The following is a 57,671-nucleotide window of genomic DNA, read 5'->3' on the forward strand; positions in this document are numbered from 1 at the left end:
CCGTGAAACCCTTGCGAGTCCCGCACCCGGCGGCGTTCATTTCGTTGTGCCTTAAGTCTTTCAGCCGTTCAAGTCTCTGTCAAATTGACTCGACTCGCACAACCTGCAGAAATTAAGTCGCGCCCCGTTTCCGGGACAACCCCTCAAACTTACCAGCCCATCCGAGTGCAGGCGCACGCCTCACCGGAGGGTGGAGTCTGGAGGTCGTCCCCGAGAGAGTCAGGCGATCTTCGCCCTCCTCGCGGGACTGCTGAACTCTATGTACGCCTCCCGGAACCGTCAAATCGATGGTTCACCCGCCGGCCACGGGTACGTAGGAGAGGTGCGTGATCAAGCCGTCCCCAGGGCGGTCATCATTCTGGTGGGCATAGCCGGCGCGGTCGTCGTCCTCTTCGGTATCCGGGAGGTCGCCTCGGTCGTCGGCCCATTGGTGCTGGCCTTGGTGCTCGTCATAGCCGTCGCCCCCGTGCGCCGCTGGCTGGACGGCAAGAACGCCCCCGTCTGGCTCCAGGTCACGGTGCCGTTCCTGATCGTCCTGCTGGTGCTGCTCGGCATGGCGGGCATCCTCACCATTTCGGCCACCGAGCTCGCATCGCTGCTGTCCACGTACGCCGGCGAGTTCCAGCGGCTCCTCGCCGACGCCCAAAGCTGGGCCATCACGCACGGCGTCAGCAACGAGGTGATCGACAAGGCGAGGCACTCGTTCGACCCGGACAGGATTCTGGGACTGGCGCAAAGTCTGCTCGGCAGTGTGATCGGCGTGCTTTCCGCGCTTTTCCTCGTAGTCGTGTTGTTGCTGGCGATGTGCCTCGACGCGCCGATGACCTCGAAAATCCTCGCCGACGGCGAGGGCAGCAGGCCGCAATTGGTGACCGCGCTCGCCGAGTTCGCGCACAGGACCAGGCGCTATCTCATCGTCTCCACCGTGTTCGGGCTGCTGAGCGCGATACTCGACGTCGTCGCCCTGTCGTTGCTGGACGTGCCGCTGCCGCTGCTCTGGGGCGTGCTCGCGCTCATCGCCAACTACATCCCCAACATCGGGTTCGTCATCAGCCTGTTGCCGCCCGCCCTGCTGGCGCTGCTGGCGGGCGGCGTGCAGACAATGGTGTTCGTCATTGCCGCGTATGTCGCCATCAATGTCGTCACCCAATCATTCATCCTGCCCAAGTTCCTGGGCGACGCCGTGGGATTTTCGACCACGATGACATTCATCTCGCTGCTTGTCTGGACTTTCGTGCTGGGGCCGCTGGGCGCCATTCTCGCCATTCCCCTGAGCCTGCTCACGCGGGCGTTGCTGGTGGACAGCGACCCGAGCGCCAAGTGGGCGCAGGCGCTGCTGTCAGGCAAGCTCACCGGCAGGTGAGACGAGGCGGTGCATCGGCACCCCGCTCAGCCGTTTGACGTCGTGAGAAAGGTGGGCCTGGTCGGCGTAGCCGGCCGTCACGGCCACCTCGGCCAGCGGCACGCCCGCGCGGGCCAGCCGCAGCGCGCGCTGGAACCGCACGATGCGCTGCAGGGTCTTGGGCGCGTAGCCGAACGAGGCCAGGCTGCGGCGTTGCAGCTGTCGCTCGCTGAGCCCCAGGTCCCAGGCCACCTCGCCGACCGAGCGGCCCTTTCTGAGCGCGGCGGCGATGGCGGGGGCGGCGGGGTCGACGCGAGCGGACCGGACCAGGAGCTCCCTGATCGGGGCGGGGATGGCGACCGGTGGGCTCGGCCCGTCGGCCGCCGGGAAAGGCGGCGCACCAGGTGAGCCGGCCGCCGCGAAAGGCGGGACGCCTGGTGGGTCGGCCACCGGGAAGGGCAGGGCGGCCAGCGGGACGCGCTGGTCGCGCAGCTCGTCCAGGGGGAGGCCGAAGAAGTCGCCCACCGCGCCGGGGCGGAAACGGATGCCGTCGAAGGTGTCGCCCGCCCTCATGGCGGTGGGCATCGGCCCCGTGTCGGGGCCCGCCACGAACGGGCCGTCGGGCCCCCAGATGAGGTCGACGCAGGCGTCGGGGACCACGAGCTGGGTGAAGTCCGCCTCGGCGACCTGGCGCCACACGCAGGCGACACGCCCGGCGAGGTCCCGCTCAGGAGGCAGCTCCACGTACATGCCTTCAACGTACGCGACCCCGCCGACAGAAACCGCGCCCGGGCGGCACCGCCTCAGGCGACCCTCAGGCCAGCCGCCCGTACGCGCGCAGGGTCTTGAGCCGTTGCACGGTGACGTATCCGCCCCATTCGTGCACCACCAGGGGCGTCCACATGAGCCAGTTGCCGTTCCAGCCGCCGTCGGCGGACTGGGCGGCGATCAGCGCGTCGAGGTGGGTGTCCAGGACGTCCTGCGTGAACAGCGGCAGCCGCAGCGGCTCGTACGCGAAGTCCAGCGGGAAGTGCGGCTCCCCCGGCTCGTCCGGATCGAGGGCCACGGTCGCCAGGATGCCTTCGCGCAGCCGGTCGAACTCCGCCTCCGCACGGCTCCGATCCGGCACCAGGTTCAGGAACGTCACCACCGCGCGGGCCTCGTACGGGCTGGTCTCCTTCAGCGCGGCGATCCGCGACCAGCAGAACTCCGTGGCGGTCGCCAGCCAGGGATGCTCGACGCCGTGCTTGTGCAGCAGCCCGGCGATCGACGCGGTGGGGATGAGGTTGCCCGGCGGGTCGTCGTCCGTCTCCCACCACGGCGCGCGGGGCGTGTCGCGGACGGACGGCAGCACGAACGGCACCCCGCCGTCCCCGGTGGTGACCCCCGCCAGGTAGTCGCAGGCGGCGGGCACCATCGGCGAGTCGAAGGCGTCGAGCTCGTCCAGGATCCAGAAGGCCACCTCCACCGGCTCCGGCTGGCTGCCCGGGCCGCGCAGGTCGGGTTCGAGCGCGTTGCCGAAGCCGCCGTCGGCGTTCTGGTAGCAACGCAGCGCGTCCAGCACCCGCTCGCGTGAGCCGTGCCCGAACAGCGCCTCGAATCGCAACCTGTCGATCAGCCTCCCGTGCAGGTGCAGATAGCTCGCGGCTCGGTCGAGGAGGTCCATGTGAGCGGGTTTCCTTCCGCGTGGGGTCGACGGGTCTCGCCCCGAAGCTATCCGCTTCCCGCGCCGTTCTCTTGTCGGAATCGGACACGTACGGAAGCGCCCGGCCGGCGCCTCCGCACAGTCCTCACCCGGCAGGTCACGGGGTGGCCAGCGCCTCCGTGGGGGACATCCGGGCGGCGCGTACCGCCGGGTAGAAACCCGCGACCCCGCCGATCGCGAGCGTGGCGAAGACGCCGCCGAGCATGGCCCAGACGGGCACGATCGTGGGCCAGCCCTGGAAGCCCGCGTACGCGGCGGTGACGCCGATGCCGAGCAGCACGCCGCCGACGCCTCCGATGGCCGACAGCAGCAGCGACTCCGCCAGGAACTGGGCGCGGACCTGCCCGCGCGTGGCCCCCAGCGAGCGGCGCAGGCCGATCTCCGCGCGGCGCTCCAGCACCGAGATGACCATCGTGTTGGCCACGCCCACGCCGCCGACCAGCAGTGCGACCCCGCCAAGGCCGAGCAGCAGCGCGTTGAGCGTGGCGTCGGTGGCCTGCTTGGCGGCCAGTACGTCCGACGGTCTGGACACCTCGACCTCGTTGGGCGTCTGCGGGTTGGCCGTGGCGGCGAGCACGTCGCGGACAGCGACCACCGACTCCTCCCGCGCCCTGGCGTAGATCGTGGTGGGATAGCCGTCGAAGTCCAGCCGTTCCTCCGCGACCGGCCAGCCGACCAGGGCGGCGGTGTCCACCTCGGGGGCCAGCGGCGCGGGGGCGAGCACGCCGACGACCGTGAACCACTGCCCGCCCAGCCAGACCCGCTGGTCCGGGCCCGCCTGGACGACGCCGAGCCGGTCGGCGGCCTTGGCGCCGAGCACGGTGGCGGGGTAGCGGTGGGTGGCCTCGTTCAGCCAGGCGCCGCCGGCGAGGGTGGCACCGACGTCCCGGAGCAGGTCGAGGCGGGCGGCGGTGACGGAGATGCTGCCCGTCTCCGCGTCGGGGACGTGGTCGTTGCGGTAGACCTTGGCCGGCGTCGTACCGGTCGCGGTGACGGAGGTGACGGGGCCGATCCGGGCGATCATGCCCTCCGCCTCGGCGGGCAGGTGCGACTCCTCGCCGAACAGGGTCCGGCCCGGTGACACGGTCAGCAGGTTCGTGCCGAGCGCCGCGAGCTGCCGGTTGAGGTCCTCCTGGCTGGAGGCGGAGATGCCGACGACGCCGAGCATGGCGGCGATGCCGATGGCGATGCCGAGCGCCGACAGGAACACCCGCAGCGGCCTGGCCCGCAGCCCCGCCCCGCCGACCCGGACCACGTCACGGGGGCGCATCCGGGCGGGCACGAGAACGGTCATGTCCGCACTCCGTCCGGGAGCCCGCCGAGCGCCTCGGGTAGCTTCCCACCGAACGCCTCCGGCGCCTGCCGGTTGCCAAGCTCGGGAGCCTGCCCACCATCCGCCTCCGGCGCCTCCGGCGCCTGCCGGTTGCCAAGCTCCGGCGCCTGCCCACCATCCGCCTCCGGCAGGATGCGGCCGTCGAGCATCTCGATTTGTCTGGGGAGGGCGGCGGCGATGTCGCGGTCGTGGGTGATGATGACCACGGTCGTGCCCGCCGCGTGCAGCTCGCGTAGCAGCTCCATCACCCCGGCCCCCGAGCGGGAGTCCAGGTTCCCGGTCGGCTCGTCGGCCAGCAGAAGCCGGGGGTCGCCGACCACGGCGCGGGCGATGGCCACCCGCTGCCGCTCGCCCCCGGACAGCTCGTGCGGGCGGTGGCCGACCCGGTGCCCGAGCCCCACCCGCTCCAAGGCCTCGTACGCGCGCAGCCGCCGCTCCCGCAGGGACGGGCCCGCGTACAGCAGCCCGTCGGCCACGTTGTCCAGCGCGGGCACGCCGGCGGCCAGGTGGAACTGCTGGAAGACGAAGCCGATGACGTTCGCGCGCAGGGCGGAGAGCTGCCGGTCGGTCAGCGAGAGCACGTCGTGCCCCGCGATGCGCACGGTCCCGGCGGAGGGACGGTCGAGGGTGCCGATCATGTTGAGCATGGTCGACTTGCCCGAGCCGGACGGGCCCACGATGCCGACGAGCTCGCCCTGGCCGATGCCCATCGAGACCCCGCGCAGCGCCTCGACCTCGCCGTACCGCTTGCTCACGTCCCACAGTTCGACGATCACTTCGGCACCGCCACGGTCATGCCCTCCTCGACGCCGGTGACCTCGACCTGGCCGTCGGCGAACATGCCGGTCCCGACCGGTACGTAGCGGGTGGCCGAGCCCTCCACGACCTGCACGCCGTAGCCGCCCTCGGCCAGCGCCAGCAGCGCCCCGACGGGCACGGCCAGCACGTTCTCGCGCTGGTCGGAGACGATCGTGACCTCCACGGGCGCGGCGTCGAACGCCTTCTTCAGCCCGCTCACCGACACCTTGACCTCGACGGTGGTGGTGGTCTCGTTGCCGTTGCCGGTCTCGGTGGCGACCTTGCCGACGCCGGCGACCTTGCCGTCCACCGTGCTGCCGTCGGGCAGCTCGACGGTGGCCTTCATACCCTTCCTGACCAGGTGCTCGTCGGCCACGTCCAGGTTGACGAGCACCTCCCGGGTGGTGCCGGTGGCAGTGAGTACGGGCCCGCTCGCGCTGTCGCCCAGGGCCTTCCTCAGCTCGGCGACCCGGATCCGGCCGGCCGCGATCACGACGTCACCCGGCTGGACCCGGCCGGTCACCTCGTGCCCGAGGTCCTCCTGCCACTCCTCGACCGCCTCCCTCGTGGCCCAGGTGAACCGGTTGTCCACCTCGAAACCGCCGTAGCCGAGCCGGTCCAGGTTGCGTTCGAGCTCCTCGACGTCCCGCCCCTCGACCCCGTCCTCCAGGGCGCGGTAGAGGGGGACGGTGCCGTACAGGAGGGGGCGGCGGTCGGCGTCCACGCTGTAGACGCCGTGGCCCCTGGTGATCGTGGAGCCTTCGCCGGGCAGCCAGGTGATCGTGCCCTGGGTTTTTCCGCTGACGGTGATGGGGTCGCCGTAGCCGAGGGTGCCGTCCACGGTCTTGGTCTCGGTGAGCGTGGTGCGGGTCACCTTCGCGGTGGCCGGGGGTGTGCGGGTGACGACGGCCGTACCCGTACCGTTGCCGCCGAAGCCGATGGCGGCGGCCGCGACGGCGGCGGCGAGCAGCGCGGCGCCGCCCGTCCACGCGAGCACCCGCAGCCTGCTCCGGCGGCGGGGCGGCGAGGGCCGGCGCAGGTTCCGCTCCGTGGGTTCCCTCACCTGCGTCACCCGGCCGCTCCCTTCCCGGGGAGGCTCTTGTTGCAGGCTTCGAGCGCCTGCCGGAACTTGGGGTCGTCGCGCTTGACGGCGCCCGCCGTGCCGCTGGGGAAGGTGCCGTCGGGGTTGGGGTCGGGCAGGTTCACGCCGTGCTCACGCATGCACTGGGAGAGCCGGCGGAGCACGTCGACGTCCTGCGGCGAGGGGTTTCGGATCTTCGACGGCGCGTAGTCGCGGCAGGCCTCGGTGGCCGTCTGGAGGGCCTTCTTGTCGACGGTCCCGTCGAGCGTCTTCAGGCCGCCGCCCCCGTCGGGGTCGGGGTCCTCCATGGCGATGCCGTGCTCGCGCATGCACTGGGCGAACTTCCTGCCCCGTTCCTGCGGGTCGGTCGTGGCGGAGGGCGAGGAGCCGGTGGAGGGCTTGGCGGAGGACCCGGCGGCCACGGATGCGACCCCCGTGCCGCCCTGCTGGCCGCCGCAGCCTGCCACGGCGAGCGCGGCCATCAGGGCCGCGGCGAAATGTGTCCTTCTCATGCCCCCGAATGTGGCGATCGCGCCTCAACGCGCGCTGGGAGCCGCCTGGGAGTCAGGTAGGAACACCCGGAAAGTCGCGCCCCGGTCCGGGGCGGTGTCCACCTCGACGCGGCCGCCGTGCGCGCGGACGATGGCCGAGACGATGGCCAGGCCCAGCCCGGCGCCGCCGTCGGCCCTGGATCGGCCCTGGCCGACCCGGTAAAGCCGGTCGAACAGGCGCGGCACGTGCTCGGGCGGCACTCCCGGCCCGGTGTCGGCCACCTCCAGCACCCCCATGCCGTCCGACCTGCCGACCCGCACGGTGACGGCGGCCTCGGGCGGCGTGTGGCTGAGCGCGTTGCCGACGAGGTTGGCGGCCACCTGGCGCAGCCGGGCCTCGTCGCCCACGATCGTGACGGGCGCGAGCCGGTCCCCCAGGCCGGTGAGCTTGACCTGCCGCTCCGGCACCCGTACGCGGGCGTCGCGGATCGTGTCGGCCGCCACTTCCAGCAGATCGACGAGATGGCGGTCGAGCGGGCGTTCCTCGTCGAGCTGGGCCAGCGTGAGCAGGTCGTTGACGAGCACGCCCATCCTGGCCGCCTCGTCCTCGATCCTGCGCATCGCCTCGTCGGTGTCGCCGCCTCCCCTGCGGTGCAGCTCGGCGAAGCCGCGGACGGACGTGAGCGGCGTGCGCAGCTCGTGGGAGGCGTCGGCGAGGAACCGCCGCATCCGAGCCTCCGACTCGGTCCTGGCGGCGATCTCGGCTTGGAGGCGGTCGAGCATGACGTTCATGGCTCCGGCCAGGCGGCCGGGCTCGGTGTGCGGGTCGGAGACGTGGACCCGGCGGGCGAAGTCGCCGCGGGCGATGCGTCCCGCCGTGGCCTCCATCCGGGTGAGGGGGCGCAGGCCGAGGCGCACCACGGCCGCGGCGGCCAGGCCGAGCAGGAGCAGTACGAACACGCTGACGGCGACCGCGACCGCGACGGCCGACGTCTGGGTCTGCTCCACCTCGGCCAGCGACTGGGCGACCACGACGGCGCCGCCGTCCGGCCTCGCGGCGGCGCGGACCCTCCAGGAGGACCCCGTGGTGCCCGGGACGGTGTAGGGGGCGTCCGTCCTGATCTCGTCGATGACGGGGGCGGGCTGGGCGGGGTCGGCGTAGGGCTGGCCGCTCACCTTGCCGTCCGCGCCGTAGATCATGATGCGCTGCACGGCCGCGGCCCGCTTCTTCAGCAGTTCGTTGAGCTCGTTGCTGGTGCCGGCCTTCGGCGGGAGCACCGAGAAGCCCTTGAGGCCGCCGGCGACCTTGGCGATGACCTGGAGCTGCTGGTCCACCCGGGCCAGCATGTTGTCGCGCAGCATCATGACGCCGATCACGTTGGACAGCACGAGCGCGAGCGTGGTCAGCCCGAGGATGGCCATGACCAGCCGGGTGCGCAGGGTCCAGGTGGCGGGCCTCACCGCGGGGTCCTCAGCGTGTAGCCGACGCCGCGTACGGTGTGGATGAGCTGGGGACCGAACTTGTCGATCTTCTTGCGCAGGTAGTAGACGTACGACTCGACGATGCTGGAGTCGCCGTCGAAGTCGTAGCGCCAGACGCTGTCGAGGATCTGGGCCTTGCTCACCACCCGACCGGCGTTCGTCAGCAGGTATTCCAGCAGGTTGAACTCGGTGGGCGACAGGTCGACCGGCACGCCGGCCCTGCGCACCTCGTGGGCCTGCGCGTCGAGCTCCAGATCCGCGTACGCCAGGACGTCGCGCTGCGGCTCGGCGCGGCTGCGCCGCAGGATGGCGCGGATGCGCAGCACCACCTCCTCCAGGCTGAACGGCTTGGCCACGTAGTCGTCGGCGCCCAGCGTGAGGCCCCGCACGCGGTCCTCGACCCGGTCGCGGGCGGTGAGGAACAGCACCGGGACGCGCTCCCCGAGCCGCCGGGCCACCTCGAACCCGTCGAAGTCCTCCAGCATGACGTCGAGCACCACGATGTCGGGGTTGAACTCCCTGGCGGCGCTCACCGCCTCCGCGCCCGTCTCCGCGGTCCTGACCTCGAAGGAGACCAGCCGCAACGTCTGGGATAGCAGGGCGCGGATGTTCGGCTCGTCGTCCACGACGAGCACCCTGGCCGGTCGGTCCATGCTCCAAGGTCTACCCGAGCCAGCTCAATGCCGGCTCAAAGCGTTTATTGCGTTGCCGGGCCGGACCGCCCCTGCCTACAGTGGCCGGCATGACTTCCATGTTCGCCTGCCCGATGTTCATCCGCATCCGCCACGGCCGGGCTCTGGCCCGCTAGCGGACGCGTTCCTTCGAGGCTGAGCGTCCGCACGCGCGCCCAGGGCCCTTCGAGACCTGTCGATCTCGAGGACCCGAAAGGGCAGTGCTGTGGCGCAGAATTTCGCGCACGGAAACTATTCACACACCCAGAAACAGGCCAGGAACAGCGGCGGCCGCACGCCCAGGGACATGGCGCGGCGCACGTTGTCGCAGAACTTCCTGGTCGACAGGCATGCCGTCGACCTGGTGGTCAAGGCCGCCGCACCGGAAGGGCTCGTACTGGAGCCCGGCTCGGGCACGGGCGTGCTCACCTCGGCCCTGGCCGCGGCGGGCGCGCAGGTCGTCGGCTACGAGATAGATCCGCGGCTCGCGGGCCGGCTGGCCGCGCGCAGCCACGGTGACTCCCGGATCGAGGTGGTCAGGGGTGACTTCACGAACGCGCGGGCGCCGCGCGAGCCGTTCGCGGTCGTGGGCAACATCCCGTACTCGATCACCTCGCGGATCGTGGACTGGTGCCTGCGGGCGCCGGCCCTGACCTCGGCCACGCTGCTCACGCAGCGGGAGTACGCCCGCAAGCGCACGGGCGACTACGGCCGCTGGAGCCTGGTCACGGTGGAGTCGTGGCCGTGGTTCAGCTGGCGGCTCGGCGACACGATCGGCCGGGAGAGCTTCCGTCCCGTGCCGGCGGTCGACTCGGCGATCCTGCGCATCCAGCGCAGGCCGGAGCCGCTGGTGCACGGTGGTCACTCCTACCGGGAGCTGGTCGAGCTGGGCTTCGGCGGGGTGGGCGGCTCGGTGCGCGCGTCGCTGAAGACCCGCTACGAGGGGGTGGACGCCGCGCTGGCGGCCGCCGGCGTCGCCCGCGACACCGTCGTGGGATATGTCCACCCCGACCAGTGGATCACCTTGTGGGAGCGCCTATGCCGTTGACCTGACCCTGGCCGGCCCTCTGGGGCCGGCCGCGGAGGCCGGTCCTGGGGCCGCGGCGGCTGTGCGCCGGCCCCAGGGCATGGCCAGCGCCAGGATCGGCAGCAGCACGATCGAGGCGCGCGACCAGTAGGAGTGCAGCATCCACCACGTGTTGGTGTCGAACTGCGTCATGTAGAGGTAACCGTAGGCGGCCCAGGCGGACGCGGCGAGGATGGCCGGCCAGGCGAACCTGGTGGGCCTGGCGATCAGGAACGGCATGAACCACAGCAGGTATTGAGCGCCCAGCCGGGGCGTCATGACCATGAAGACGAGCAGGATGGCCGTGGTGAGGTCGACCGGGTCGGCACGCCGCCAGTAGAGCACGACGGCCACGACGCTGACGTAGATCAGGTTGGTGCCGAACGACGCCAGGTCCGCGCGCAGGGCCCAGTCTCCGCCGGTGAACCAGGGGGTCCAGCCGTATTCGCCGACGATCGGCCGGATGTCCTGGATGGTGTGGATGACCTGGGGGATCTGGTCGAGTCTCGTGCCCGCGAAGATCGGCAACGTGACCAGGAAGAACAGCGGCACCACCCCGGTGGTGAACAGGGCGGCCACCCGGGCGCGCAGGTTGGGCAGGAGCAGCAGCATCCCGGGGATCAGCCAGATCGGCCAGCTCTTCGCGCACAACGCCAGGCCCATCAGCACGCCCGCGAGCGCGCCCCGCCTGAGGTCGCCCCGGTCGTCGGGGCCGGGCAGCAGGGCCCGGTGCAGCATCCCGCCGCGGCCGAGCACCCGCCGGACCGATTCGCGGGCACCGTATGCCGCCACGCCCCTGCGCAGCCTGCCCACCACGTCGGTGGTGATGCCGGGCCGGTCGGGCGCGCCGGGGCCCCTGGCGACCACGAAGGCGGCCACCCCGAACACGAGCGCGACCGGCTCGACCTGCCCGTGGACGGAGGCGATGAGCAGGGCGATGGGGTTGAGCGCGTACTGGAGGGCGCGCAGTGACGCCCTGGGCCCGCCGGCCAGCTTGGCCACCAGCGGGATCAGCACGATGTCGGCGACCACGGTGACCAGGCGGCCGGCGTATTCCCACGGGATGCCGAGCCACAGCAGGATGCCGTAGACGTAGGGGATGGTCGGCAGGAAGTGCCAGCCGCCCTCGCTGGCCAGCACGGGGTCCTGGCCCCTGAGCACGGCCTCGCCCGCGGGTTTGAAGCTTTCCACGAAGTCGACGGGTTGCCACGTGTCGATGGCCGACGTATACATGATCAGGACGCGGACCGCGACGCCCACGAGGATCGCGACGAGGAGCGGAGGCCGCCAGTCGCGCCATTGCGCGACAAGGGCGAGCACGACACCGGCGACGAGGACTATCCCCGTGAGAACTGCGTAATCCATGGCGGCCTCTAGCCTGCCGTACCTGAAGAGCTGCTGCCACCTGGGCTTCCCATTCTTATCCCCGACATGCCGCCACGTATGGCACTAGAACGTCACGGTCTGTGTTCAACTTTTTCCATGGGGGGATCGCAGGTCAACCGGTCACTGGTCAGGCTCTACTTCGAGGTCGGTGAGGCATCACGCGACCCGGTGGCGACCTGGGCGAAACTCACAGCCAACTCTCAGGAATATCGCCGCGCGCGAGGTGAGCGCCGGGTTCCGCTGGACGACATGACGGCGGCCGAGCTGGCCGCGGGAGCGATCGCGCACACCGTCGCCCGGCATGGGGCCGACCGGGTGGCGGCGCTGGCGACCACGCCGCTGGCGCGACTGGTCGGCGAGCTCGGCGGCGCGGTGCTGACCGAGCATCCGTGCGCGCCCGAGCAGGTGCTGGGGCCGCGGTTCGCCGGTCCGGGGGCCGAGGACTGGGCGCGGGCGGCCTATGTGCTGCTGTGGGGTGAGAACAACCGGCTGGCACGCACGGCGGACACGCCCTGGGTGATCGCCGGGCGGTACAAGGGCCAGAAGGTGGTCGCGATCGGCACGCACCCGACGCGGCTGTCGGACGAGACGCTGGTGGTGCGGCCGGGCACGGACGGGGCCCTCGCCATGGCCATGGGGCACGTGCTGCTGAAGGAGTTCTTCCTGGACCGCACGCCGTTCGCCGGGCACGCCGCGGAGCGTACCGACCTGCCGTTCCTGGTGCGGTTGCGGGCCCGTGAGGGGGCCTTCGTGCCGGGCGGGCTGCTGGGGCGTGCGTCCGAGCGGCTGAGTGTGTACGGCGGGGAGGCGGTGGAGGTGCTGCTGCCGCGCTTCGACGACGGGCCGGGGGTGCTGCGCCGGGGGGTGCCGGTGCTGCGCGAGGGCGACGACCTGGTGACGACCGTGTTCGACCTGCTGCTGGCCGTGTACGGGGTGGCGCGGCCGGGACTGCCGGGGGTGTGGCCCGAGGGATATGAGGATCGGCGCGAGCCGTACACGCCGGCCTGGCAGGAGTCCTGCACCGGGGTGCCCGCGTCGCGCACGTTGAAGACCGCGCGGGAGCTCGGGGTGACGGCCGAGAAGACCGGCGGGCGGTGCATGATCGTGCCGGGGCGGCTGGAGACGGCGCACGCCGACACCGCCTATCGGGCGATGCTGGCGCTGCTGGTGCTCACCGGGTGCGGCAGCGGCTGGGCGCAGGCGGGCGGTGCGGGGGTTCCGCTGGTGCCGTACCTGTGCCTGCATGCCTGTGGCGAGGACCGGTCGGACGTGGGCGCGCTGAGCTGGGCACTGGCGGAGGGCCTGTTCGCGCGCAGGACGTCGCGCTCGGTGCTGCTGGAGGCGGTGCGCGACGGCTGGCCGATGGCGCCCGCGCCGCGCGTGCTCGCCCTGCCGCGGCCGATCTACCCGCTGCCGCCCGACGTGGACCTGCTCATCGGGCCCGACGAGCAGTGCGACCTGTCCTCGCCGGACCCCGAGCTGCTGGCCGAGGCCGTGACGCGGCTGTCCGGCCGGACGGCGCCGGTGGAGCCCGGCGCCGCGCCGGTGGACGGGCGGATGCGGCTGCTGGTGGACCACGCCTGGATGCACGAGTACGGCGAGGCCCTGCCGACCTACCGCCCGCCCGGGCTGGGCCTGCCGCTCAAGCCCACCCAGCTGGTCCGCGTCACGTGAGCCCGTTCAGGTACGCCCGGTGCCTGCCGGAGAACTCGAACCCGTTGTACCGGTCCCAGTTGATCGACCAGGTCATCAGGCCGCGCAGGTTCGGGTAGACGCCGCGTGGCCGGTAGGTGCCGCAGTTGGTCCCCCTGGCCAGGCAGTCGAACGCCTTCTGCACCTCCGCGACGGTGGTGAACCCGTTGCCCGCGTTCGGCGAGGCGGGCAGGCCGATCGCCACCTGGTCCTGGCGCAGCGCGGGGAACACGTTGGCCGGGTTGCCCATGATCGGGAAGCCGGCGAGCAGCATGTCGGTCATGGCCACGTGGAAGTCGTGCCCGCCCATCGTGTGGTACTGGCCGTCCAGCCCCATGATCGGCCCCGAGTTGTAGTCCTGGACGTGGAGCAGGGTGAGGTCGTTGCGCAGGGCGTGGATGACCGGCAGGTACGACGCGCTCCGGCTGTCGGCTGCCCCGTTCGGCCCCGGGCCGTAGAACTGGTAGCCGAGCTGGACGAAGAACGTCTCCGGGGCCATGGTCAGCACGAACCTCGCGCCGTAGCGGCTCTTGAGCGTCCGCAGGGCCGAGATCAGGTTGACGATGACCGGGGTGGTGGGGTTGGCGAGGTTGGTGTCGCCCGGGTTGAGGTAGAGGGAGTGGCCCTCGAAGTCGATGTCGAGGCCGTCGAGTCCATATCTGTCGATGATCGCGGCGACCGACTGGACGAACCGGTCGCGTGCCGCCGTGGTCGTGAGCTGCACCTGCCCGTTCTGGCCACCGATCGAGATCAGCACCTTCTTGCCCTGGGCCTGCTTGGCCCTGATGGCGGCGATGAAGTCGGCCTCGGGCTCGACGTTGGGGCACTCGGCGGCCGGGCACTGGCGGAAGCGGATGTCGCCGGAGGTGACCGAGGTGGGCTCACCGAAGGCGAGGTTGATGACGTCCCACTCGTTCGGCACGTCGCTCATCCTGATGTATCCGGATCCGTTGGCGAACGACGCGTGCAGGTAGCCGACCATGACCCGCTTGGGCAGGCCGTTTCCTCCGCCGCTCCCGGTGGTCGTGGTGCCGGTCGCCTCGGCGGAGTAGGCCGAGCAGTTGCCCGCGGCGTCGCAGGCGCGGACCCGGAAGCGGTACGTGGTGGCCGCGTTCAGGCCGGTCGCCTGGTGGCTCGTCCCGGTGACAGTGGCCGGGGTGCCGCCGTCGCGGGAGACCTCGTAGCGGGCCACGCCCACGTTGTCGGTGGCCGCCGACCAGGTCACGGTGAGGCTCGACGAGGTGGCGCCGCCCACCGACACGTTGCCGGGCACCGTGGGGGCCTGCGTGTCGGGGGTGCCTCCGCCGCCGGCCGGGCCGTCGAGCACGACGTCGTCGGCCAGGTAGGCGCCCTGGCCGTACCAGCCGTTGAGGTGGATGGTCACGGACGTGGTCGAGGCGCCCGTGGTGAACGAGGTGCGCAGCTGGCTCCACGCCGGGCCGGGCGAGCCCCAGGTCTGGGGGTCGGTGCCGCCGGTGCCGGTGGCGCCGAGGAAGACGTAGTTCCCCTGCGCCCAGGCCGACAGCGTGTACGACGACGACGGACGGACGCTGATCCGCTGCTCGCAGCGGGCCAGGTCGCTGCCCTGCGGGGTGGCCCGCAGGGCCCGGGTGCCGCCGTGCACGGGCGACGACACGACCGTGGCGCCGGAGCTCGCCGAGCAGGTCCAGCCGGTCAGGCCATCCTCAAAACCAGGATTTGTCGTGATATTGGCGGCGTAAGCCGGGGCGGCGGTCAGGCCGAGCACGAGCAGCACCCCGGCCATGACGCTGAGCAGGACCCTCATCCGGTGAACCCCTTGAAGATGTTCGTGAACTCGTAGCTCGACTGGGAGATCCCGCTGCAGGTCGGGGAGACCCGCCCGTCAGGGCAGCCGCCGTTGTCACGGGCGACCGACCAGAAGCCGACGAACCCGATGTGGTTGGCGTTGGCCCAGTTGAGCAGCTTGCGGGCGTCGGCCTGGGTGGTGGTCATGCCGGTGTCGTTCTTGCCGATCATGGGGGTGACGCCGAGCATCCGCCTGAGCTGCGCGTCGGACCTGCCCGGCCAGACGCCACGCAGCTGGCCCAGCGTGGCCTGTGCGGCGGCGATCATGGCATCGCCCCAGTTGCCGGTGTGGCCGAAGTTCATCAGCATGGGGTTGACGATCACCTCCAGGCCCTTGGCGGCGGCGTCCCGCAGGATCTGCAGCGAGAACGGGTCCACGCCGTAGTCCTGGCCCTGCACCCGCAGCGTGTAGCTGATCACCGTGCCGCGCTCGTTCTGGAGCTGCTTGAGCGCGGTGTTGACCTTGTTCGCGTCGATCGACGCCTCGACGTCCACGTCCAGGTGATTGGTGCCGACGGTGTCCAGCACCTTCTTGTACGCGGCCAGCAGCGCGGCCGGGGTGGCGCACGCGTGCTCCAGGTAAGGCCCCATGGCCCCGCCGCTGGCCACGACCACCTGGCCGCCCCTGGCCTGCAGCGCCTTGATGTCGTTGACGATGCGCGCGTCGTTGATCGGGATGGTGCCGCCCCAGGCGGGGTTGCAGCCCGAGCTGTCGCCGAGCGCGAAGGCCAGCGTGTAGTTCCGCACGCCGGTCGCGGTGGCCGCGCTGACCAGGGACGGCGTGGGCATGGTGATGTCGATGTAGGGGGCGTACCTGATGTCGCCCGCGGGCGGGGTGGTCTCGTCGCCGGTGCGGCCGGTGACCGGGGAGGAATAGGCGGAGCAGTTGCCGACGGCGTCACAGGCCCTGACGCGGAAGCCGTAGGCGGTGTCCGGGCTGAGGCCGGTGGCGGTGTGGCTGGTCGAGGTGGTGGTCGCGGGGGCGCCGTTGTCCCTGGACACCTCGTAGCGGGCCACGCCCACGTTGTCGGTGGCCGCCGACCAGGTCACGGTGAGGCTCGACGAGGTGGCGCCGCCCACCGACACGTTGCCGGGCACCGTGGGGGCCTGCGTGTCGGGGGTGCCGCCGGGGCCGTCGAGGACCACGTCGTCGGCCAGGTAGGCGCCCTGGCCGTACCAGCCGTTGAGGTGGATCGTCACCGAGGTGGCCGAGGCGCCCGTGGTGAAGGAGGTGCGGAGCTCTCCCCACTGGCCGCCGGGCGCGGCCCACGTGCTGGCGTTGACGCCGGTGCCGGTGGCGCCGAGGAAGACGTAGTTCCCCTGTGCCCAGGCCGACAGCTGGTACGTGGTGCTCGGCCGGACGGTGACGGTCTGCTGGCATCTGGCGAGGTCGTTGCCCTGCGGGGTGGCCCGCAGGGCCCGGGTGCCGCCGTGCACGGGGGACGAGACGGCCGCGGCGCCGGAGTCCGCCGAGCAGGTCCAGCCGCTCAGGCCGTTCTCGAAGCCGGGGTTCGTCGCGATGTTGGCTGCTTGGGCCGGGGTGGCGTGGAGGGCGATCAGTCCTGCGGCGAGTGCGACCGCCGGGCCTCGGAGTTTCATGGGGGTTCCTCCATGCGGCCCGCCCCCGCGCCGGGGAGCGGGCCGCTCAGCGGGTCAGAAGCCGGCGGTGATCCGGGTGAACTCCCAGTCGGCCTGCGCGATGCCGCTGCAGTTCGCGGTCACGCCGCCGCCGGGGCAGGGACGGTCACGGTTGACGGCCCAGTACGCCAGCCGCGTCAGCCCCCGGGACCTGGCGTAGTCGCGGATCTGCGTCCAGGTGGCCGGGGAGGTCAGCTCCTGCTGGTCGGAGAGGCCGTTCATGCCCGAGATGCCCATGCGCGCGTACGCCTGGGCGTCGCTCCAGCCGAACGCGCTCTTCAACGCGTTCTTCAGGCCCTCGGAGGCGTTGACCGTGTCCTGGTAGATGTTCGAGCCGCCGAAGTCGAACGGCATGATCGTGTAGTTGTCGATCGGCACGCCGAGCGCCCTGGACTGGTTGATGAGGCGGATGCCGTGGGCGTTCGGTCCCGTGGTGGTGGTGCCGAAGGTGACGACGACCTTGACGTTCGGGTTGTTCTGCTTGACGATCTTGAGGCCGTTGAGGATGCGGTCCTGGACGGTGTAGTTCTCGAACTCGTCGAAGTTCTCGATGTCGAAGTCCACCACGGCGGGGCCGACGGCGTTGATGACCTGCTGCACCGCGCCCGCGAACGCCTGCGGGGTCGAGCAGTTCGGGCCGAGCTTGTTGCCCGACCAGCCGCCGAAGGACACCTGGACGTTGCCGCCCTTGGACTTGATGGTGTTGATCGCCTGCTGGTCGGCGCCGCCGGTCAGCGGGCGGTTCCCGTCCCAGGCCGGGTTGCAGCCGCCGCTGGCCAGGATGAACGCCATCGTGAACGACCGTACGCCGGTGGCGTCCATGACCGTGCCCGGGTTGGGCGGGTTGCCCCAGCCCATGTACAGGTACGGGGCGCCGGCCATCTTGGTGGGGTTGCTGCACCCGGTGGTGGTGGCGGTGGCGTCCCGCCCGGCCGACTCGCCCGCCGAGTTGTAGGCCCGCACGGTGTAGGTGTGCGACGTGCACGCGCCCAGCCCGGAGATCGTCGCGCTGGTGCCGGTGACCTGGGCGCGCTGGGTGCCGCCCTCGTAGACGCGGTAGCCGGTGACCGTGCCGGAGGAGGCTCCCCAGCTCAGCGTGATGCTGGAGTTGGTGACCGACGTGGTTACCGTGCCCGGCTGGCCGGGGGCGCCGGTGCCGCCTGAGGTGGTGGCCGTGACCGCGTTGCTGGCGCCGGAGAGGTTCCCGGCGGCGTCGCGGGCGCGCACGGTGTAGGTGTAGGCGGTGTTGGCGGCGCGGCCGGTGTCGGTGTAGGTCGTGCCGGTCACCGTGGTGACGAGGGTGCCGCCACGGTAGACGTTGTAGCCGGTGACGCCCACGTTGTCGGTGGAGGCGTTCCAGGCCAGCGCGACGCTGCTGGAGGTGACGCCGGTCGAGCGGAGGTTGCCGGGCACGGACGGCGCCGTGGTGTCGGTCCCGCCGCCGGTGCCGGGCCGCCAGAGGGCGGGCACGTTCGGCGGCTCCCAGCCGGGCTGCGAGGTGTGCGGCTGCAGGCACACGTAGTCGACGCCGTTGTAGGTGACGACCGCGCCCGCGGCGTAGGACGTCCACGGGGCCCAGGCGGCGGCCACCTGCACCTCGGCCTGGGCAGAAGCGGCGGGCGCGGCGGAGGCGGGCGCGGTGGCGAGGCCGGTTCCGGTCAGGGCGAGGGTGAGCCCTGCCGCTAATGCGGTGAGTTTGCTGCGAAATTTCATGGCATTCCCTGGAGGTGGGGCTTGACGGTCTTGGAGAACGACCAGTTGTTGCTGGCGTCCCAGTTGATGGACCAGGTCATCGCGCCCCTGATGTCGGGGTAGGCGCGCGGTGGCACGAAGGTCCCGCAGTTGGTGCGCCTGGCCAGGCAGTCGAGCGCCTGGTTGACGAGAGCGGGTGGAACGACGCCGCCCCCGGCGGCGCCGGGTCCGGCCGGCAGGCCCAGGGCCACCTGATCGGGCCGCAGGCCGTTCTCGAGCTGGATGCAGGCCAGCGCGGTCATGAAGTTGACCGTGCCCTGGGCGTAGGCCTGGGCCTGGTCGCAGCCGAGCATGGAGCCGGAGTTGTAGAACTGCGTGTGGACGACGGTGAGGATGTCCCTGATGTTCAGGGCGAGCTTGAAGTACTCCATCCCGGTCGACTGCATGTCGATCGTCTGCGGGGCCATGGTGATGATCAGGCCGGTGCCCGCCTTCGAGCGCAGCGACCTGAGGGCCTGGGCCATGTAGGTGGCGTTGAGGCCGTTCTCCAGGTCGATGTCGACGCCGTCGAAGCCGTAGCTCTGCATGAGCGCGTACACGGAGTCGGCGAAGCGGGTGGCCGCCGCGGCGCTGGCGACCTGGACGCGGCCGGCCTCGCCGCCGACGGACAGGATGACCTTCTTGCCCCGCTGGTGCAGCGCCTGCACGTCGGCCCGGAACTGGGCGTCGGTGTACCCGCCCACCGCCGCGGCCAAGCCGGCGTCGACCGCGAAGGCGACCTCGCCGGCCACCGCCGTGGCCTCGCCGAACGCCACGGCGATCAGGTCGTACTCGCCGGGCACGGCCGACAGCTTGAGCTCGACGGCGGGGTTGACGAAGTTGTGCCAGTAGCCGGTGAGGAAGTGCCGGGGCAGCGTCCCGCCACCACCCGTGCAGCCGGGGGTGGTGGCGGTCGCCGGGTCGCTCGCCGCCGACTCGCCCTGGGCGTTGTACGCCCTGACGGTGTACGTGCGGCTCTGGCAGGCACCGAGGCCGGTGATGGTGGCCGTGGTGCCCGTGACCGTCGCCCTGACAGAAGTGCCCTCGTAGACGCGGTAGCCGGTCACCGTGCCCGACGAGGCCGCCCAGGTGAGCGTGATGGCACCGCTGGCCGCGGTGGCCGTGGGCGTCCCCGGCCTGCCGGGAACGCCGGGGGTCGGCGTGCCGCCGCCGCAGGAGGCGCCGTTCAGGGTGCAGCCGCTGATGCCGGGGAAGTTCCCTGGGCTGCCGTTGAAGCCGAAGCTCGCGCTGGCCCCGGCCGGGAGGGGGCCGGCCCAGCTCGGGTTCGTGAACGTGTAATGCTGGCCGTTCCGGGTCATGACCGCGTCCCAGGCCGACGGGATCGAGTACCCGGCGGGCACGTCGAACTGCACGTTCCAGCCGGACATGGCGGTGGTGGTGGCGTTGGTGACGGTGACCTTGCCCTCGAAGCCGGAGCCCCAGTCGGCGACCTTGACGAAGGTCGCGGAGGCCGTGTCGGCCTGGGCTGGCTGCGCGTACAGGCTGAGGGCGAGGGTGACGAGGGCCAGGAGGAGCGCGCGGAGTCTCACGGTGCTTCCTTCGGGGGGTGACGTGCCGTACGGCTTGCACCGGGGGGTGAGAGCGCAAGCCGTACGGCACGGGCCCACGGAGGCGCACGCGGGCCTTTTCCTTGCGGGGCTTGTAAGGTTCTGTCGATTCGTGATTACTTTTAGGAAAGTTTCCTAAGAGTTGTCGCGATCGTAGCCTTGACTCCCTGTCCTTACAAGACCCAATCCCGTGGCCCCGGACATGACTCCGCCGTACAAGATCGGGGATCTTGTACGGCGGAGTGGCGTGCGGTTTACGGTTGCTGGGTGATTCTGACGTCGTCCACGCCCGCCTCGACCAAGGAGGCCCCGGAGGCGTCGGCCGCGTCTATGAGGATGCGGACCGTCTGGCCCGCGAAGGCGTTCAGGCTCGCGCCGGCCGTGGCCCAGGCGCCGTTGCGGTTGCTGGCCGCGCCCGCCTGGTTGAGCACGGTGGTCGTGGTGTTGCCGACTACGCGGACCCGGAAGTAGTCGGCGCTGGAGGCGTTCGAGCCGTGCGCCAGATACCAGGAGAACGACAGGTTCAGGTTGCCGCCGGCGGGCAGCGTGATCGGCGGTGACTGGATCGAGGTGACGCCGCCGTCGAGGTCGTAATCGCCGGCGGCCGCGCCCGCCGGCCTGCCCGTGACCAGGTCGTTCGTGCCGCTGACCGTGGTGCCGAGCTGCTTGGCGCCGGACGAGGTGGTGTCCTCGGGGTCACCGCGCTCCCAGAGACCGAGGGTGGCGGTGTCGGTGCCGCCCGGGTTGACCGTCCAGCCCGTCGCCGTCTCGAACGTGTCGGAGTAGACCGTCACCGGCGGATTGCCGGTCGTGCCGCAGTACTGGGCCTCCTTGCCGATGATCCGGTAGACGCAGTCCGAGTATTCGAGGAAGCGCAGCACGGCCTCCCTGTTGCGGGTCGTCTGCGGGACGATCTGCTCATCCGGCGGGTAGAAGCCGGGGCTGGAGCCGACCGGGTACATCTCGAACGTGAAGCTGAAGATCTTGTAGACCCCCCACAGCCAGTCGTCGATGGTGCCGTCCGTGATGTACAGATCGCTGGCCTGCTCCGGCGTGTAGCCGTTGGTGGAGGCCATGTTCTGGCCGAGGGTGGCGTGCGCGTTCCGGTCGTCCGCGGTCAGGCCGGGCGCGGTGTCGTTGAAGGTGTAGCCGTAGGGCCACAGGATGAGCTCGGAATAGGTGTGCCAGTCGATGTGCGACTTGATCTGCTGCACGCCGCCGATGACGCGGCTGCGTACCCAGTTGGAGGCCGCCCTGACCTCGGGCGCCGACTCGGCGCTCGCGCCCCGGTAGGTCTCGCTGGAGAAGGACCCGGACGAACCGCCGCAGCAACCCCAGTTGTAGCCCCAGTTGCGGTTGAGGTCGGTGCCGACGGCCGAGGAGCCGGAGTTCGGCTGCCTGTTCTTGCGCCAGGAGCGGTAGGAGCCGGTGGCGATGTCGTACTCGCCGCCGTCCGGGTTGAGGTCCGGCATGATCCAGATCTCTCTGGTGTTGACCAGGTTCGTGATTCTGGCGTCGGTGCCGTAGTTGTCGGCCAGCAGGTGCATGATGTACAGCGCCATCTCGACCGTGAGGTGCTCGCGGGCGTGCTGGTGAGCGGTGAAGAGCACCTCGGGCTCGTTCTCGTCGGTGCCCACGTTGTCGCTGATCTTGATCAGCCGTAGCGGCCTGCCCTCGTAGGTCGTGCCGAAGGTGGTCTGGCTGACGATGTTCGGCCTGGCCGCGACCAGGGCGTTGATGTTCGCGGTCATCTCCGCGAAGTTGTGGTAGCCCGAGTCCGCCGGCGGGAAGTCAAACGCCTCGACGGCGGACGGGGATTTCGGGCGCTGGACCTCCGTCACCTGATAGCCGAGCCGCCTGATGGCGGAGATCTCGGCTTCCGTGGCCGTGACCAGCACCGAGTCCTTGGCCACCTCCTCGATGGCCGCGCCGGTGGCCGCGACGCTGCTGCGCTGTTGAGCGTCCGCCGGGCCCTGTACCCGATACTGCTTGTTGGCGGGTGGCTCGGCTGCGGCGCCCGCACCTGTCATGCCGGTCAGGCAGATCAGGCTCAGGACGGCCAGCAGGATGACTAATCGGCGTTGCACCTCATCCTCCTCAGGCGCGCGGGGTCGGGTGTTGACCGGCGCCTGAACTGAGAGTGAAGACCTTAGCTGCCCTAGGAAAGACCCAAATTTCCTGACTTCGCCCGCTGAGGCACACCCGCGACCCCGGCCACCGGGAACATGCCCGGCGTGTGGTCCGCGGTCACGCCCCGCCTGCTCGGCAAATACCCGGGCTTTAAGCTACAAACAGGTCTATGGCGGCATACGGCACGCGCCAGGCGACTAATCATGCGATACCGTGTCCTGCCAGTAATTCTTCCTCCCGGAGCGAACGGCATGTTCTTCGGCATCACGGATATCTGGGCCTACGTGGTCGGCGCCTTTCTGATCATTCTTCTCCCGGGCCCGAATTCCCTCTACGTCCTCAGTCTCGCCGCCCGGCACGGCGTCCGCCAGGGCTACCGCGCCGCGGCCGGGGTCTTCCTCGGCGACACCGTCCTGATGTTCGTGACCGCCGCCGGCGCCGCGTCCCTGCTCCACTCCAACCCCACCCTCTTCGGAATCCTGCAGTACGCCGGCGCCGCCTACCTGGCCTGGATCGGCCTGCAGATGATCAGAAGCGCCTGGCGGGCCTGGCGCGCCAGGGGCGTGGAGGCGGTCCCGCAGGAGCAGGCGCTCCCGGCCACGCCGCCGCCGGCCCACCCCTTCCGCACGGCCCTGACGATCAGCCTGCTGAACCCGAAGGCGATCCTGTTCTTCGTCTCGTTCTTCGTCCAGTTCGTGGACCCCGGCTACGCCAACCCCGCCCTTTCGTTCCTGATCCTGGGCGCGGTGATCCAGTTCTTCAGCATGCTCTACCTGACCGCCCTGATCTTCAGCGGCACCTTCCTCGCCACCCGGTTCCGCCAGAGCCGCCGGCTCAGCGCCGGGCTGACCTCGTGCGCCGGCGCCGTCTTCATCGGCTTCGGCGCGAAATTGGCCACGACGTCACTCGGCTGAAAGTTCGGTTCAAGGCTTTACTGATTTGGTTGGTGACGGATGGAACGTGTCGGAAGCGGCGGTCGCACTGCCGCGGCTCGGGTACGGTGGGCCACCGGCGGGCTTCCCCGGCTCGGGTGATGCCGTGCCGGTTACGCGGTGCGATCCATCCGGAAAGCCTGGACCCCCGAAGCCCGGGTAGTCGCTGATCGTCGGCCTATCTTCGGAGCAGCCTTGAACCATCCTCCGGTCACTCTCCCACGCCTCACCGCGCTCGCCCGGCAGGCGGCCCCCAGGCTGCTCGAAGCGGTCGTGGCCCCGCTGGCCGTGTTCTACCTGGCCATGGTCGTCCTCGGGTTCAAGTGGGCGCTGGTCATGAGTGTCGCCTGGGTCTACCTCGGGGTGGGCTGGCGGCTCGTCAGGCGGGTCAAGGTGCCCGCCACCATGTATCTCGCCGCGTTCGCGATCACCGTCCGCGCTCTCGTGGCGTTCTGGACGGGCACGTGGATGTGGTTCTTCATCCAGCCGGAGATGGGCACCATCTGCATCAGCATGGTCTTCCTCGCCTCCGTCCGGCTCAACAAGCCGCTCGTGCAGAAGCTCACGCTCGACTACATCCACCTGCCGTCGGCGGTGCTCAAGCACGAGCGGGTGCGCAAGTTCTTCGCCAGGATCACGCTGCTGTGGGCGTTCGTGCTCCTGGCGAACTCGACGGTGAGCATCCTGCTGGCGGTCTACCAGTCCCTGGCCGGGTCGCTCGGCGAGTTCATGCTGATGAGGACGTCGGCGGTGGCCCTGATCAGCGGCGCGGCGATCACGATCTCGGTCTTCGGCTTCAAGCGGCTGCTGCACCGCCTGCACGTCGCCCACGCCTAACTCTCGTGCGGGATGGTCACGGCCAGCTCGAACCCGTCGCCCGCCGGTCCCGCGGTCATCGTGCCGCCGGCCAGCCGTACGCGCTCGCGCAGGCCCGCCAGCCCCAGCCCGCCCGGCCGCGCGGTGGGCCGGGAGCGCGGCGGCCCGTTCCGCACGACGACGCGCTCGCGCGAGACCGTGACCTCGACGGCGGCCCCCGGCGCGTGCTTGGCGGCGTTGGTGAGCCCCTCCTGGACGACGGCGCGGGCCAGGCCGGGCGCCGGCCCCCGGGCCAGCTCCAGGCTGATCGACATGCCAGAGTCCGTGGCCCGGCGCACCAGCTCCGTCACCTCCTCCCCGACGGGAGCCAGCGGCGGCGCGTCGGACTCCTCCCGCAGCAGGCCGATGATCTGACGTAGCCGCTCGGTGGCGTCCGCGGCCGCGATCCGCAGCTCGCCCGCCGCCCTGACCTCCGCAGGGCCGAGCCCGGGCGTCAGCTCCAGCCCGGCGGCCCGTACCGCGATCAAGGCCAGGTCGTGGCCGAGCGAGTCGTGCATGTCCCGCGCGATCCTGGCCCGCTCGCGCAGCCTGGCCTGCGCCTCGGCCGACTGCCGCGCCTGTGTTCGCTGCTGCAGCAGCTTGCGCCGGAGCAGCCCGAACGAATATGGCACCACGTACGTGCCGACGAGCCCGGTGGCCATGGCCACCCACAGGGCCAGATCGCCGCCCTGGGCCACCACCACGCCCACGCCCACGACGGTGACCAGGAGGAACGCCGTCAGCGGCGACCACAACCCGCTCATGCGCCGCCCGGTCAGGTACGCGTACCACATGATGTACGGCGACGTAGCCACCAACGGCAGGATGCTGACGTGCCGCCGGGGCAGCAGCCAGCTCAGGTCCACGGTCGCGAAGCCCTGGCCGAACTCCCACGGCCCCAGCGGCACCAGCAGCATCAGCGCGGCCAGCGGCCACCGCCGCCCGACCAGCACGGCCACCCCGGCGAGCGCGACCTTGGGTGCGGTCACCAAGCCGAACGCGGCGGGGTCCCTGATCGGATCGGGCCCCATGGCGGCGATGAAGATGCCGAGCCCGGCCCAGAGCAGCAGGTCGTAGACCACCTGGCGGCGGCCCTCCCGGCGAACACGGCACAGAAACTGCACGGCATCGACGTTATCCCGCACCAGCGGGCCATGGCCCCCACCGGAAGTGGGGGACCGACCCTGACGATCGTCAGGGTCGGGTGATCCAACGTCACGGTAGTGCTAGCCCCACCTGCAAAGCGCCTACCTCCACTGCTGTGCCCGACCGCGGAAAACGGTTGGATCGATGGTGTCCGCCGGCAGGTCGTAGCCCCGACCCCGACGAAAGTCGGGGATGGTTCGCGCCGATCGTTCGATGTGCTGTGACCTGGGACGTTTCTACCTTCATGGGGTGCCGGCCCTGACCCCCGTAGGGGTCGGGTCCGCGTTCGACCAGGGGCATTCCCGATGTCCCCGGACCACGCGCACCGACACGCTGTGTGGGTGCCCTAAACGATCGGAGTGAACAGCCATGTCGCACGCCGTCCTCGGCCTGATCGAGCAGGTGATGTCCTCACCATGGTTATACCTGGTGATCTTCGCGCTGGCACTGCTCGACGGGTTCTTCCCCATCGTGCCCGCCGAGACCGCGGTGATCACCGCTGGGGTGTTCGCCGCCACCGGCGAGACGAACCTCCCCCTGGTCATCGTGGTCGCGGCGCTCGGAGCGTTCGCGGGCGATCATGTGTCCTATCTGATAGGCAACAAGTCCGCGGGCCGCTTGCGGACGAAGAAGGCGTTCGTCTGGGCCCGCCAGGCCCTCGACGAGCGGGGCGGCCTCGCCCTCGTGGTGGCGCGCTATATCCCGGGCGGGCGGACCGCGACCACGCTGACGATGGGCGCCGTGCGCTATCCGTTGCGGTCATTTTCGTTCTTCGACGGCATCGCGGCGTCCACGTGGGCGGTCTACTCGGCACTGATCGGCTTCTTCGGCGGCATGGCCTTCGAGAACGACCCGATCAAGGGCCTGCTGCTCGGACTGGGCATCGCGCTGTCCATCACCGTGATCGTCGAGATCGTGAGATGGGTAAGGAAACGACGCGCCACCCAGGCTTCCCCGGATCGTCTTCCAGCGGACACGTCCGTTTGACCCTGTCTAGTCACCATCCGTGTGAAAGGAGTGCGCATGACTGTGCTGGCCGCGGTGGTCGCCCTGGTCGGTTCGCTGTTCTTCGCGCTCGGAGCCGCCCTCCAGCAGTTTGAGGCGGTCGGCACCACCAAGCCGGGGCTGCTCGCCCTGCTGCGGAGACCGCGGTGGCTGATCGGCGGCGCGTCCATCCTGGTGGGCGGCGGCCTGCACATCGTCGCGCTCGGCCTCGGCCCGCTGACCATCGTACAGCCGATGGGGGTGGCCAGCCTGCTGTTCGCGCTGCCCATCGCGGCCGCGCTGCACGGCCGCAGGCCGAGCAGCAAGGAGCTGTCGGCGGCGGGCGTCGTGGCGGCCGGGCTGATCGGCCTGGTGTTACTGGTCCCCAACTCCGACGGCCCCACCTTCCTCAGCCCGGGGGGCGTCCTGACGCTGCTCGGCGTATCCGGCGTCGCGGCGGTGCTGCTGTGGGCCGGCTCCCGGGCGGCCTCCCCGGCCGGCCGGGCGGCGCTGCTGGCCACCAGCGCCGGCGTCCTGTACGGCGCCACGGCCACTCTCATGCGCGTCCTGGTGGACGGCACCTGGAACTGGTGGTATCTGCTGGCGCTGCCGGTGCCCGCGCTGCTGGCGCTCATGATGCTCCAGCGCGCCTATGCCATCGGGCACTTCGGCGTCTCCTTCGCCTCACTACAGATCGCCGACCCGCTGACGGCGGTGGCGTTCGGCGCGCTGCTGCTCGGCGAGCCGCTGCCGACCGGGATCCTGCCGATCGCCGCCGCGGCACTGACCGCGGCCGGCACCGTCGCCCTGGCCAGGACCACGCCACTGGAAGCCCGTAACTGATCATGCCGAACCCGCCCGCGCCCCGCTCCTTGTCCCCCGGCCTTCCCCGAACCACCTGAAATTGGAGTCCCCTGTCATGGCGATGCCCCTGCACCGCGTTTCCGACCTCGCCGACCGTGCCGCCGCGCCCGTACGCCCCCGCCGCATCCTGATCTCAAGCGACACCTATCCCCCTGATGTGAACGGCGCCGCCTACTTCACCCATCGCCTGGCCACCGGGCTGGCCGCGCGTGGCAACGAGGTGCACGTGATCTGCCAGTCGGAGGCCGGCCCGGCCAGCGCCGACGTGCTGGACGGCGTGATCGTGCACCGGCTGCGCTCGGCTCCCCTGCTGGTCCACCCCACCATGCGGTTCACCGTGCCGACCCGGCTCGACCGGCTGGTCGCCCGCGTCAAGCCCGACGTGCTGCACACCCAGGGCCACTTCGTGGTCGGCCGGGCCGCCATGGCGGCCGCCCGCAGGGCCGGTGTGCCGATCGTGGCCACCAACCACTTCATGCCGGACAACCTCTTCCAGTTCGTGCACCTCCCCGACCGGCTGCGGGCCAAGGCCGGACGGCTGGCCTGGCGTGACTTCAACCGCGTCTTCAGCCGCGCCGACCACATCACCACGCCCACCCCGCTGGCCGCCAAGCTGCTGGCCGACCAGGGTTTCGCCCTCACGGTGGAGCCGGTCTCCTGCGGTATCGACCTGGGCAGGTTCCACCCGCACGCCGAGCCCAAGGCGTGGGCGCGCAAGCGGTTCGACCTGCCCGACCGGCCCACCATCCTGTTCGTCGGCCGGCTGGACGAGGAGAAGCGGCTGGACGAGATCGTCCGCGCGCTGCCCCTGGTGCTCAACGAGACCGACGCGCAGGTGGCCTTCGTCGGCAAGGGCAACCAGCGGGCGGAGCTGGAGCGGCTGGCCCGGCGCATCGGGGTGGGCGAGCGGGTGTTCTTCCTCGGCTTCGTGCCCGACGAGAGCATGCCCCAGGCCTACGCCGCCGCCGACGTGTTCGCCATGCCGGGCGTCGCCGAGTTGCAGAGCATCGCCACGCTGGAGGCCATGGCCACGGGGCTGCCCGTGGTGGCCGCCGACGCGATGGCGCTGCCGCACCTGGTGGACGACAACGGCTACCTGTTCCAGCCCGGCGACGTGATCTCGCTGGGCCGGCACCTGACGGATATCCTGACCGACGACGACCTGCGTGCCCGGCTCGGCAAGGCCAGCAGGGAGCTGGCTCTCACCCACGACGACAAGACGTCGCTCGCCCGGTTCGAGCAGATCTACGATGAGGTGGCTCGATGACCCTACGCCAGTGCCTGTGGGGCACGGTGGCCGGGACGGCGGTGTCGGCCGGCGCTCTGGTTTACGCGCAGGTCGCGCTGCCGGCGCAACCACTGCTCAGCGACTACGTACTCGTGTCCGGTGGGCTGATGCCGGTGCTCGTCGGGATGCTGGCACTCGCGGTGGCGTGCCTGACTCTCGCCTACGGGATGGCGGCCGGCGACCCGTCGCGTACGGCGGCCACCAGGGTGCTGTTACTGGCGGCGGCGGCCGGCCTGATGATGAGCGCGATCTTCCCCACCGATCCCGGCGGGTCGGAGATCGACTCCCTGTCCGGCGAGATCCACCGCTGGTCGGCGGCTGTCGTCTTCAACTCGCTGCCGGTCGCCGGCTGGGTCCTGGCCCGGCACCGGTCGGTGGCGCCCCGGTGGAACGCGGTCAGGGCCATGAGCGTGACGGCCGCGGTGACGCTGGCGATCTATCTGGCGGCGCACCCGGCCACCCTCACCTCCCCGCTGATCAACGGCTCGGCCTACTACGGGCTGATGGAGCGGGCCGTGGTGCTGGTCGAGATGGTCCTCATCGTCGTCATGGCGGTGGCGTCGTACCGGGACCGTCAGGTCACGGCGGACGCGGTCGGCGCGCCGGCCCCGGCGCAGCCCGCGGGAACCGATCGGCCGCAGCAGCTCGCGGCCTGACGCGCACGCTTCGGCCGCCGGCGAAGCGATGGCGGCCTAGCGTGCGAACATGCTGATCACCAACCATGCCCAGGCCATGACGGTGCTGGGCGACGCCCGTTACGTGCCGCCGCCGGTACGCCGGGACGGCGGCGAGGGAACGCTCGCCTGGCTGCGCGCCCAGGTGTCCAGATTCAGCAGCGGCGAGACGCACGCGGAGCGGCGGCGCCCGCTGGTGGAGCGGCTGGCCAGGCTGGACCCGGCCGAGCTGCGGGCGGCCGCCAGGACCATGACCGCAGAACGGGACGGAGACTGGCGAGGCGTGCCCACGGCCGTGTTGGGCGCCGCGCTCGGTGTGCCGGACACGAGCGCCGTGCCCGCCGCCGCGACCGGCTACCTGTCCGGCGAGGAGAGCCCGCAGGCCGACGCCGCCGTCGCCGTGCTGCTCGACGTGGCCGACCTGCCCGCGATCACGCTCCTGTTGCAGGGCCACGCGGCCATGGAGGCGCTCATCGACACCGCGCTCAAGCACGCGTCGCCGGGTGACGACGTCGACGCTCTGCTGCACGAGACGCTCAGGCAGGACCCGCCGCTGAAGGCCACCCGCCGGCTCGACATCCGCACGGGTGACGAGGTGACGATCGACCTGGTGGCGGTCAACCGCGACCCGGAGGTGTTCGCCGAGCCCGGGCGGTTCGACCTCGCGCGCGGCCGTACCCCGCACCTGACGTTCGGCGCCGGGCTGCGGCCCTGCCCCGCGCCCGCGCACGCGCTCGCCCTGGCCGCGGGGGTGCTCGAAGTCCTGCTACGGGAAGAACACCGATGAGCCCCTCCTGGGGTCCGGAGAAGATCTCCGCTGTCTTCCCTGGACCGCGATAATCGGCATATGCGCTTCCAGATCCTCGGGCCCACCACCGCGCTGGACGAGGCGGGAGAGCCGGTCATGCTCGGCGGTCCCCGGGTCCGTGCCCTGCTGACGTTGCTCGCCCTGCACGCCGGCCACGTCGTCGGCGCGGAGCAGCTCGTGGACGGCATGTACGGCGAGCGGCCCCCCGAGGGCCTGGCCAACGCGCTGCAGTCGCAGGTGTCCAGGCTGCGCCGGGTGCTGGGCCGGGACCTGGTGGAGTTCCACCCGGCCGGATACCGGCTGGTCGCCGACCCGCAGGACGTGGACGCGCACAGGTTCGAGCTGCTGGCGCGGTCGGGCCGGGAGGCGCTGGCCGGCGGAGACCCCGGCCGGGCCGCCGTCGTTTTGCGCGAGGCGCTGGAGCTGTGGCGGGGCGCGCCGCTCGCCGACGCCCCGCAGGCCGAGGCCGCCGCCGCGGCGCTGGCGGAGCTGCGGCTGGCCGCCACCGAGGACCGGGTGCAGGCGGACCTCGACCTGGGCAGGCACCGCGAGCTGGTGGCCGAGCTGAGCCAGCTCACCACCGCGCACCCGCTGCGCGAGCGGCTGCGGGCCCAGCTCATGCGCGCCCTTTACGGCAGCGGCCGCCAGGCGGAGGCGCTGACCGTCTACGAAGAGGCCAGAAAGCTGCTGGACGAGGAGCTGGGTGTCGAACCGGGCGCCGAGCTGGCCGCCGCGCACCTGGCCGTGCTGCGGGCCGACCCGGCGCTCGGTGCCTCCGCGACCCCCGCCGGGCCGCGATCCAGGCAGGGGCTGCGGGCCCAGCTCACCAGCTTCGTCGGCCGGTCGGAGGAGCTGGCGCAGGTGGGCGAGCGGTTGCTGACCAGCAGGCTCGTCACGCTGATCGGCCCGGGCGGCGCGGGCAAGACGCGGCTCGCGACCGAGGCGGCCGAGCAGGCGACGGGCGATGTGTGCATCGTGCCGCTCGCGCCGGTCTCCGACGCCGCCGACGTGCCGCGGGCGGTGCTGGCCGCGCTCGACATCCGCGACGCCCTGCTGTACATCCGCGACCGGCCCACGCTGGACCCGGTCGCCAGGCTCGTCACCGCGCTCACCGACCGCAAGCTGCTGCTGGTCCTGGACAACTGCGAGCATCTCGTCGCGGCCACCGCCGAGCTGACCGACCTGCTGCTGGCCTCCTGCCCTGACCTGCGGGTCCTGGTGACCGGACGGGAGGCGCTCGGCATCACCGGCGAGTCCATCCTGCCGGTGGCGCCGCTGCGGCTGCCGCCGCCGGAGGCGGGCGACCCGCTGACCTATCCCGCCATCCGGCTGTTCGCCGACCGGGCCGCCGCCGTACGGCCGGGCTTCGTGGTCGACGCGGGCAACGCGGCCCAGGTGACGCACATCTGCCGGGCGCTCGACGGGCTGCCGCTGGCCATCGAGCTGGCCGCGGCGCGGCTGCGTACGTTGTCGCTGTCCGACATCGCGGCCCGCCTGGACGACCGGTTCAGGCTGCTGACGCGCGGCAGCCGGACGGCGCTGCCCAGGCACCAGACGCTGCACGCGGTCGTCGCGTGGAGCTGGGACCTGCTGGACGAGGACGAGCGGCGGCTGGCCGCCCGGCTGACGGTGTTCGTGGGCGGCGCGCGGCCCGAGGCGGCCGAGCGGGTGTGCGGGCTGCCGGAGGACGTGCTGTTCTCGCTGGCGGAGAAGTCGCTGGTGGAGGTCGTGGACGGGCGCTTCCGGATGCTGGAGACGATCCGGGCCTTCTGTGCCGAGCGGCTGGCGGACTCCGGCGAGGTGGCCGCGATCCGGGACGCGCACGCCGACTACTACCTCGATCTGGTGCTCACGGCCGACTCCTATCTGCGCACACGCGAGCAGGTGGAGTGGCTGGCCCGGCTCGACGACGAGAGCGACGACCTCAACGCGGCCCTGCGCTGGGTGACCGAGTCGGGACGGCTGGAGCTGGGGCTGCGGCTGGTGGCCTACAGCGCCTGCTACTGGTGGATGCGCGGCCACCGCGTGACCAGCGCCAATCTGGCCTCCGAGCTGCTGGCCGCGCTGGGCGGGACCCGGTTCCCGCACCTGGACGAGGAGTTCGCCACGTGCGTGCTCGTCACCTGCTGGGCCGGCGAGGCCCACCACCGGCTCCAAGAACAGCTGGCCGAGGTGCGCGAGCTGCTGCCGCTGTCCTACATGCCGATGCGGGTGGAGTTCCTGATGATGCTGCTGGCCATGTTCACCGGGCCGCCCGACGACTTCGAGGACATCTACGGGGTCGTCGTGGACAGCATCCCGCAGCTTCCGCCCTGGCAGCAGGCGCTGGCCAGCAGCGGGGCGGGGTTCGTGCGGCAGGCCCTGGGGCAGTTCGACCTGGCGCGGGTCCATTTCGAGCAGGCCAGGGCCGCCTTCAGCGCCATCGGGGAGCGCTGGGGGCTGGTGCTGGTGGTGTCCGGGCTCGGCAGCCTGTATCAGGAGCAGGGCGACTACGGCCCCGCGTGCGCGCTGGCCGGCGAGGCGCTGGCCACGGCCCGGGAGCTGGGCGCCAAGACCGAGATCGCCGAGAGCCTGTGCCGCCGCGGCGACGCCCTGCAGGGCCTGGCCGACCGGGCGGCCGCGGGGGCCGACTACGCGCAGGCGGCGGAGCTGTCGCGGCGCAACGGCTCGACGGAGATGCTGGCCTGGGCACTGCTCGGCCTGGGCGAGGTGGCGCTGGCCGACGGTGACCTGGACCAGGCACGCACGTCGCTGACCCAGGCCCTGGAGGTGTGCCCCAGCAGCTGGTACAGCGCCCACTCCACCCGCCGGCGCATCGACGAGGGGCTGACCACGCTCGACCGCCTGGCCCAGGAGCGGTAGGCGGATCGGTCAGCGAACGGTAGGCGAACCGTCAGCCGCCCGCCCCAGAGTGAGCGGCATGCAGAAGAAATGGACCTGCCTGGCCATCGCCTGCCTGGCCACCCTGCTCCTCTCGCTCGACCTGACGGTCCTGCACCTGGCCCTGCCGAGGCTGGTGACCGACCTCGGCGCGAGCTCCACGCAGTTGCTCTGGATCGGCGACATCTACGGCTTCGCGCTGGCCGGCCTGCTCGTCACCATGGGCAACCTGGGCGACCGCATCGGCCGCAAGCGCCTGCTGCTGATCGGCGCGGCCGCGTTCGGCGCCGCCTCGGTGATCACCGCCTACGCGCCCAGTCCCGAGCTGCTGATCGCCGCCAGGGCGCTGCTCGGCGTGGCCGGCGCCACGATCATGCCGTCCACCCTGTCGATCATCCGCAACGTGTTCACCGAGCCCGGCGAGCGGACCGCGGCCATCGGCATCTGGAGCGGGATGAGCGCCGCCGGCTTCGCCGTCGGCCCGGTGGTCGGCGGCGTGCTGCTCGATCACTTCTGGTGGGGCTCGGTCTTCCTGATCAACGTGCCGATCATGGTGGTCGTGCTGGTCGGCGGAGCGCTGGTGCTGCCCGAGTCGCGCAACCCGCACGCGGGCCGGCTCGACCTGACCAGCGTGGTGCTGTCCTTCGCCGGAATCGTGGCCGCCGTCTACGCCGTCAAGGAGGCCGCGCACAACGGCCTGGAGCACGCGGACGTGCTGGTGGCGGGCCTGGCCGGGGTGGCGATGCTGGGGCTGTTCGGGTGGCGGCAGACGCGGCTGGCCGAGCCGCTGATCGATGTGCGGCTGTTCAGGCTCAGGGCGTTCAGCGCCTCCATCTACACCAACCTGCTGGCGATCTTCGCGATGTCGGCCATGATGCTGATGTTCGCCTGGTATCTGCAGCTCGTGCTCGGCTGGTCGCCGCTGCAGGCGGGCCTGGCCCAGCTCCCCGGCGGACTGAGCGGCGCGGTGGGCGGCGTGCTGGCCGCCAAGCTCATCCACTTCCTGGGCAGGAACGGCGTGGTCGCGCTGGGCCTGGTCATGAACGCCGGCGCGTTCCTGTACTACAGCACCCTCGGGCCCGAGCTGAACTACCTCGTACTGCTGCCGGTCATGATCATCGGCGGCATGGGGGTCGGGTTCGCGTTCACCGTCAACAACGACAACGTGCTGGCCACGGCCCCCAAGGAGCGGGCGGGGGCGGCGGCCGCGGTGTCGGAGACCGCGTTCGAGCTGGGCGGGGCGCTCGGGATCGCGATCCTGGGCACCGTGCTCAACAGCGCCTACCAGGCGAACCTGGCGCTGCCCGCCGGGGTTCCGGGCGAGGCCGCACGGGAGTCGATCGCGGGCGCGGTGGGGACGGCCGCGACGCTGCCCCCCGAGCAGGCCGGCCCGCTGATCCAGGCGGCGCAGGCGGCCTTCATCGAGGGCGTGCACCTCACCTCGCTCGTCACGGCGGGCGTGCTGGCGGTGGTGGCGGTGCTCGCGCTGGTGGGGCTGCGCGGGGTGCCGAAGGTCATTCCGGAGGAGGTCCTGGCCCGGGCCCACTCGTGAGGCCGGGGTCAGGCTCCTGTCAGGCGAAGGCGTGGGTCGGGCAGAGGCGGACGACGGTCGGGGAGAGGGAGTCGAGGCGGGCGCCGATCATGCGGGCGATGCCCTCGATCGTCGCCCTGCCCGTCCCCTCCTCCGGCTGTCCGTCCGTCTGCACCGACAGCAGCAGGTCGCGCCCCGGCCCGGCCACCCGTCCATAGCTGGTGACGGCCCACGTGCCGGACTCGAACGGGCGCCGAGTCCAGCCGTTCTTCAGCGCCACCCGGTCGACCGGCCGGGCGGCGGCGCTGACGCCCCACGCCTGGTCCCGCACCACCTGGCTCATCAGCCGCAGCACCAGCCGCCGATCGTGGACGCTCAGCCCCCTGCCGCCCTTGATGAGCACCTTCAGCAGCCGGACGCGGTCGGCGGGGCTGGTCCTGGTGCCGCCCCAGTGGTCGCCGGGCCCCGGTGTGGTCTCCTTCAGCCCCACCTGCCGGTAGAACTCGCTCATCGCCCCGCCCGCGCCGATCCGCGACCACAGGGCGTCCGCCGCCTTGTCCTCGCTCTTCTTGATCATGCGGGCCGCCAGGTCGAGCTCCTCCTTGCCGAGCGCGCCGGTACGCCGCTGCAGCAGCGCGGTCACGATGTCCACCTTGGCCCCGCCCGCGATGATCACGTCGCGTTCGTGCTCCCCCTGGGCCAGCCGCACCCCGGAGACCAGGTCCAGTGCGGCGTAGGCAACGTGTCCGGGGCGCCCGCTCACGTATCGGGCGAGGTCCTTCCCGAGGCGGGCCCGGGCCACCCGCCCGGCGTGGACGTGCGGATACTTCAGCAGGCAGCGCCCCACTTTGACCGGTGCCTTCACCGCGGCGGGCTCGACCGCCGCCTGATCGGTGCCGCACCCCGCCACGAACGCCAGGGCCAGGCAGGCGCCCCAGGAAGTCCACCCAGCACGCATGCGCCAACCCCCTGCGATCTCAGCGGGGGGTTGGTACGCATACTTCCCCTTTTTCCGGCTGCCCTCCCGGACCCGGTGCTTTCGTGGTCAGACCTTCATGACGACCTTGCCGACCGGGTCACAGGTGCTCGCGCAGGAAGTCCGCGGTCGCGTCCACGGCCTCGGTGACGTACGGCTCGCGGTCGTAGAGGTCGATGTGCTGCTTGGCGTCCACCCAGACGAGCCGCTTGGGCTGGTCGAGCCGGCGGAAGACCTCCTCGGCCCCCTCCGGCGAGCAGAACCGGTCGACGACCCCGTGCACGATCAGCGCCGGCTTGGGCGACAGGAAGTCCGCCCCCATCATGTTGTCCATCGTGATCAGCTCCCGCACGCTGGCCCTGGTCACGGAGTTCGACCAGGAGGGCGCGGCGCCCCGCCCGGTGCCGTAGTAGGCGTGGGGCTCCTCGCCCGGCATGGCGGCCTCGCCCCGTTCCGACACCGCGGGCATGTACTCGACCGGTCCGCCCCGGTCCTGCCGCTCCAGCACCTCGGCGAACGTCCGCAGCACGTCCGGGTAGTCCATTCCCGCCCGCATGGCATAGGGGTTGTTGTACGCCCCGGCGATCCCCACGAAGGCCCGCACCCGAGGCTCAAAAGCAGCAAATTTAAGGGCATATCCCCCACCGAGGCACACCCCGACCGCCCCGATGCGCTCCGCGTCCACCTCGGCCCGCCCCCGCAGGAACGACACCGCCGCCCGCAGATCCCGCAACTTGCCCTGCGGGTCCTCCTCGCACCGCGGCTCACCGCCCGACTCGCCCCAGTTGCGATGGTCGAAGGCCAGCGTCACGTAGCCGCGGGCGGCCAGCCGCTCCGCGTACAGCCCCGTGACCTGCTGGCGCACCCCGGTGAAGGGCCCGGTGAACACCAGCCCGGGCCACGGCCCCACCCCGTCCGGCACCCGCAGGTCACCGGCCAGGGTGAGGCCGTCCACAGCGAAATCAACTCTCATACGCCCCAGTTTGCGTCACGAGTCGAATCCCAGGCCCATCCTGTCGAGAGTGCGCAGCCACAGGTTGCGCCGGCCCTGGTGCTCGTCGGCCTGGGCGATCGACCACCGGGTGACCTGGATGACACCGGAGCGCACCGGCTCCGGCGGGAAGGGGATCGGCTTCTCCTGCACCATCCGCAGCTCGGTACGCTCGGTCGGCCGGCCCGCGAGCAGGTCGAGCATGACGTTCGCGCCGAACCGGGTGGCGCCGACGCCCATGCCGGTGTAGCCGACGGCGTAGACCAGCCGCCCGCCGTGCGCCCGCCCGTAGAAGGCGCTGAACCGGCTGCAGGTGTCGATCACGCCACCCCACCGGTGGCTGAACCGCACGGCGTCGAGCTGCGGGAAGGTGTCGTAGAAGTGCTCCGCGAGCGTGAGGAAGGTCTCGTCGCGCTGGTCGTACTCGGGTCTGACGAGGCCGCCGTTGTAGTAGACGGCGTCGTAGCCGCCCCACAGGATGCGGTTGTCGTCGGTCAGCCGGTAGTAGTGGAAGCGGTTGGCCGAGTCGCCGACGCCCTGCCGGTTGTGCCAGCCCACCTCGGCGAGCTGGGCGTCGGTGAGCGGCTCGGTCATCAGCGCGTAGTCGTACACCGGGACCACGAAGTGCTTGAGGCGTCGCAGCAGCGGAGGGAACACTCCGGTGGCCAGCGCCACGTGCGGCGCGGAGACGGCGCCGAGCGGGGTGCGCAGGGTGATCGTGATCCCGTCGTCGTGGAGCGCGCGGACCGGGCTGCGCTCGTGGACCCGCACCCCGAGCCGCAGGCAGGCCTCGCGCAGCCCCCAGGCCAGCCGCGCCGGGTCGAGCATGGCGCAACCGCGGCGGTCCCACATGCCGCCCAGGTAGGTCGGCGAGTTCACCTCCGCCCGCACCTGCTCCCGGTCCAGCGGCACGTAGTCCAGCCCCAGGCCGGCGATCTGGCTCAGGTGCTCCTGCAGCGCGTCGAGCTGCCACTGCTCGGTGGCCACGTGCAGCTCGCCGGTGCGCTCGAACGAGCAGTCGACGCCGTAGCGCTCCAGCGTGCGCTCGATCTCGTCGAGGTTCTCCACTCCCATCTGCTCCAGCCGGGCGACCTCGTCCGGCCACCGCTCCAGCCCGTTGGCCAGGCCGTGGGTGAGCGTGGCCATGCAGAACCCGCCGTTGCGGCCGGTGGCCGCCCAGCCGATCCTGCGGCCTTCGAGCAGGACCACGTCCAGTGAGGGGTCACGTTCCTTGGCCATCAGGGCGGTCCACAACCCCGAGAAGCCACCGCCGACCACGACCAGGTCGGCTCGGGTGCTGCGGTCGAGCCGCGGTCGCGGCTCGGGTCTGGCCGGGCTGTCCAGCCAGTACGGCTTGCGCTCCGCGTCAGCCAGCGCCTTCAGCGGATCCACACATTCCACTTCCCTACGAAGTCATAGTGGTTCTCATCAGTTACGGCGCCGCGCCGCCACCGCGTTGGCGATCGCGATCAGCACGCCCACGCCGAAGATCAGCGTACCCATGACGTTGACCTGCGGTGGGATTCCCGTCTTGACGGCCCCGACGATCCACAGCGGGAACGTGACGGTCGAGCCGTTGACGAAGCTCGTGACCACGTAGTCGTCGATGGACAGCGCGAACGACAACATCGCGCCCGCCAGCACGCCCGGCATGATCGACGGCAGCGTTACCTGCCGGAACGTGCCCCAGGCGGTGGCCCCCAGGTCCCTGGCCGCCTCCTCCAGCGACGGGTCCAGCGTGACGACCCGTGCCCGCACCGTCACCACCACGAACGACAACGAGAACAGCACGTGCGAGACGATGATCGTGTTGGCGTCGCGCGGCACGCTGCCGGAGACGAACAGCGACAGCAGCGACGCGCCCATGACCAGCTCGGGCGTGGAGATGGCCGCGAAGACCAGGAAGTTCGTGACTCCCTTGCCGCGGAAGCGGTGCCGCCCGAGCGCCAGCCCGAGCATGGTGCCGATCACCACCGTGATGACGGTGCTGATCAGGGCGATCACCAGCGAGTTGCGCAGCGCCACGGTCAGGTCGGAGATGTCGAACAGCTCCGCGTACCACCGCAGCGTGAAGCCCTGCCAGGAGGTGTTCGACTTGCTCTGCTTGTCGTTGAAGCCGAACAGGATCATCACGGCGATCGGCGACGACAGCCAGACGATGACCAACCAGGTGTAGATGTGCAGCAGCCGGTCGCCGACCCTGATGCCCCTCATCGGGCCGCCGCCTCAAGCACGTTCTCCGTGCCCAGCGCCCTGGCGTAGATGAAGATGCCGACCAGCAGCACCGCCATGAGCGTGAAGGAGAGCGCGGAGGCGGTCGGGTAGTCGAGGTTCGTCAGGTATTCGGTCTGGATGATGTTGCCGATCATGGTGTTGGCCGTGCCGCCGAGGATCTGCGCGTTGATCGGGTCGGCCGTGGCCGGCACGAACGTCATCAGCACCCCGGCGAACACCCCGGGCAGCGACAGCGGCAGCACCACCCGGCGGAAGGCCGCCGTCCGGGTCGCGTACAGGTCCTGTGCGGCCTCCACCACCCGCGGGTCCACCCGCTCCAGCGCCACGTAGATCGGCAGGATCATGAACGGCAGGAAGTTGTACGTCAGCCCGCCCACCACGGCGAACGTCGTGGCCAGCACGTGGAAGTCCGCGGGCAGCAGCCCCCAGCCCTTCAGCGTGCCGAACAGGATCCCGTTGTCCGACAGCAGGAAGTTCCACGAGATCGTACGCAGCACGAACGACACGAAGAACGGCAGCAGCAACAGGAACAGGTACACCGACTTGCGGTGGCCGCCCCGGAAGGCGATCCAGTACGCCACCGGATACCCGATGATCAGCATCGCCACGGTGGCGAGCCCGCCGTAGAGCAGTGACCGCAGCAACTGGGGGCTGTACCTGCTGAGCGCGTCACCGTAGTTGGAGAAGCTGAACGTCATGGCGAAGCCGTCGATCGCGTTGCCGGTCTGCAGCGACACCGACGCCATCGCGACCATCGGCACGACCAGGAAGATCGCCAGCCACATCCAGCTCGGCAGAGCCAGCAGGTAGGGGGTGAGCCGCCTCATCACTACGCCTGCGTGATCGACTGGAAGATCGGGTTGTACACCTGCTCCTGCTGGGTGGTGAGCTTGACGTAGTTGCGCAGCTTGGCGTAGTCGGCCTCGGACGGGAACATCAGCGGGCTCTCGACCATCTCCTCCAGCGACTTCTTCTTCTCGCCGGTGGCCGTCTTGGCCTTCTCCCGCAGCAGGTCCTGTACGGCCGGGATCGGCGTGACGTACTGGATGAACTCGTCCAGCTCGGCGGCTACGGTCGGCTGGTAGAGGTAGTCCATGAGCATGAGCGCGTCCACCGGGTTCGCGGCGCCCTTGGGGATGAGCATGTTGTCGGTCCAGATCGTGCCGCCCTCCTCGGGCACCACGAACTTGACCGGCTCGCCGGCGAGCTGCCGCTGGAAGACGTCGCCCGACCAGGCCATGCACAGCCAGACGTCGCCCTTGGACACAGCGTCGATATAGCTTTGATCGTAATATTTCCGGACAATTCCGGCGTCGCGCTGCGCCTTGAGCTTCTCCCCGGCCTTCTGCCAGTCGGCCTCGGCCGACTTCTCCGGATCGATGCCGAGCGCGAACATCCCGAAGTTGCCGATCTCCTGGGCGTCGGCCATCATGCCGACCCGCCCCTTGTACTTGGGGTCGAACAGCGACTGGATGCTGGTGATGTCTTCCTTGACGTAGTTGGTGTTGTACGCGATCCCGGTCACACCGGACGTGTACGGCACCGTGTACTTGTTCCCGGGGTCGTAGGCCCGCTCCTTGTACTTCTGGCCCGCGTTGGCCTGGAAGTTCGGCAGCTTCGAGTGGTCGAGCGGCACGATGTAGCCCAGGTCGATCATGTGCTGCAGCTGGACGCCGTTGGTCATGACCACGATGTCGTAGCCCAGCGACTGCCCGGCGCGCAGCACGGGATCGGCCTTGCCGAAGAACTCCGCGTTCTCCTGGATGACCTCTTTGTACTCGTACGAGATGCCCGTGTCCTGCTTGAACTTCTCCAGCGGCCCCTTGTCCTCGGGCATGTACTCGGGCCAGTTGGCGAAGACGACCTTGCCGTGCTTGGTCTGCTTGGACCAGAAGTCCTCGACGGCGTCGGCCTTGGGCGGCGCTGCCTTCTGGCCCTGCACGCCACAGGCGGCAAGGGCGAGACCGGCGGCGGACATGCCCGCCAGCCTGAGAGCGTCACGGCGGGTACGGGGCTGGGTCATTCCTCGTAGGAGAGGCAGGCGGGGGTCCATGGGGTGCAATCAACTTCCAATCACGTACGAGTGCTGGGCCTGCCAGGACAGCCACACGGAGTCGCCCCGCTCCGCCGTTGCCGCGGCGTCATGCACGTTTTGCTGAAAAACCGTAATTTCCACCCCGTCAGTGAGACTCACGGTGTAGCTGTTGTAGGTGCCCAGGTAGACCACCTCGGTGACGGAGCCGCGCACGGCGCTCAGGCCCGCCCCCGGCTCGTCCGTGCAGATGGTGATCTTCTCGGGCCGTACGGTCACCGACACGTCGCCGTCGTGCCCGGGCACCAGCACCCGGCCGCCGCCGACCTTGAGCACCCCGCTCGCGGCGCTGCCCGCGAGCAGGTTGGAGGTGCCGATGAAACCGGCCACGAACGCCGTCGCCGGCCGCTCGTAGATCTCGCGCGGCCCGGCGAGCTGCTCGACCAGGCCGTCGTTCATGACCGCGATCCGGTCGCTCATGGTGAGCGCCTCGTTCTGGTCGTGCGTCACGTACACGAACGTGATGCCGACCTCGCGCTGGATGCGCTTGAGCTCGATCTGCATGGCCTGGCGCAGCTTGAGGTCGAGCGCGCCCAGCGGCTCGTCCAGCAGCAGCGCGCGCGGCCGGTTGACCAGGGCCCTGGCCAGCGCCACCCGCTGCTGCTGGCCGCCGGACATCTCACGCGGCCGGCGCTTCTCCCTGCCGGTGAGATCGACGATCTCCAGCATCTCGCCGACCCGCCGCCTGATCTCCTCCTGCGGCGTCTTGCGCTGCTTCAGCCCGAACGCCACGTTGTCCCAGACGCTCATGTGCGGGAAGAGCGCGTAGGACTGGAAGACCATGTTGACGTCGCGCCTGTTCGGCGGGACGTTCGTGACGTCTTGGCCGAGCAGCTTCACCAGGCCCTTCGAGGGGGCCTCGAAGCCGGCGATCATTCGCATGGTGGTGGTCTTGCCGCAACCGGACGGACCGAGGAGGGAGAAGAACTCCCCCTCGGCGATGTCCAGCGTCACGCCCTTGACCGCCCGGACGACCTCTCCATGCGCGAGATACTCCTTGACGACGTCGACCAGCTCGATCGCCGATGTGCCGCTCATCGGGCTATTCACCGATGTAGTGCATGACGTGCTTGACCCTGGTGTAGTCGTGCAGGCCGAAGACGGACAGGTCCTTGCCGTAGCCGGAGTGCTTGAAGCCGCCGTGCGGCATCTCCGACACGAACGGGATGTGGGTGTTGACCCAGACCACGCCGAAGTCCAGCCGGTTCGACATGCGCATCGCGCGGCCGTGGTCGGAGGTCCAGACCGAGCCGCTCAGGCCGTATTTGACGTCGTTGGCCTTGGCCAGGGCGTCGGCCTCGTCGGTGAACGTCTGGACGGTGATCACCGGGCCGAAGACCTCGTTCTGCACCATCTCGTCGTCCTGCCGGAGCCCGTCCACGATCGTCGGGGCGAAGAAGTAACCCTTGTCGCCGATCCGCTGGCCGCCGGTGAGGACCTTGGCGTGCGCGGGGGCCCGCTCGATGAAGCCCTCCACCCGGGCGAGCTGGTTGGCGTTGTTGAGCGGGCCGTAGAGCGCGTCCTCGTTGGACAGGTCGCCGGTCACGGTGCCGGCGGCGGCCTCCGTCAGCGCGGCCACGAACTCGTCGTGCACGCTCTCCTGCACCAGCACCCGGCAGGCGGCGGTGCAGTCCTGGCCGGCGTTGTAGAGACCGGCCACGGCGATGTCCCCGGCGGCCTTGGCCAGGTCCTTGACGTCCTCGAAGACCACGACCGGAGCCTTGCCGCCGAGCTCCAGGTGCACCCGCTTGAGGTCGTCGGCGGCGGTCTTGGCGACCGACATGCCGGCGCCGACCGAGCCGGTGATCGCGACCATGGCGGCGGTGGGGTGGCCCACCACCAGGGCGCCGGTCTCACGATCGCCGGTCACGACGTTGAAGACGCCCGCCGGCAGCACCGAGCCGAGGATCTCGGCGAGCTTGAGCGTGGAGACCGGGGTCGTGTCGGACGGCTTCAGCACGATCGTGTTGCCGGCCGCCAGCGCGGGGGCGATCTTCCACACCGCCATCATCATCGGGTAGTTCCACGGGGTGACCTGGCCCACCACGCCGATCGGCTCGTGCCTGATGACGCTGGTGTGCTCGGCCAGGAACTCCCCGGCGGTCGGCCCCTCCAGCGTGCGCGCGGCGCCGGCGAAGAAGCGGAAGTGGTCGGCGGCGACGGGGGTCTCGTCCTCGGCCATGCGGGCGCGCGGCTTGCCGGTGTTCAGGCACTCGGCCTCGTTGATCTCGTCGGCCCGCGCGTCGATCGCGTCGGCGACCTTGAGCAGCAGGTTCGCCCGCTCAGCCGGGGTGGTCCTGCCCCACGACTCGAACGCGGCGGCCGCGGCGGCGAAGGCGGCGTCGACGTCCTCGGGCCCGGACAGGGGGGCCTGCACGTAGGCCTCGCCCGTGCACGGATCGATGATGTCGGTGAATCGGCCGCTCTTGGCGTCCACGAACTCGCCGTTAATAAAGTTCTGCAGACGGGTGGTCAAGGTGACCTCCTCGTGAGGTGGCTGAGATGCCGCGACTCTTACAGAGCGTACGCATCCGGACAAGGGATTTCGTGGCGAAGATACCAAATTGCTACGAATTCGCTTGACAGACGGGCGAGAACTGACAACATGTCGCACCAGGAAGGCAACCCCAGCGGGAACGCCCCCCGTGCTGCCTGACCGCTAGGAGGATCCCCCTCGATGACGACGCCGCCGCGCGTACGCCGCACCAACTCCAATGCCGGGCCGGTGGTGCTCGACGACCTGTCCAAGCAGATCATCGAGCAGCTCCAGAACGACGGGCGCATGCCGTACGCGGCGATCGGCAAGGCGGTCGGGCTGTCCGAGGCCGCCGTACGCCAGCGCGTGCAGCGGTTGCAGGACGCGGGCGTCATGCAGATCGTCGCGGTCACTGATCCTCTCACGCTCGGTTTCCCCCGGCAGGCCATGATCGGCGTCAACTGCGAGGGCGACCTGGAGTCGGTCGCCAACGAACTGGCGGCCCTCGACGAAATCGACTACGTGGTGCTCACCGCGGGCTCCTTCGACGTGATCGTCGAGGTGGTCTGTGAGGGCGACGGGCACCTCCTGGAAATTCTTAGTAAAATCCGCGCGATTCCCGCCGTCCGGGCCACGGAATCGTTCGTTTACCTGAAGCTGCGCAAGCAGACCTACTCCTGGGGCACCCGCTAGCCGACCCTGGCCACCGCGCGCACGGGCGCGCCGTCGGCCCCGGGCAACCGCAGCGGCAGCAGGAACACCTCGATCGGCCGGCCGCGCGCCTGCGCGTCGAGGAGGCGGTCGAGGCCGGTCAGGTTCTCCGCGATGACGGCGTGCGCGCCGCACAGCACCCGGTGGGCCGGGAAGTCCGCGGCGGGCGTGGGGTCCACGCTGAGCGCGTCGATGCCGACCGTACGGATCCCGCGCCCGGCCAGCAGCTCGGCGGCCTCCTCCGTCAGGAAGGGGTGCCCCTGGTAGGTCTCGCTCCCCCAGTGCGCCGACCACCCGGTGGCGACGAGCACGATGGCGGGCGCCGCCACGGCCGCGAAGCGCTCGGCCCCGATCGGGGAGCGAGGCGCCAGGCCCCGGGCGTCCACCACGACGGCCGGGCCGCAGAAACGATCAAGCGGCAGGTCGTCGAGCGCCGGCAGCGAGTCGTCGATGTGGAAGGGCGCGTCCACGTGGGTGCCCGACTGGGAGCCGAGGTGCAGGCCCAGCACGTTGACGCCGTCGCGGGCCACGGTGAGCGCCGGGCCGACCGAGACCTCCGGGTCGCCCGGATAGACGGGCATCCCGGTCTCGATCGGCACCGACAGGTCGACCAGTTCCCTCATGTCACGGCGTCCGTGGCAGCGCTCGTGGTCGGGTCCATGATGGGCAGGACCGGGGTGTCGGCCGCCCGGGTCAGCCGCGGCCCGGCGGGGCCGTAGACCTCGCGCGGCTCAGGGAAGGCCGCCAGCAGCGCCAGATACAGCAGCGCGGCCACGGCCAGCCCGAGCGGCAGCGAGACGTCCACCCCGCCGGCCAGCCCGCCGAGCGGCCCGACGAACTGGCCCGGCAGGTTCACGAACAGCAGCGCCAGCCCGGCCGACAGCAGCCAGGCGCTCAGCCCGCGCCAGTTCCAGCCGTGCGTGAACCAGTAGCGGCCGCCGCGCTGGCGGCGGTTGAAGACCTGGAGCGCCTCGGGGTCGTACCAGCCCCGGCGGGTCACGTAGCCGATCATCATGATCACCATCCATGGGGCGGTGCACGTGATGATCAGTGTGGCGAACGTGGAGATGCTCTGCGTGAGGTTCGCCGCGAAACGCCCGGCGAAGATGAACACGATCGACAGCGTGCCGATGAACACCGTGGCCTGCACCCTGGAGAACCGGGGGAAGACGCTGGAGAAGTCGAGGCCCGTGCCGTAGAGGGAGGTCGTGCCGGTGGACATACCGCCGATCAGCGCGATCAGGCAGACGGGCACGAAATACCAGCCGGGCGAGACCGCCAGCAGGCCGCCTACATAGTTGGGCGCGGCCGGGTCCACGTAGTCCGCGGCCTTGGCGGCGATGATCGAGGCCGTCGCCAGGCCGAAGAAGAACGGCAGGATGGTCGCGATCTGCGACAGGAACGCGGCGGCCATCACACGGGAGCGCGGGGTGTTCGCCGGGATGTAGCGGGACCAGTCGCCCAGGAAGGCGCCGAAGGAGACCGGGTTCGACAACACGATCAGCGCCGCGCCGATGAACGACGGCCAGAACAGCGGGTCACCCGGGGCGAGCGTGCCCGGATAGGACGGGTCGAAGTCGCCGGCGAAGGCGAACACACCCAGCACGAACAGCAGCGACGCCGCCGCCACCGCGATCTTGTTGACGAACAGCATGAAGCGGAAGCCGTACACGCAGACCACGAGCACCAGGACGGCGAAGATCCCGTACGCGACGCCGTAGGAGAGCTCGGTGTCCGGCAGCCCCACCAGCCGGTGCGCGCCGCCCACCAGCGCGTCTCCCGACGACCACACCGAGATCGAGAAGAACGCGACGGCCGTCAGCAGCGACAGGAACGAGCCGACGATCCGACCGTGCACGCCCAGGTGGGCGGAGGAGGAGACGGCGTTGTTGGTGCCGTTGAGCGGCCCGAACAGCGCCAGCGGCGCCAGGATCAGCGCCCCGACCACCAGCCCGAGCACGGTGGCGGCCAGGCCCTGCCAGAACGACAACCCGAACAGGATGGGGAAGGCCCCGAGCACGCAGGTGGCGAAGGTGTTGGCGCCGCCGAAGGCGACCCGGAACAGGTCCAGCGGGCGCGCGGTGCGGTCGGCGTCGGGGATGCGCTCGACACCGTACGTCTCGATCTCGGTGAGGCTGCCGCTCATGATCACTTCTCCCGCAACGCCAGCAGGCTGACGAGGTCGTAGGCCACGTGGGAGGCGGCGACGGAGGTGATCTCCGCGTGGTCGTAGGCGGGGGCCACCTCCACCACGTCCGCACCCACCAGATCGCAGCCGGCCAGGCCGCGCAGGATCTCCAGCAGTTCCCGGCTGGTGAGCCCGCCCGCCTCCGGCGTGCCCGTGCCGGGGGCGTGGGCGGGGTCGAGCACGTCGATGTCGACGGAGACGTACACCGGCCGGTCCCCGACCCGCTGCCGCAGCACGTCGACCACCTCGTCCACGCCCCGCCGCAGCACGTCGGCCGCGGTCAGGATGCCGAACCCGAGCCGCCGGTCGTCCTCCAGGTCCCGCTTGCCGTAGAGCGGCCCCCGGATGCCGACATGGCTGAGCGCCTCGGTGTCGAGGATCCCCTCCTCGACGGCCCGCCGGAACGGGGTGCCGTGCGTGTACTCCGCGCCGAAGTAGGTGTCCCACGTGTCGAGGTGCGCGTCGAAGTGCACCAGAGCCACCGGCCCGTGTCTCCTGGCGACCGCCCGCAGCAGCGGCAGGGCGATCGTGTGGTCCCCGCCGATGGTGACCAGCCGCGCGTCCATCCCCCCGGCGGCGGTCTCGATCGCCTCGATCGCGGCCCCGATGTCGAACGGATTGGCCACGATGTCCCCGGCGTCCACCACCTGAGCCCGCTCGAACGGGGAGACGTCCAGCCCCGGATGGTAGGGCCGCAGCAGCCGGGAGGCCTCCCTGACCGCCGCGGGCCCGAACCGGGCGCCGGGCCGGTAGGAGACACCGGTGTCGAAGGGCACGCCCACCACCGCCACCTCGGCCCGCTCGACCTGGTCGAGCCGCGGCAACCGAGCGAACGTGGCAGGCCCGGCGAACCGGGGGACCTGAGAGGAGTCGACGGGACCTAGATTCATGCGGCAAGTGTTCGCCAGCCACCCGACCAGGGACAATTGTCCGGTTCACGGAGTATTACGGTGTGTGTTGTGCCCGACCACAAGCTCACGGTGGAAGACCTCCTCCGCTCCCCGGCCCTCCAGCTCCGCCTGCTGGCCGGCGAGGCCGGGTTGTCGCGGTCGGTGTCGTGGGCGCATGTGAGCGAGCTCGACGACCCGACGCCGTGGCTGCTCGGCGCCGAGGTCATCATGACGACGGGGATCGGCGTGCCGCGCGGGGCGGCCAGGCAGCGCGCCTACCTCGAACGCCTCGACGACGCGGGTGTCTCCGCCCTGGCGCTGTCGGCCCAGCTCCACGTGCCGCCGCTGCACCAGGCGTTCTTCGAGGCCGCGGCGGAGCGCGGGATGCCGGTGCTGGAGGTGCCGCTGGCGGTGCCGTTCATCGCGATCGCGCAGGAGGTGGCGGCGGCGCTGCAGGAGGACTCCGCCCACCGGCTCGGGGCGCAGTTGCAGGTGTTCGGCGCGCTCCGCTGGCTGGCCTCGGAGGACCTGGACACGGCGACCCTCTTCAGCCGCCTGGAAAGCCTGTCCGGCTATGACGTCTACCTGTGCACCCCGCAGGGCCGCCCGCTACTCCCCGGCGTCCCGACCCCCGCCTTCGACCTCCTCCCCTCCGGCCCCGAGGCACCCCCCACCATCCCCGGCGGCTTCGCCCTGCCTGTCCCGGCGCCCGGGGGGCCTGCCGGTTTCCTGGTGGCCCGCGAACGCGAGGGCGCCCGCCCGGCGGGCCTCGCGGTGGTCCAGCACATCGCCACGGTGGCCGCACTCCAGGTCGCCATGGCCCGCCACGAACGCGAGACCCTACGCCGGGAAGGCGCAGAAACCCTGGCCGAGCTGCTGCAGGACGTCCTCGACCCACCGGCCGCGCGCCGCCGCCTGGCCCGCCTCGGCCTGCCCCTCGACACCGACTCGATCCTGCTGGTGATCCGCGGCACGGACGACGAAGCCCTCCGCCGGGCCCTCACCGACCTCCCCCACCTCATCCTGAGACGCGCCGACGACCACTACGTCCTCGGCCCCGCGTCCCTGGCCCCCGCCGTCGCCACGGTCCCGGCCGTCATAGCCGGCGCCAGCCGCCCCTTCCCACCCGGCGCGTCCCTCCGGGTGTCCCAACGCGAGGCGATCTGGGCCGCCACCCACGCCGCCGAGTCCGGCAAACCCCTGGCCCACTATGGCGAGGACACCACGGGCCGCTGGCTCCCCGACGACCCGGCGACCCTGACCGCCCTGGTCGACCACGTCCTCGGCAAGGCCCTGGCCTACGACGAGACCCACGACTCGCGGCTGCTCTTCTCGGTGCGTGTGTGGATGGAACGCAACCGCCACACGGACGACGCCGCCGCGGCCCTCCACATCCACCCCAACACCCTGGCCTACCGCCTGCGCCGCTTCGCAACGCTCACAGGCCGCGACCTGACCTCAAGCGCCGCGTTCGCCGAGGTCTGGCTCGCCATCCGCGCCGCCCGCCAACTGGGCCTGCTCGGCCCGTAGCGGGTGCGACGGCGAGAACAACTCCTCCACGGAACCAGCGTCCAGCGCCCGATGGAACCACGCCTCAAGAGTGGGGATGTCCTCACAAGCCATGATCTGCTCGCGAACCTGCTCCGGAACTGCGATCTCGCACTGCGCGAAAACCTTCAGCATGCCCTTCGCCAGGCCGCACAGATAGCCCTGCTCGAAGCCCTTGATCAGCAGGCTTTGGCCATGGTCTCCGTAATAGGCGAAATCCGGATAGCTGGCGGCCAGAGCCCGTCTGGCATCCTCAGCGGAGATTGAACCCTCAGTCAAAAAGGTCCTCTTCCGAAGTGGCGGTCAGCGCCCGCTGGAACCAAGCCTCGATCGTGGCAGTGTCCTCACATGTCGTGATCAGCTCACGGACTTCGTCCGACAGCCCGATACCGCGCGATTCGAGCAGCATCATCAGAAGCTTGATCTCGCCTTTCGCCTGCAGGCTTTCGGCGAACTCTCCCTGATACGGATAGGTCATCATGGCCATGAGTCTCCCCCATTCCTTCTGTGCGACGCCTGTCAGTGACACGTAGACATACCGAGCGTAACGAGCGCCAAGCCCGCTCTCGAGCTTGTTCAGCGCCTCGCTCAAGGTGCCGAGCACCTCTTTGACCCGTGGGTCATCGTTCTTGGTGACGGCCGCGACCACGGCCAGCCCGATATTGCTCAACGCCTCGTTCACATCGGTGATGAACGGAGTGTTGTGGGGGCCGATGACCAAGGGGGTCAGGGTCAGTCCCGGGTGGCCGGTCGTTATGGGCTTCTCGGCCCAGCGAGCGGTTGCCAGATTGGGACAGATGACGACCAGGCAGACCGGGCACTTCTCACGAGCCCGGAAGTTGGCGATGTATTCCAGCCACGAATACAGCTTGTCGTCGTCCCGGCCGCGCTGCGTCTCCGTGATGACGCCGAACTTCTCCTTGTCCTTCCCATAGAGCAAGGCTGCGTCCGCACGGCAGACCGCCGGTATGGCGTCCGACATGTCGGGCGAGGCCAGTCGAGCCTCGCCCGAGTCGGGTATTCGCAGGTCGAGCAGCGTCCGCAACATCTGTGCGGCGTGTCCGAAATCGAGGGTGGGGAGCTTGGTCACACCCTCGTGTTGCTGTGTGGGCATGGCCCATACATTACTACATGCGTTCGATTGATTACTCAGAGTTTGCGATTTGGATCGTGGCGATTTCCCAGGCTTTCAGGGGCAGGCGGAGGGCGCCGTCCGTGACCGGCAGGGGCTCGCCTGGGCGTCCGCGTAGGTCCGCTCGGCGGGCACTGGTGAAGGTGCCCTCGATGAGTGCCTCCGTGTTCGCCGGGGTCAGGGCGACCACGCGCAGTTCCTGCCAGTTGTCGCGCATCCGGAGTGAGCTCATCACCACTCCGTCACCCGTCACCGACAGCCCGGAGGCGGGCGCGGGCAGGGCGGCGGCGGAGTCACCCTGGCCGGGGACCACCAGCAGGTCGTGGCGGAAGGTCTCGGCGTGCGGGACGACCTCCTCCCACGACCCCTGGTACGGCATCAGCGCCAGCCGTACCGAGCGCAGCCCGCGTGACTGCGCGGCCGGAGTCGGGAGCTGTGGTCCGGCGGGCTCGGGGCGCAGGGCGTTGCGGTTGCGGGAGAGGTAGCCGACCGAGCGGAGCAGGGTGAGGGCCAGGTCGCCGTCCGCCAGCTCGTATTCCGTGACGTGCTCCAGCAGTGCCGCCACGCCCCCGGCCGCCACCCAGGAGGAGGCGGGGAAGGTGGGCAGCGGGGTCTCACCGCAACCGCCCTCGGCGGTCAGCCCGCGGGTGACAACCGCGAACTGGCCCTCCGCGTGCGACTGCGTGGCCTCGACCGGCAGCGGCACGTGCAGGCGTACGCGGTGGTCGTCGCAGCGGTTGTCGAACGACACCTCCAGCCGTACGTACGGCTCGCCCGCCCGCAGCTCCACCCGGGTGGTGACGACGACCTCCTCGGTCCGGAGCGTACGCGCGGCGGCAGGGAGCTCGGGTGAGCCCTCGATGCCGTCGCCCCCGGCCGGCCACCGGTACGTGCGTCGCACGTCCACCGCCGCCACCAGCGGCCCCGAGCAGACCAGCTCGGTCTCCACGTACTCCGGCTCGGACACCAGCCGGTCGGAGAACGGCGGCGCGTAGTTGTAGGTGTCACCGACGTCGCCGCCGTCCACGATGCGGCCCGCGCCCGTGACCGTCGTGCCGTCCGGGCCGATGAGCGTCAGCGTCCCGTCGTCCGCGATCGTGACCCGCAGCAGGCCGTTGTCCAGCACCTCCTCGTTCCCCCGCACCGGCAGGGGTCCCGAGTCGGAGCTGAGCCAGCAGGCCGGGTCGTGCCCCGCGACGGCAGTGGTGGTGGAGGAGGAGGGGTGGAGCCGCTCGCGGGGCACCGGCCGGACGCTGGTGTGGCCCAGCGGCGGGACCTGGACCAGGGCGGCGACCGTGCGCCTCGGCTCGGCCAGGATGCGTACCCGGGTCACCCCGTCCAGTGCCGCCCGCAGGTCGGCCACGTCGAAGACGACCGACGTCTCGTGCGCCACCGTGAACGTCAGCGTCCCGTCCTCGACCGACCACGAGGTGATGTGCTGCCCGTACAGCTCGGTCCCGTGGACGAAGGTCAGCGCGGTGGCGGGGTCCATCTCCTCGTCGAGCAGCAGCGTGGGCGCGTATTCCAGCGGCTGCGTGGGCACCGCCGCGCCGGTGGCGTCGGCCAGCGGGTCGGTGCCCGCCACGTCCACGACCACGACGCCGCCGCGCGCGGCGGGGGTCGGGTTGACCACGAGCACCGCGTCGGACGGTACGGACGCGGCCAGCCGCGCGGTCACCATGTCGCGTACGGCCTGGCCGAGGTGCTCGGCCTCGGCGATGCGGGCGGCCACCTGCTGGGCGGTGTCGTCCACGCCGCAGCCGGTCACCGAGTCGTGGCCGCTGGCGTCCACCAGCCGCCACCACGCCATGTCCAGGAAGCGCCCCGGCCACTCGCCGCCCCAGAGGGTGGCCAGCGGTTCGGCGTAACGCTCGACCATCCGTTCGGCGCGGCCCATGGCCTGCTTGACGTGGGCCCGGACCGAGATCACGCCGGGCAGGATGTTGGCCCTGGCGTGGGAGCGCAGCTCGCCGGAGATCCGTGGCAGGCCGTCCACGTCACCCGAATACATACCGATATAACCGGACAAAGTGTCCATGCGGGCGCCGAGCTCCGCCACCATCTCCGGCAGCCCGCTCACCGGCGCGGAGTGGTCGGTGCCGTACATGGCCAGCAGCGGCCCGTCCGCCCCGTGCCACTCCCGCATGGTCGCCACGAACGACTCCGCCCGCCCCGCCAGCCCCTTGGCGTCGTAGAACAGGTAGGCGCCGTTGCCGTAACCGCCGGCGGGCAGGTATTGAGTGCGCAGCGCCGTACCGTCGGGCGCGACCCAGGCGAACGCGTCGGTGGTCACCGACGACGGCACCCCGCGATAGACGCAGGCGTGCAGCAGCCCGGCCTTGCTCAGGATCTGCGGCATCTGCGCCGTATGACCGAACATGTCCGGCAGGTAGCCCACCGGCATCGCCCCGCCGAGCTTGTCCGCCCGGTCCAGGCCGAGCTCAAGGTTGCGGATGATGTTCTCGCCCGAGCACAGGAACTCGTCGAGCAGGATCTGCCACGGCCCGACCGCGAGCCGCCCCGACTCGACCAGCGCGGTGATGCGGTCGCGGTTGTCCGGCCGCACCTCCAGATAGTCGTCCACGCAGGCGAGCTGCCCGTCCAGGGTGAAGTGGTAGCCAGGCTCGCGCTCCATGGTGTCGAGCACCTCGTCCAGCAGCGCCACCAGGCGCAGCCGGAAACGCTGGAACGGTTCGTACCACTCCCGGTCCCAGTGCGTGTGCGGGACTACGACGATCTCCGTGCTCACGCTGCTTCCCCTCCGATAGGCAGCCCATGCTGTACGGCATAGCGGGCCGCGATCCGCTGAGCCGTCACGATGTCCTCAAGCCCGCCGCCGACATCGGTGAGCGGCGGCTTGCCCTCGTTCACGAAAGCATGGAAGGCGGCCAGTTGCACCTCGAACGCCTCGGTCACCTCACGCCATTCGGTCCGGCTCTCGGCGCCGGACACGACGGTGAGGGTGGTGGGCGCGTTCATCAGGTAGGGCGAGGGGAAGACCAGCTCCAGCGAGCCCCGGTCGTGGTGGATGGCCACGGTCTCGCGGTAGGCCGGATAGTCCTCCAGGTAGTGCCAGCGGATCGAGAACCGGCCCCGGACCGGCAGCGCCCCGGAGATCTCGATGGACCCGGGCGCGTCCCCCCAGGTCTCAACGTACGAAATGTCCGCAGGAGCCCCAGTAAAGCGCCTCAAGAGCGACAAATCGTGGCATATGGATCCCAGCGACACCCCGTACAGATTCCGCACCGCCTCCGGCGCCGATTCCCCCAGCGCCCGCGACACCAGCGCGCTCTCCGCGTCCCGCAACGACCCGAGCAGCCCCGCGTCCACGTCCCGCGCCTGCTCCAGGTTCGCGAAGGCCAGCTGCGACTCCCCGCTCGGATGCAGCACGGTCACCTCGACCGCCCTGATCACCTCGGGCCCGCCCAGCGCGGCCAGCACCTCCTCGGCCCGGCGCACGGCCGGGTCGTACTGCTTCATGTAGCCCACCATCAGCCGCCCCTCGGGCAGCGCGGCGACCTCGGCCCTGGTCAGCGCCAGCGGCTTCTCGCAGAGCACGGCGTAGCCCGCCGCGAGCGCCCGGCGCACGGTCTCGCCGTGGGAGCCGGAGGCCAGCACCAGCAGGGCCTCGAACCCGCCGGCGGAGATCATCTCCGCCACCGAGCTGTAACGCCCGGCCGCGCCCAGCCGGTCGCCCACCGCGTCGGTGAGCGTGGGCGACAGGTCGCAGACAGCGGTCACCTCGAACAGGTCGCGGCGCCTGGACAGCAGCGGCACGTAGACCGCCTGGGTGACGGCGCCACAGCCGACAAGAGCGATCTTCACAGTCCCAGTTCCTTCAGCTTCTGGAGGTTGGCGGCCTGGTCGGCGATGTTCCTGGGGACGCCTCGGCGGCCCGGCAGCGTGTCCTGCTCGACGACGATCCAGCCCTCGTAGCCGATCTCGTCGAGCACGCGCACCACGCCGGGCAGGTCAAGCTCGCCCTCGCCGAGCGGGGTGAACCCGCCGCGGCCCATCAGCTCGCGCAGGTCGACGCCGTCGGCCAGGGCCTGGGCGAGGATCTTGGGGTCGCCGTCCTTGATGTGCACGTGCCCGACCCGGCCGGCCCACTCGCGCAGCGCGGTCACCGGGTCTCCCCCGGCCAGCAGCAGGTGCCCGGTGTCGAGGCAGAGCGGCACGTCGGTCAGCTCCAGCAGCCGCTCCACGTCCTCGGTGGTCTCGACGTAGGTGCCCAGGTGGTGGTGGAAGGCGGGCTCCAGCCCCCGCGCCCGGCAGCGGTCGGCCGCCTCCTGCACGCGGGCGGCGTAGGCGGCCCAGTCGGAGGCCGCCAGCCCAGGAGCGTTCCCGCCCGGGCGGGCGAACCGCTCGGGCGAGCCCGAGCAGCCCAGCGTGGGCCGGGGCGCGAACGGTCCTTCCGGTGCGGCGGCGAAGACGTCCAGCGTGGCGTTCAGCAGGGGCAGGCCCTTCTTGAACTGCTCGGCGTCGCTGTAGCGCAGGTCGGCCCAGCCGCCGGCCAGTCGCAGCTCCCCCAGGTGTTCGCCGAGGGTCGCCGGGGTGCCCAGGTAACCGACCGGGCCCAGGTCAATGCCGTCGTATCCGGCGTCCGTCAGCGCGCGTACCATCTCGTCGGCGCCCAGCGGGGCCGGCCCGTCGCTCAGCTCGAACACGCCGAAGCTCACGGGCGCGTTGGCGATCTTTCTCACGCGCGTGTCCCTCCCTCGCATAGCGCGATCACTTCGTTCTCGTGGGTTTCCAGGCGGTGCCGTCCGTCGGCGGCGGGCAGCAGCACCCGCTCGCCGCGCACGACCTGCCGGGTGCCGTCGGGGCGCACCAGGACCAGCCCGTCGGCGTCCAGCGCCAGGAGTTCGTCGCCCAGCCTGAGCAGCAGCGGCGCGTCGGGGCCCGCGGAGACGGCCGTGCGGCCCGCGCGTACGCCCTCCAGCACCGTACTGGTGTCCTCGGCCAGCACCCAGGTCGTGGGCGCGCCGGGCAGGCCGTCGGAGCCGTGGCGGTGGAAGTCGCTGCCGCCGATCGCGACCACGTCCTCGCGCCAGGCGTCGGCCCAGGCCAGCGGCGCGCCCCAGCGGCGGTCCCACCAGCCGGAGTGCCAGACCTCGGCGATGCGGGGGCGACGGCTCACCGGCTGCAGCCAGGCGCAGTCGCCGCCGAGCGGGTGGTTGATCGAGATCAGGCCGCCCGCGCGCTCGGCGTGCTCGACCCAGGTGTCGACCGGCTGCCGGAAGTCCACCCAGCCGACGTCGCCGAACACGTTCGCGTGGCCGCGGTCGGTGGTGACCTCCTGGCCGGGCAGGAGCGTGATCTCGCGGTCGATCTTGTCCAGCCAGGGGTGGTGGCTGACGGTGTTGTGGTCGGTGACGGCCAGGAAGTCGAGCCCGCGACCGTGGGCCAGCTCGGCCAGCTCGGCGATGGTCAGGCCGCCGTCGCTGTGCAGGGTGTGGGCGTGGAAGTCCCCGGCGTACCAGCGCAGTCCGTCGACGTCCGGGATGTCGCGGCGTGGCGGGCGTTCGCCGTGCCGCGGCTCGGCGACGTCCGGCCGCGGCGGGGCGACAGCTTCGGTGGTGATGTCCAGCGTGAAGTCGAGCCCCTGCGGCGGGATCCGGTGCAGGCGCAGCCACACGTGCCAGGTCCCGGCCTCCGGCGCGCCCGGCAGGTAGCCCGGGGTCGCCCAGTCCGCGGTGATCGTGTACTCGTCCCGCGCGCCGCCCGACCAGCCGCGGAAGCCGCCCGGCGCACCGCACCCGAGGTCGATCACCCCCTGCGACCTGTCGTAGCCGAGCCGCACGGTCACGGCGGCGGCGCCGGCCGGCACCTCGAACGGCACCTCGCGCAGGATCTGCTCCAGCCGGTCGTCCAGGCTCCAGTGACCGCTTCTCGTGGTCATACGAGATCTCCGTCCCGGTAGATCAGGGCGCGGTCGCGCCGGGGCACCGCGTAACCGTCGTCGCCGACCGCGGGCTCGTTGCCCTCGGGCACGACGGCCTGCACGCTCACGTCGCCGGCCTCCAAGGTCACCAGGTGGGAGGCGCCCAGGTTCTCCACGATGACCACCCGCCCGCCGAACGCGCCCTCCGCGGGCGCGGCCGAGTAGGCCATGTATTCGGGTCGCACGCCGTACACGATCTTCTCTCCGTCGGACAGCCGTCCCTCGGCCGTGACCGGGACCGCCACCTTGCACCCTGCCACTTCCAGCGTGTCACCTCGTACGGTGCCGTCCAGCAGGTTCATGGGGGTGGATCCGATGAAACCGGCCACGAACGTGTTGGCGGGCCGCTGGAACACCTCGGCCGGCGTACCGATCTGCCGGATGTGCCCGGCCTCCATGACGGCCATCCGGTCGGCCATGGCCAGCGCCTCGGCCTGGTCGTGGGTGACGAAGACGGTGGTGACACCCAGCTCGCGCTGGAGCTTCTTCAGGAACGTACGCGCTTCCAGCCGCAACCTGGCGTCCAGGTTGGACAGCGGCTCGTCGAACAGGAACGCCTGCGCCTGCGTGGCCATCACCCGGGCCAGCGCGACCCGCTGCTGCTGCCCGCCGGAGAGCTGGCCCGGCCGCCGGTCCATCAGGTGTTCGAGCCCGAGCCTGGCGCCCACCTCGGCCGCCTTCTCGCGGCGCGGCCCCTTGCCGACCTTCTTGATGCGCAGCGGGTAGGAGATGTTGTCCGTGACGTCCATGTGCGGGAAGAGAGCGTAGTCCTGGAAGACCATCGCGATGTCCCGGGCTCCAGGCTGCACCCCCGTCACGTCGCGCTCGCCGATGACCACGGCGCCGCCGGTGGCGGTCTCCAGCCCGGCGATCGTGCGCAGCAGCGTGGTCTTGCCGCAGCCGGAGGGGCCGAGCAGGGCGAAGAACTCGCCGTCGGGGATGGCCAGGTCGAGCGAGTCCAGCGCCTTGACGCCGCCCGGATAGACCTTGCTCAGCCCGCGTAGTTCGATTGCCGCCATTTAACGCTTGATCCCTCCGTGGAAGCGGAAGCCATACTTTTTGCTGACGAACAGGTACATGAGCACCACGGGGATCGAGTACAGCAGACCGAACGTGGACAGCATGCTCAGGTTCGCCTGGCCACCCTCGGTGTACAGCGTGTACGTGATCACCGCCGCCGGCTGCTTCTCGACGTCGCTCAGCAACAGGTACGGCATCAGGAAATTTCCCCACACGTTGGCCACGGCCCAGACCCCGATGGTCGCCAGCCCCGGCCGTACCAGGGGCACCACCACGTGCCGCACGATCTGCAGCGGCGTCGCCCCGAACACCCGCGCCGACTCCTCGTAGGACTTCGGCGTGGCGTCCATGAAGTCCTTCATCATGAAGATCGCCGCAGGCAGCAGCCCACCGGTCAGGATCAGGATCAGCCCGAGCTGGGAGTCGATCAGATTGAGCTGGACCGCGAGCTGGAACAGCGGCACCATGGCCGCCGTCCCGGTGATGATCGACGAGAGCAGCAGGAGCGTGTACAGCAGCGCGTCGCGCCCCGGCAGCCGCACCCGGCTGAGCGCGTACGCCGCCAGCGCGGCCAGGATCACGACCAGCAGGGCGGTGCCCGCCGAGAGCAGTACGGAGTTCCACAACGACGGCAGCGCGTACGGGTGCTCCGCGATCGCCCGGAAGTTGTCCAGGGTGAAGTCCGGCACCGACACCTTGTAGGTGGGGTCGGAGGTGAACGGGGCGGTCACCAGCCACAGCAGCGGGATGGTGAAGAACGCCAGCAGCACCGCGATCAGCGTGTAGAACCCGATCCGGCCCAGGACGAAACGCGTCATTTCTTGCTCCGCAGCAGCCGCAGGTAGAACACCGCCACGACCAGGTTGATCAGCAGGATGATCGTGGAGACGGCGGCGCCGTAGCCGAGCTCGCCGCCCTGCAGCGCGACCTTGTACACGTGCACCGCCAGCACCTCGGACTGGCCGTCGGGGCCGCCGGCCGTGAGCAGGAAGGGCGTGAAGTCGTTGAACGTCCACAGGCTGATCAGCAGCAGGTTCGTCAGGATGTGGCCCCTGATGTGCGGGAACACGACGTCCCTGAGCTGCTGCCAGCCGGAGGCCCCGGCCAGCCGGGCGCTCTCCAGGTGCGAGGGGGGCACGTTTCCGAGCGCGGCGCCGTACAGCATCATCGAAAAGGCCGTGCCGCGCCAGGTGTTGAACACGATGATCGACAACATCGGATGGTCGAGCAGCGGCGCGAACTGGGGCGTCGAGAGCAGCGCGTTCAGCGTGCCGCCGTCGCGGTCCAGCAGCGCCACCCACAGGAACGACACGATGGCGCTCGGCAGGATCCAGGCCAGGATGACCAGGCCCTCCACCAGCCTCTTCAGCGGCCCCTGCCGGTCGCGCAGCAGCCAGGCGATGGCGAAGCCGAGCCCGACCTGGCCGATCACGGCCGAGCCGAGCACGAACTGCACGGTCAGCCAGGTCGAGCTCCAGAACGTGGGGTCGGACACCGCGCTGATGAGGTTGTCCAGCCCGACGAACTGCGGCTCCGCGGCGGCGATCCCGGTCAGGCGGTAGTTG

The 57,671-nt window shown here is 70.8% G+C and carries 49 protein-coding genes (1 of these 49 running past the window's edge); 14 read left to right on the forward strand and 35 right to left on the reverse strand.

From position 1 onward, the window contains the following. The first annotated feature begins 322 nt into the window (after positions 1-322). Positions 323-1,363 carry an AI-2E family transporter gene (locus BLS95_RS49230; protein WP_245765748.1) on the forward strand — a complete coding sequence of 347 codons (1,041 nt, stop codon included), beginning with the start codon at positions 323-325 and terminating at the stop codon, positions 1,361-1,363. Here BLS95_RS49230 and BLS95_RS49235 read toward each other — a convergent pair. From BLS95_RS49235 to BLS95_RS49270, 8 genes are all read right to left on the reverse strand, one after another. Next, positions 1,340-2,092: a helix-turn-helix transcriptional regulator gene (locus BLS95_RS49235; protein WP_090946540.1), complete on the reverse strand. Its 753-nt coding sequence runs from the start codon at positions 2,090-2,092 to the stop codon at positions 1,340-1,342. The two genes, BLS95_RS49230 and BLS95_RS49235, sit on opposite strands and share 24 nt — an antisense overlap. Before the next feature lie 64 nt (positions 2,093-2,156). Continuing rightward, complete coding sequence (locus BLS95_RS49240; protein WP_090946541.1) at positions 2,157-3,008, reverse strand: hypothetical protein; 852 nt, start codon at positions 3,006-3,008, stop codon at positions 2,157-2,159. Positions 3,009-3,144: 136 nt separating this feature from the next. Next, on the reverse strand, positions 3,145-4,341 hold the full coding sequence (locus BLS95_RS49245) for an ABC transporter permease (protein WP_090946542.1): 1,197 nt from the start codon (positions 4,339-4,341) through the stop codon (positions 3,145-3,147). Continuing rightward, on the reverse strand, positions 4,338-5,156 hold the full coding sequence (locus BLS95_RS49250) for an ABC transporter ATP-binding protein (protein WP_425434800.1): 819 nt from the start codon (positions 5,154-5,156) through the stop codon (positions 4,338-4,340). Before BLS95_RS49250 ends, BLS95_RS49245 begins: the two co-directional genes overlap by 4 nt. Continuing rightward, positions 5,153-6,250, reverse strand: coding sequence for a peptidoglycan-binding domain-containing protein (locus BLS95_RS49255; protein ID WP_218136388.1), 1,098 nt, complete (start codon positions 6,248-6,250; stop codon positions 5,153-5,155). The genes BLS95_RS49250 and BLS95_RS49255 overlap by 4 nt, the downstream gene beginning before the upstream one ends. Next, on the reverse strand, positions 6,247-6,771 hold the full coding sequence (locus BLS95_RS49260; protein WP_143044233.1) for a hypothetical protein: 525 nt from the start codon (positions 6,769-6,771) through the stop codon (positions 6,247-6,249). The genes BLS95_RS49255 and BLS95_RS49260 overlap by 4 nt, the downstream gene beginning before the upstream one ends. 24 nt (positions 6,772-6,795) lie before the next feature. Beyond that, positions 6,796-8,211: a sensor histidine kinase gene (locus BLS95_RS49265; protein ID WP_218136389.1), complete on the reverse strand. Its 1,416-nt coding sequence runs from the start codon at positions 8,209-8,211 to the stop codon at positions 6,796-6,798. Further along, positions 8,208-8,885, reverse strand: a complete 678-nt coding sequence (locus BLS95_RS49270; RefSeq protein WP_090946544.1) for a response regulator transcription factor — start codon at positions 8,883-8,885, stop codon at positions 8,208-8,210. Before BLS95_RS49270 ends, BLS95_RS49265 begins: the two co-directional genes overlap by 4 nt. Positions 8,886-9,210: 325 nt before the next feature. Between BLS95_RS49270 and erm the strand changes: the two genes are divergently transcribed. Next, a complete protein-coding gene (gene erm / locus BLS95_RS49275) occupies positions 9,211-9,951 on the forward strand; it encodes an ErmE/ErmH/ErmO/ErmR family 23S rRNA (adenine(2058)-N(6))-methyltransferase (protein ID WP_176993826.1) in 741 nt (246 codons plus the stop codon). On the opposite strand, the gene BLS95_RS49280 is transcribed toward erm, so the two are convergent. Next, positions 9,940-11,334: a hypothetical protein gene (locus BLS95_RS49280; RefSeq protein ID WP_090946546.1), complete on the reverse strand. Its 1,395-nt coding sequence runs from the start codon at positions 11,332-11,334 to the stop codon at positions 9,940-9,942. The genes erm and BLS95_RS49280 overlap by 12 nt on opposite strands. Positions 11,335-11,451: 117 nt before the next feature. On the opposite strand from BLS95_RS49280, the gene BLS95_RS49285 reads away from it, so the two are divergent. Beyond that, positions 11,452-13,029, forward strand: coding sequence for a molybdopterin-dependent oxidoreductase (locus BLS95_RS49285; RefSeq protein WP_176993822.1), 1,578 nt, complete (start codon positions 11,452-11,454; stop codon positions 13,027-13,029). Here BLS95_RS49285 and BLS95_RS49290 read toward each other — a convergent pair. From BLS95_RS49290 to BLS95_RS49310, 5 genes are all read right to left on the reverse strand, one after another. Then, entirely contained in the window at positions 13,022-14,833 is a 1,812-nt protein-coding gene (locus BLS95_RS49290; RefSeq protein ID WP_090946548.1) for a chitinase, read from the reverse strand. The genes BLS95_RS49285 and BLS95_RS49290 overlap by 8 nt on opposite strands. Next, positions 14,830-16,473 (reverse strand): carbohydrate binding domain-containing protein, encoded by a 1,644-nt coding sequence (locus tag BLS95_RS49295; RefSeq protein WP_143044234.1) that lies wholly within the window; start codon positions 16,471-16,473, stop codon positions 14,830-14,832. Before BLS95_RS49295 ends, BLS95_RS49290 begins: the two co-directional genes overlap by 4 nt. 54 nt (positions 16,474-16,527) lie before the next feature. Beyond that, entirely contained in the window at positions 16,528-18,225 is a 1,698-nt protein-coding gene (locus BLS95_RS49300) for a fibronectin type III domain-containing protein (protein WP_090946549.1), read from the reverse strand. Then, the gene (locus BLS95_RS49305) at positions 18,222-19,793 is read right to left on the reverse strand and encodes a chitinase (protein ID WP_090946550.1); all 1,572 of its coding nucleotides are present in this window, start codon (positions 19,791-19,793) and stop codon (positions 18,222-18,224) included. Before BLS95_RS49305 ends, BLS95_RS49300 begins: the two co-directional genes overlap by 4 nt. Before the next feature lie 272 nt (positions 19,794-20,065). Continuing rightward, entirely contained in the window at positions 20,066-21,898 is a 1,833-nt protein-coding gene (locus BLS95_RS49310) for a M14 family metallopeptidase (RefSeq protein WP_218136390.1), read from the reverse strand. Positions 21,899-22,192: 294 nt separating this feature from the next. Here BLS95_RS49310 and leuE point away from each other — a divergent pair, with 294 nt between their 5' ends. Together leuE and BLS95_RS49320 are read left to right on the forward strand one after the other, a co-directional pair. Beyond that, entirely contained in the window at positions 22,193-22,855 is a 663-nt protein-coding gene (gene leuE / locus BLS95_RS49315) for a leucine efflux protein LeuE (RefSeq protein WP_090946551.1), read from the forward strand. A gap of 213 nt (positions 22,856-23,068) precedes the next feature. Further along, positions 23,069-23,710 carry a VC0807 family protein gene (locus BLS95_RS49320; RefSeq protein WP_090946552.1) on the forward strand — a complete coding sequence of 214 codons (642 nt, stop codon included), beginning with the start codon at positions 23,069-23,071 and terminating at the stop codon, positions 23,708-23,710. Here BLS95_RS49320 and BLS95_RS49325 read toward each other — a convergent pair. Further along, on the reverse strand, positions 23,707-24,852 hold the full coding sequence (locus tag BLS95_RS49325) for a sensor histidine kinase (protein WP_143044235.1): 1,146 nt from the start codon (positions 24,850-24,852) through the stop codon (positions 23,707-23,709). The genes BLS95_RS49320 and BLS95_RS49325 overlap by 4 nt on opposite strands. 391 nt (positions 24,853-25,243) lie before the next feature. Between BLS95_RS49325 and BLS95_RS49330 the strand changes: the two genes are divergently transcribed. The 7 genes from BLS95_RS49330 (at position 25,244) to BLS95_RS49360 (ending at position 33,924) form a co-directional block, all read left to right on the forward strand. Continuing rightward, positions 25,244-25,861 (forward strand): DedA family protein, encoded by a 618-nt coding sequence (locus BLS95_RS49330; protein WP_090946554.1) that lies wholly within the window; start codon positions 25,244-25,246, stop codon positions 25,859-25,861. A gap of 36 nt (positions 25,862-25,897) precedes the next feature. After that, positions 25,898-26,701 carry a DMT family transporter gene (locus BLS95_RS49335; protein WP_245765749.1) on the forward strand — a complete coding sequence of 268 codons (804 nt, stop codon included), beginning with the start codon at positions 25,898-25,900 and terminating at the stop codon, positions 26,699-26,701. A 76-nt stretch (positions 26,702-26,777) separates the two neighbouring features. After that, positions 26,778-27,989: a glycosyltransferase gene (locus tag BLS95_RS49340; RefSeq protein ID WP_090946555.1), complete on the forward strand. Its 1,212-nt coding sequence runs from the start codon at positions 26,778-26,780 to the stop codon at positions 27,987-27,989. Continuing rightward, a complete protein-coding gene (locus BLS95_RS49345; RefSeq protein ID WP_090946556.1) occupies positions 27,986-28,666 on the forward strand; it encodes a DUF998 domain-containing protein in 681 nt (226 codons plus the stop codon). The genes BLS95_RS49340 and BLS95_RS49345 overlap by 4 nt, the downstream gene beginning before the upstream one ends. A gap of 49 nt (positions 28,667-28,715) precedes the next feature. Beyond that, positions 28,716-29,471, forward strand: coding sequence for a cytochrome P450 (locus tag BLS95_RS49350; protein WP_090946557.1), 756 nt, complete (start codon positions 28,716-28,718; stop codon positions 29,469-29,471). 60 nt (positions 29,472-29,531) lie between these two features. After that, positions 29,532-32,354 carry an AfsR/SARP family transcriptional regulator gene (locus BLS95_RS49355; protein WP_090946558.1) on the forward strand — a complete coding sequence of 941 codons (2,823 nt, stop codon included), beginning with the start codon at positions 29,532-29,534 and terminating at the stop codon, positions 32,352-32,354. Between the two features lie 58 nt (positions 32,355-32,412). Next, positions 32,413-33,924: an MFS transporter gene (locus tag BLS95_RS49360; protein WP_090946559.1), complete on the forward strand. Its 1,512-nt coding sequence runs from the start codon at positions 32,413-32,415 to the stop codon at positions 33,922-33,924. A 19-nt stretch (positions 33,925-33,943) separates the two neighbouring features. Here the strand turns inward: BLS95_RS49360 and BLS95_RS49365 are convergent, their stop codons facing one another. From BLS95_RS49365 to BLS95_RS49400, 8 genes are all read right to left on the reverse strand, one after another. Further along, positions 33,944-34,861, reverse strand: a complete 918-nt coding sequence (locus BLS95_RS49365; RefSeq protein WP_090946560.1) for a serine hydrolase — start codon at positions 34,859-34,861, stop codon at positions 33,944-33,946. Between the two features lie 118 nt (positions 34,862-34,979). Beyond that, the gene (locus tag BLS95_RS49370) at positions 34,980-35,852 is read right to left on the reverse strand and encodes an alpha/beta hydrolase (protein ID WP_090946561.1); all 873 of its coding nucleotides are present in this window, start codon (positions 35,850-35,852) and stop codon (positions 34,980-34,982) included. A gap of 15 nt (positions 35,853-35,867) precedes the next feature. Continuing rightward, entirely contained in the window at positions 35,868-37,262 is a 1,395-nt protein-coding gene (locus BLS95_RS49375) for an NAD(P)/FAD-dependent oxidoreductase (protein ID WP_090946562.1), read from the reverse strand. A gap of 36 nt (positions 37,263-37,298) precedes the next feature. Further along, a complete protein-coding gene (locus BLS95_RS49380; RefSeq protein WP_090946563.1) occupies positions 37,299-38,084 on the reverse strand; it encodes an ABC transporter permease in 786 nt (261 codons plus the stop codon). Then, on the reverse strand, positions 38,081-38,932 hold the full coding sequence (locus BLS95_RS49385; RefSeq protein WP_090946564.1) for an ABC transporter permease: 852 nt from the start codon (positions 38,930-38,932) through the stop codon (positions 38,081-38,083). The genes BLS95_RS49380 and BLS95_RS49385 overlap by 4 nt, the downstream gene beginning before the upstream one ends. Positions 38,933-38,934: 2 nt before the next feature. Next, a complete protein-coding gene (locus BLS95_RS49390) occupies positions 38,935-40,128 on the reverse strand; it encodes a polyamine ABC transporter substrate-binding protein (RefSeq protein WP_245765750.1) in 1,194 nt (397 codons plus the stop codon). A gap of 39 nt (positions 40,129-40,167) precedes the next feature. Continuing rightward, entirely contained in the window at positions 40,168-41,235 is a 1,068-nt protein-coding gene (locus BLS95_RS49395; RefSeq protein WP_090946566.1) for an ABC transporter ATP-binding protein, read from the reverse strand. Between the two features lie 4 nt (positions 41,236-41,239). After that, complete coding sequence (locus BLS95_RS49400) at positions 41,240-42,673, reverse strand: gamma-aminobutyraldehyde dehydrogenase (RefSeq protein ID WP_090946567.1); 1,434 nt, start codon at positions 42,671-42,673, stop codon at positions 41,240-41,242. A gap of 201 nt (positions 42,674-42,874) precedes the next feature. On the opposite strand from BLS95_RS49400, the gene BLS95_RS49405 reads away from it, so the two are divergent. Next, positions 42,875-43,366, forward strand: coding sequence for an Lrp/AsnC family transcriptional regulator (locus BLS95_RS49405; protein WP_090946568.1), 492 nt, complete (start codon positions 42,875-42,877; stop codon positions 43,364-43,366). Here BLS95_RS49405 and BLS95_RS49410 read toward each other — a convergent pair. From BLS95_RS49410 to speB, 3 genes are read right to left on the reverse strand one after another with little or no spacing between them, the layout of a single operon-like run. Continuing rightward, a complete protein-coding gene (locus tag BLS95_RS49410) occupies positions 43,363-44,007 on the reverse strand; it encodes a cyclase family protein (protein ID WP_090946569.1) in 645 nt (214 codons plus the stop codon). The two genes, BLS95_RS49405 and BLS95_RS49410, sit on opposite strands and share 4 nt — an antisense overlap. Next, entirely contained in the window at positions 44,004-45,530 is a 1,527-nt protein-coding gene (locus BLS95_RS49415; RefSeq protein WP_090946570.1) for a purine-cytosine permease family protein, read from the reverse strand. The genes BLS95_RS49410 and BLS95_RS49415 overlap by 4 nt, the downstream gene beginning before the upstream one ends. A gap of 2 nt (positions 45,531-45,532) precedes the next feature. After that, on the reverse strand, positions 45,533-46,462 hold the full coding sequence (speB, locus tag BLS95_RS49420; RefSeq protein WP_090946571.1) for an agmatinase: 930 nt from the start codon (positions 46,460-46,462) through the stop codon (positions 45,533-45,535). A 69-nt stretch (positions 46,463-46,531) separates the two neighbouring features. On the opposite strand from speB, the gene BLS95_RS49425 reads away from it, so the two are divergent. Then, complete coding sequence (locus BLS95_RS49425; protein WP_090946572.1) at positions 46,532-47,992, forward strand: PucR family transcriptional regulator; 1,461 nt, start codon at positions 46,532-46,534, stop codon at positions 47,990-47,992. Here BLS95_RS49425 and BLS95_RS55110 read toward each other — a convergent pair. The 9 genes in view from BLS95_RS55110 to BLS95_RS49465 are tightly spaced (at most 31 nt apart) and all read right to left on the reverse strand, a layout consistent with a single transcriptional unit that may run on beyond the window. Next, positions 47,921-48,289 carry a hypothetical protein gene (locus tag BLS95_RS55110; RefSeq protein WP_143044236.1) on the reverse strand — a complete coding sequence of 123 codons (369 nt, stop codon included), beginning with the start codon at positions 48,287-48,289 and terminating at the stop codon, positions 47,921-47,923. The genes BLS95_RS49425 and BLS95_RS55110 overlap by 72 nt on opposite strands. Next, a complete protein-coding gene (locus tag BLS95_RS49430; protein ID WP_143044237.1) occupies positions 48,282-49,124 on the reverse strand; it encodes a hypothetical protein in 843 nt (280 codons plus the stop codon). The genes BLS95_RS55110 and BLS95_RS49430 overlap by 8 nt, the downstream gene beginning before the upstream one ends. A gap of 31 nt (positions 49,125-49,155) precedes the next feature. Beyond that, a complete protein-coding gene (locus tag BLS95_RS49435; RefSeq protein ID WP_090946574.1) occupies positions 49,156-51,891 on the reverse strand; it encodes a glycoside hydrolase family 38 N-terminal domain-containing protein in 2,736 nt (911 codons plus the stop codon). Continuing rightward, a complete protein-coding gene (locus BLS95_RS49440) occupies positions 51,888-52,967 on the reverse strand; it encodes a Gfo/Idh/MocA family protein (protein ID WP_090946575.1) in 1,080 nt (359 codons plus the stop codon). The genes BLS95_RS49435 and BLS95_RS49440 overlap by 4 nt, the downstream gene beginning before the upstream one ends. Continuing rightward, positions 52,964-53,845, reverse strand: coding sequence for a TIM barrel protein (locus BLS95_RS49445; protein WP_245765751.1), 882 nt, complete (start codon positions 53,843-53,845; stop codon positions 52,964-52,966). Before BLS95_RS49445 ends, BLS95_RS49440 begins: the two co-directional genes overlap by 4 nt. Continuing rightward, on the reverse strand, positions 53,842-55,044 hold the full coding sequence (locus BLS95_RS49450; RefSeq protein ID WP_090946577.1) for a CehA/McbA family metallohydrolase: 1,203 nt from the start codon (positions 55,042-55,044) through the stop codon (positions 53,842-53,844). Before BLS95_RS49450 ends, BLS95_RS49445 begins: the two co-directional genes overlap by 4 nt. Next, positions 55,041-56,105, reverse strand: coding sequence for an ABC transporter ATP-binding protein (locus tag BLS95_RS49455; protein ID WP_090946578.1), 1,065 nt, complete (start codon positions 56,103-56,105; stop codon positions 55,041-55,043). The genes BLS95_RS49450 and BLS95_RS49455 overlap by 4 nt, the downstream gene beginning before the upstream one ends. Beyond that, a complete protein-coding gene (locus BLS95_RS49460; protein ID WP_090946579.1) occupies positions 56,106-56,924 on the reverse strand; it encodes a carbohydrate ABC transporter permease in 819 nt (272 codons plus the stop codon). Further along, positions 56,921-57,671 carry the 3' portion of a carbohydrate ABC transporter permease gene (locus tag BLS95_RS49465; RefSeq protein WP_090946580.1) on the reverse strand. 179 nt of this gene lie beyond the right edge of the window, so the window shows 751 of its 930 coding nt (coding positions 180-930); its start codon lies off the right edge, out of view; it ends in the stop codon at positions 56,921-56,923. Before BLS95_RS49465 ends, BLS95_RS49460 begins: the two co-directional genes overlap by 4 nt.

It is taken from the genome of Nonomuraea jiangxiensis (assembly GCF_900099965.1).
Classification (GTDB): Bacteria; Actinomycetota; Actinomycetes; order Streptosporangiales; family Streptosporangiaceae; genus Nonomuraea; species Nonomuraea jiangxiensis.

Coding starts and splice junctions, on each gene's coding strand:
- BLS95_RS49300 (WP_090946549.1), bottom strand. CDS start 18,225: ATGAAATTTCGCAGCAAACTCACCGCATTAGCGGCAGGGCTCACCCTC.
- BLS95_RS49260 (WP_143044233.1), bottom strand. CDS start 6,771: ATGAGAAGGACACATTTCGCCGCGGCCCTGATGGCCGCGCTCGCCGTG.
- BLS95_RS49455 (WP_090946578.1), bottom strand. CDS start 56,105: ATGGCGGCAATCGAACTACGCGGGCTGAGCAAGGTCTATCCGGGCGGC.
- BLS95_RS49410 (WP_090946569.1), bottom strand. CDS start 44,007: ATGAGGGAACTGGTCGACCTGTCGGTGCCGATCGAGACCGGGATGCCC.
- speB (WP_090946571.1), bottom strand. CDS start 46,462: ATGAATCTAGGTCCCGTCGACTCCTCTCAGGTCCCCCGGTTCGCCGGG.
- BLS95_RS49430 (WP_143044237.1), bottom strand. CDS start 49,124: ATGCCCACACAGCAACACGAGGGTGTGACCAAGCTCCCCACCCTCGAT.
- erm (WP_176993826.1), top strand. CDS start 9,211: ATGGCGCGGCGCACGTTGTCGCAGAACTTCCTGGTCGACAGGCATGCC.
- BLS95_RS49385 (WP_090946564.1), bottom strand. CDS start 38,932: ATGAGGCGGCTCACCCCCTACCTGCTGGCTCTGCCGAGCTGGATGTGG.
- BLS95_RS49290 (WP_090946548.1), bottom strand. CDS start 14,833: ATGAGGGTCCTGCTCAGCGTCATGGCCGGGGTGCTGCTCGTGCTCGGC.
- BLS95_RS49235 (WP_090946540.1), bottom strand. CDS start 2,092: ATGTACGTGGAGCTGCCTCCTGAGCGGGACCTCGCCGGGCGTGTCGCC.
- BLS95_RS49355 (WP_090946558.1), top strand. CDS start 29,532: ATGCGCTTCCAGATCCTCGGGCCCACCACCGCGCTGGACGAGGCGGGA.
- BLS95_RS49370 (WP_090946561.1), bottom strand. CDS start 35,852: ATGAGAGTTGATTTCGCTGTGGACGGCCTCACCCTGGCCGGTGACCTG.
- BLS95_RS49415 (WP_090946570.1), bottom strand. CDS start 45,530: ATGAGCGGCAGCCTCACCGAGATCGAGACGTACGGTGTCGAGCGCATC.
- leuE (WP_090946551.1), top strand. CDS start 22,193: ATGTTCTTCGGCATCACGGATATCTGGGCCTACGTGGTCGGCGCCTTT.
- BLS95_RS49270 (WP_090946544.1), bottom strand. CDS start 8,885: ATGGACCGACCGGCCAGGGTGCTCGTCGTGGACGACGAGCCGAACATC.
- BLS95_RS49405 (WP_090946568.1), top strand. CDS start 42,875: ATGACGACGCCGCCGCGCGTACGCCGCACCAACTCCAATGCCGGGCCG.
- BLS95_RS49240 (WP_090946541.1), bottom strand. CDS start 3,008: ATGGACCTCCTCGACCGAGCCGCGAGCTATCTGCACCTGCACGGGAGG.
- BLS95_RS49360 (WP_090946559.1), top strand. CDS start 32,413: ATGCAGAAGAAATGGACCTGCCTGGCCATCGCCTGCCTGGCCACCCTG.
- BLS95_RS49460 (WP_090946579.1), bottom strand. CDS start 56,924: ATGACGCGTTTCGTCCTGGGCCGGATCGGGTTCTACACGCTGATCGCG.
- BLS95_RS49330 (WP_090946554.1), top strand. CDS start 25,244: ATGTCGCACGCCGTCCTCGGCCTGATCGAGCAGGTGATGTCCTCACCA.
- BLS95_RS49340 (WP_090946555.1), top strand. CDS start 26,778: ATGGCGATGCCCCTGCACCGCGTTTCCGACCTCGCCGACCGTGCCGCC.
- BLS95_RS49285 (WP_176993822.1), top strand. CDS start 11,452: ATGGGGGGATCGCAGGTCAACCGGTCACTGGTCAGGCTCTACTTCGAG.
- BLS95_RS49245 (WP_090946542.1), bottom strand. CDS start 4,341: ATGACCGTTCTCGTGCCCGCCCGGATGCGCCCCCGTGACGTGGTCCGG.
- BLS95_RS49345 (WP_090946556.1), top strand. CDS start 27,986: ATGACCCTACGCCAGTGCCTGTGGGGCACGGTGGCCGGGACGGCGGTG.
- BLS95_RS49295 (WP_143044234.1), bottom strand. CDS start 16,473: ATGAAACTCCGAGGCCCGGCGGTCGCACTCGCCGCAGGACTGATCGCC.
- BLS95_RS49395 (WP_090946566.1), bottom strand. CDS start 41,235: ATGAGCGGCACATCGGCGATCGAGCTGGTCGACGTCGTCAAGGAGTAT.
- BLS95_RS49365 (WP_090946560.1), bottom strand. CDS start 34,861: ATGCGTGCTGGGTGGACTTCCTGGGGCGCCTGCCTGGCCCTGGCGTTC.
- BLS95_RS49335 (WP_245765749.1), top strand. CDS start 25,898: ATGACTGTGCTGGCCGCGGTGGTCGCCCTGGTCGGTTCGCTGTTCTTC.
- BLS95_RS49380 (WP_090946563.1), bottom strand. CDS start 38,084: ATGAGGGGCATCAGGGTCGGCGACCGGCTGCTGCACATCTACACCTGG.
- BLS95_RS49350 (WP_090946557.1), top strand. CDS start 28,716: ATGCTGATCACCAACCATGCCCAGGCCATGACGGTGCTGGGCGACGCC.
- BLS95_RS49390 (WP_245765750.1), bottom strand. CDS start 40,128: ATGACCCAGCCCCGTACCCGCCGTGACGCTCTCAGGCTGGCGGGCATG.
- BLS95_RS49280 (WP_090946546.1), bottom strand. CDS start 11,334: ATGGATTACGCAGTTCTCACGGGGATAGTCCTCGTCGCCGGTGTCGTG.
- BLS95_RS49450 (WP_090946577.1), bottom strand. CDS start 55,044: ATGACCACGAGAAGCGGTCACTGGAGCCTGGACGACCGGCTGGAGCAG.